At 66.4% G+C, this 54,917-nt stretch carries 56 protein-coding genes and 1 tRNA gene (2 of these 57 only partly in view); 35 read left to right on the forward strand and 22 right to left on the reverse strand.

The features are described from left to right. Positions 1-142, reverse strand: the 5' portion of a protein-coding gene (locus AC6I6S_RS11040) for a phosphoglucose isomerase-related protein (protein ID WP_497950121.1). The gene continues 1,157 nt to the left of window position 1, outside the view; the window shows 142 of its 1,299 coding nt (coding positions 1-142); the start codon lies at positions 140-142; its stop codon lies beyond the left edge, outside the window. Between the two features lie 129 nt (positions 143-271). Between AC6I6S_RS11040 and AC6I6S_RS11045 the strand changes: the two genes are divergently transcribed. Then, the gene (locus tag AC6I6S_RS11045) at positions 272-793 is read left to right on the forward strand and encodes a DUF8056 family protein (protein ID WP_497950122.1); all 522 of its coding nucleotides are present in this window, start codon (positions 272-274) and stop codon (positions 791-793) included. 67 nt (positions 794-860) lie between these two features. Then, a complete protein-coding gene (locus tag AC6I6S_RS11050; protein WP_497950124.1) occupies positions 861-1,331 on the forward strand; it encodes a DUF5812 family protein in 471 nt (156 codons plus the stop codon). A 24-nt stretch (positions 1,332-1,355) separates the two neighbouring features. Here AC6I6S_RS11050 and AC6I6S_RS11055 read toward each other — a convergent pair whose 3' ends face one another. Further along, the gene (locus AC6I6S_RS11055) at positions 1,356-1,907 is read right to left on the reverse strand and encodes a metal-dependent hydrolase (protein ID WP_497950125.1); all 552 of its coding nucleotides are present in this window, start codon (positions 1,905-1,907) and stop codon (positions 1,356-1,358) included. A gap of 210 nt (positions 1,908-2,117) precedes the next feature. Then, the gene (locus AC6I6S_RS11060; protein WP_497950126.1) at positions 2,118-2,456 is read right to left on the reverse strand and encodes a DUF7968 family protein; all 339 of its coding nucleotides are present in this window, start codon (positions 2,454-2,456) and stop codon (positions 2,118-2,120) included. Positions 2,457-2,700: 244 nt separating this feature from the next. Here AC6I6S_RS11060 and secF point away from each other — a divergent pair, with 244 nt between their 5' ends. Both secF and AC6I6S_RS11070 read left to right on the forward strand, forming a co-directional pair. Further along, positions 2,701-3,582 (forward strand): protein translocase subunit SecF, encoded by an 882-nt coding sequence (gene secF, locus AC6I6S_RS11065; RefSeq protein ID WP_497950128.1) that lies wholly within the window; start codon positions 2,701-2,703, stop codon positions 3,580-3,582. Continuing rightward, entirely contained in the window at positions 3,579-5,171 is a 1,593-nt protein-coding gene (locus tag AC6I6S_RS11070; RefSeq protein ID WP_497950129.1) for a preprotein translocase subunit SecD, read from the forward strand. The genes secF and AC6I6S_RS11070 overlap by 4 nt, the downstream gene beginning before the upstream one ends. A gap of 9 nt (positions 5,172-5,180) precedes the next feature. On the opposite strand, the gene AC6I6S_RS11075 is transcribed toward AC6I6S_RS11070, so the two are convergent. Genes AC6I6S_RS11075 through rnhB form a run of 3 tightly spaced genes read right to left on the reverse strand, consistent with a single transcriptional unit; the run spans position 5,181 to position 7,189 of the window. Further along, complete coding sequence (locus AC6I6S_RS11075; RefSeq protein WP_497950130.1) at positions 5,181-5,405, reverse strand: hypothetical protein; 225 nt, start codon at positions 5,403-5,405, stop codon at positions 5,181-5,183. Between the two features lie 59 nt (positions 5,406-5,464). Then, positions 5,465-6,481, reverse strand: a complete 1,017-nt coding sequence (locus AC6I6S_RS11080) for a sodium:calcium antiporter (RefSeq protein ID WP_497950131.1) — start codon at positions 6,479-6,481, stop codon at positions 5,465-5,467. Between the two features lie 51 nt (positions 6,482-6,532). Continuing rightward, a complete protein-coding gene (gene rnhB / locus AC6I6S_RS11085) occupies positions 6,533-7,189 on the reverse strand; it encodes a ribonuclease HII (protein WP_497950132.1) in 657 nt (218 codons plus the stop codon). Between the two features lie 119 nt (positions 7,190-7,308). Here rnhB and AC6I6S_RS11090 point away from each other — a divergent pair, with 119 nt between their 5' ends. Further along, positions 7,309-7,746: an ester cyclase gene (locus AC6I6S_RS11090; protein ID WP_497950134.1), complete on the forward strand. Its 438-nt coding sequence runs from the start codon at positions 7,309-7,311 to the stop codon at positions 7,744-7,746. Positions 7,747-7,780: 34 nt separating this feature from the next. Here the strand turns inward: AC6I6S_RS11090 and AC6I6S_RS11095 are convergent, their stop codons facing one another. Further along, the gene (locus AC6I6S_RS11095) at positions 7,781-9,112 is read right to left on the reverse strand and encodes a tRNA pseudouridine(54/55) synthase Pus10 (RefSeq protein ID WP_497950135.1); all 1,332 of its coding nucleotides are present in this window, start codon (positions 9,110-9,112) and stop codon (positions 7,781-7,783) included. 385 nt (positions 9,113-9,497) lie between these two features. On the opposite strand from AC6I6S_RS11095, the gene AC6I6S_RS11100 reads away from it, so the two are divergent. Beyond that, complete coding sequence (locus AC6I6S_RS11100) at positions 9,498-9,695, forward strand: DUF7511 domain-containing protein (RefSeq protein ID WP_497950136.1); 198 nt, start codon at positions 9,498-9,500, stop codon at positions 9,693-9,695. Positions 9,696-9,699: 4 nt separating this feature from the next. Continuing rightward, positions 9,700-9,888, forward strand: coding sequence for a DUF8028 family protein (locus AC6I6S_RS11105; RefSeq protein WP_497950137.1), 189 nt, complete (start codon positions 9,700-9,702; stop codon positions 9,886-9,888). Between the two features lie 51 nt (positions 9,889-9,939). On the opposite strand, the gene AC6I6S_RS11110 is transcribed toward AC6I6S_RS11105, so the two are convergent. Further along, positions 9,940-10,098: an HVO_A0556 family zinc finger protein gene (locus tag AC6I6S_RS11110; RefSeq protein ID WP_497950139.1), complete on the reverse strand. Its 159-nt coding sequence runs from the start codon at positions 10,096-10,098 to the stop codon at positions 9,940-9,942. A gap of 161 nt (positions 10,099-10,259) precedes the next feature. On the opposite strand from AC6I6S_RS11110, the gene AC6I6S_RS11115 reads away from it, so the two are divergent. The 8 genes from AC6I6S_RS11115 (at position 10,260) to AC6I6S_RS11150 (ending at position 19,021) form a co-directional block, all read left to right on the forward strand. Then, the gene (locus AC6I6S_RS11115) at positions 10,260-10,826 is read left to right on the forward strand and encodes a metal-dependent hydrolase (protein WP_497950140.1); all 567 of its coding nucleotides are present in this window, start codon (positions 10,260-10,262) and stop codon (positions 10,824-10,826) included. A gap of 503 nt (positions 10,827-11,329) precedes the next feature. Continuing rightward, positions 11,330-11,932 (forward strand): tRNA (pseudouridine(54)-N(1))-methyltransferase TrmY, encoded by a 603-nt coding sequence (gene trmY, locus AC6I6S_RS11120; RefSeq protein ID WP_497950141.1) that lies wholly within the window; start codon positions 11,330-11,332, stop codon positions 11,930-11,932. 93 nt (positions 11,933-12,025) lie between these two features. Beyond that, positions 12,026-12,574, forward strand: coding sequence for a P-loop nucleotide/nucleoside kinase family protein (locus AC6I6S_RS11125; protein ID WP_497950142.1), 549 nt, complete (start codon positions 12,026-12,028; stop codon positions 12,572-12,574). 27 nt (positions 12,575-12,601) lie between these two features. After that, positions 12,602-12,674 (forward strand) — tRNA-Pro (locus tag AC6I6S_RS11130). Positions 12,675-13,474: 800 nt separating this feature from the next. Continuing rightward, positions 13,475-15,745, forward strand: a complete 2,271-nt coding sequence (locus AC6I6S_RS11135) for a BGTF surface domain-containing protein (protein WP_497950143.1) — start codon at positions 13,475-13,477, stop codon at positions 15,743-15,745. A gap of 239 nt (positions 15,746-15,984) precedes the next feature. Continuing rightward, entirely contained in the window at positions 15,985-16,923 is a 939-nt protein-coding gene (locus AC6I6S_RS11140; protein WP_497950145.1) for a peptidoglycan DD-metalloendopeptidase family protein, read from the forward strand. Between the two features lie 112 nt (positions 16,924-17,035). After that, the gene (locus tag AC6I6S_RS11145) at positions 17,036-17,758 is read left to right on the forward strand and encodes a profilin-fold protein (protein WP_497950146.1); all 723 of its coding nucleotides are present in this window, start codon (positions 17,036-17,038) and stop codon (positions 17,756-17,758) included. Positions 17,759-17,917: 159 nt separating this feature from the next. Continuing rightward, positions 17,918-19,021 carry a DUF4397 domain-containing protein gene (locus AC6I6S_RS11150; RefSeq protein ID WP_497950147.1) on the forward strand — a complete coding sequence of 368 codons (1,104 nt, stop codon included), beginning with the start codon at positions 17,918-17,920 and terminating at the stop codon, positions 19,019-19,021. Between the two features lie 468 nt (positions 19,022-19,489). Here AC6I6S_RS11150 and AC6I6S_RS11155 read toward each other — a convergent pair whose 3' ends face one another. Beyond that, a complete protein-coding gene (locus AC6I6S_RS11155; RefSeq protein ID WP_497950148.1) occupies positions 19,490-19,765 on the reverse strand; it encodes a PadR family transcriptional regulator in 276 nt (91 codons plus the stop codon). Positions 19,766-19,946: 181 nt separating this feature from the next. Here AC6I6S_RS11155 and AC6I6S_RS11160 point away from each other — a divergent pair, with 181 nt between their 5' ends. Continuing rightward, positions 19,947-20,501: an NUDIX hydrolase gene (locus tag AC6I6S_RS11160; protein WP_497950149.1), complete on the forward strand. Its 555-nt coding sequence runs from the start codon at positions 19,947-19,949 to the stop codon at positions 20,499-20,501. A 38-nt stretch (positions 20,502-20,539) separates the two neighbouring features. Here AC6I6S_RS11160 and AC6I6S_RS11165 read toward each other — a convergent pair whose 3' ends face one another. Then, entirely contained in the window at positions 20,540-21,898 is a 1,359-nt protein-coding gene (locus AC6I6S_RS11165) for a midas domain-containing protein (RefSeq protein WP_497950151.1), read from the reverse strand. A gap of 244 nt (positions 21,899-22,142) precedes the next feature. Between AC6I6S_RS11165 and tgtA the strand changes: the two genes are divergently transcribed. Then, positions 22,143-23,624, forward strand: coding sequence for a tRNA guanosine(15) transglycosylase TgtA (gene tgtA, locus AC6I6S_RS11170; RefSeq protein ID WP_497950152.1), 1,482 nt, complete (start codon positions 22,143-22,145; stop codon positions 23,622-23,624). A gap of 91 nt (positions 23,625-23,715) precedes the next feature. Continuing rightward, positions 23,716-24,084, forward strand: coding sequence for a TRAM domain-containing protein (locus AC6I6S_RS11175; protein ID WP_497950153.1), 369 nt, complete (start codon positions 23,716-23,718; stop codon positions 24,082-24,084). Between the two features lie 12 nt (positions 24,085-24,096). On the opposite strand, the gene AC6I6S_RS11180 is transcribed toward AC6I6S_RS11175, so the two are convergent. After that, positions 24,097-25,428 (reverse strand): cytochrome P450, encoded by a 1,332-nt coding sequence (locus tag AC6I6S_RS11180; RefSeq protein WP_497950154.1) that lies wholly within the window; start codon positions 25,426-25,428, stop codon positions 24,097-24,099. A gap of 82 nt (positions 25,429-25,510) precedes the next feature. On the opposite strand from AC6I6S_RS11180, the gene AC6I6S_RS11185 reads away from it, so the two are divergent. The 13 genes from AC6I6S_RS11185 to AC6I6S_RS11245 all read left to right on the forward strand — a co-directional run bounded on the left by AC6I6S_RS11185 (position 25,511) and on the right by AC6I6S_RS11245 (position 36,030). Then, on the forward strand, positions 25,511-26,164 hold the full coding sequence (locus AC6I6S_RS11185) for a helix-turn-helix domain-containing protein (RefSeq protein ID WP_497950156.1): 654 nt from the start codon (positions 25,511-25,513) through the stop codon (positions 26,162-26,164). A gap of 110 nt (positions 26,165-26,274) precedes the next feature. After that, the gene (gene arcS / locus AC6I6S_RS11190) at positions 26,275-28,032 is read left to right on the forward strand and encodes an archaeosine synthase subunit alpha (protein ID WP_497950157.1); all 1,758 of its coding nucleotides are present in this window, start codon (positions 26,275-26,277) and stop codon (positions 28,030-28,032) included. Positions 28,033-28,157: 125 nt separating this feature from the next. Further along, positions 28,158-28,757 carry an HdeD family acid-resistance protein gene (locus AC6I6S_RS11195; RefSeq protein ID WP_497950158.1) on the forward strand — a complete coding sequence of 200 codons (600 nt, stop codon included), beginning with the start codon at positions 28,158-28,160 and terminating at the stop codon, positions 28,755-28,757. Between the two features lie 79 nt (positions 28,758-28,836). Continuing rightward, complete coding sequence (locus AC6I6S_RS11200) at positions 28,837-29,556, forward strand: sugar phosphate isomerase/epimerase family protein (RefSeq protein ID WP_497950159.1); 720 nt, start codon at positions 28,837-28,839, stop codon at positions 29,554-29,556. An 845-nt stretch (positions 29,557-30,401) separates the two neighbouring features. Further along, on the forward strand, positions 30,402-31,247 hold the full coding sequence (locus AC6I6S_RS11205; RefSeq protein WP_497950161.1) for a GNAT family N-acetyltransferase: 846 nt from the start codon (positions 30,402-30,404) through the stop codon (positions 31,245-31,247). Between the two features lie 31 nt (positions 31,248-31,278). Beyond that, positions 31,279-31,665, forward strand: a complete 387-nt coding sequence (locus AC6I6S_RS11210) for a DUF7971 family protein (protein ID WP_497950162.1) — start codon at positions 31,279-31,281, stop codon at positions 31,663-31,665. An 80-nt stretch (positions 31,666-31,745) separates the two neighbouring features. Further along, on the forward strand, positions 31,746-32,225 hold the full coding sequence (locus AC6I6S_RS11215) for a hypothetical protein (protein ID WP_497950163.1): 480 nt from the start codon (positions 31,746-31,748) through the stop codon (positions 32,223-32,225). A gap of 62 nt (positions 32,226-32,287) precedes the next feature. Continuing rightward, positions 32,288-33,331, forward strand: coding sequence for a lysylphosphatidylglycerol synthase transmembrane domain-containing protein (locus AC6I6S_RS11220; RefSeq protein WP_497950164.1), 1,044 nt, complete (start codon positions 32,288-32,290; stop codon positions 33,329-33,331). A 44-nt stretch (positions 33,332-33,375) separates the two neighbouring features. Next, on the forward strand, positions 33,376-34,491 hold the full coding sequence (locus AC6I6S_RS11225) for a glycosyltransferase (RefSeq protein WP_497950166.1): 1,116 nt from the start codon (positions 33,376-33,378) through the stop codon (positions 34,489-34,491). 44 nt (positions 34,492-34,535) lie between these two features. Next, entirely contained in the window at positions 34,536-34,880 is a 345-nt protein-coding gene (locus AC6I6S_RS11230; RefSeq protein ID WP_497950167.1) for a hypothetical protein, read from the forward strand. Between the two features lie 122 nt (positions 34,881-35,002). Continuing rightward, positions 35,003-35,290 carry a ubiquitin-like small modifier protein 1 gene (locus AC6I6S_RS11235; protein WP_497950168.1) on the forward strand — a complete coding sequence of 96 codons (288 nt, stop codon included), beginning with the start codon at positions 35,003-35,005 and terminating at the stop codon, positions 35,288-35,290. Positions 35,291-35,370: 80 nt separating this feature from the next. Then, positions 35,371-35,631, forward strand: coding sequence for a MoaD-like domain-containing protein (locus tag AC6I6S_RS11240; protein WP_497950170.1), 261 nt, complete (start codon positions 35,371-35,373; stop codon positions 35,629-35,631). A 30-nt stretch (positions 35,632-35,661) separates the two neighbouring features. Continuing rightward, positions 35,662-36,030 carry a DUF8048 family protein gene (locus tag AC6I6S_RS11245; protein ID WP_497950171.1) on the forward strand — a complete coding sequence of 123 codons (369 nt, stop codon included), beginning with the start codon at positions 35,662-35,664 and terminating at the stop codon, positions 36,028-36,030. A gap of 3 nt (positions 36,031-36,033) precedes the next feature. Here the strand turns inward: AC6I6S_RS11245 and AC6I6S_RS11250 are convergent, their stop codons facing one another. The 4 genes from AC6I6S_RS11250 to AC6I6S_RS11265 form a co-directional block, all read right to left on the reverse strand. Further along, positions 36,034-36,366, reverse strand: coding sequence for a hypothetical protein (locus AC6I6S_RS11250; protein WP_497950172.1), 333 nt, complete (start codon positions 36,364-36,366; stop codon positions 36,034-36,036). Between the two features lie 240 nt (positions 36,367-36,606). After that, positions 36,607-37,785, reverse strand: coding sequence for a CAP domain-containing protein (locus tag AC6I6S_RS11255; protein WP_497950173.1), 1,179 nt, complete (start codon positions 37,783-37,785; stop codon positions 36,607-36,609). A gap of 91 nt (positions 37,786-37,876) precedes the next feature. Continuing rightward, positions 37,877-38,818: an alpha/beta fold hydrolase gene (locus tag AC6I6S_RS11260; RefSeq protein ID WP_497950175.1), complete on the reverse strand. Its 942-nt coding sequence runs from the start codon at positions 38,816-38,818 to the stop codon at positions 37,877-37,879. After that, the gene (locus AC6I6S_RS11265) at positions 38,815-39,507 is read right to left on the reverse strand and encodes a metal-dependent hydrolase (protein WP_497950177.1); all 693 of its coding nucleotides are present in this window, start codon (positions 39,505-39,507) and stop codon (positions 38,815-38,817) included. Before AC6I6S_RS11265 ends, AC6I6S_RS11260 begins: the two co-directional genes overlap by 4 nt. 58 nt (positions 39,508-39,565) lie before the next feature. Here AC6I6S_RS11265 and AC6I6S_RS11270 point away from each other — a divergent pair, with 58 nt between their 5' ends. Next, positions 39,566-40,915, forward strand: a complete 1,350-nt coding sequence (locus tag AC6I6S_RS11270) for a DUF2238 domain-containing protein (protein WP_497950178.1) — start codon at positions 39,566-39,568, stop codon at positions 40,913-40,915. A gap of 27 nt (positions 40,916-40,942) precedes the next feature. Here the strand turns inward: AC6I6S_RS11270 and AC6I6S_RS11275 are convergent, their stop codons facing one another. Beyond that, entirely contained in the window at positions 40,943-41,941 is a 999-nt protein-coding gene (locus AC6I6S_RS11275; RefSeq protein ID WP_497950180.1) for a M48 family metalloprotease, read from the reverse strand. Positions 41,942-42,208: 267 nt separating this feature from the next. On the opposite strand from AC6I6S_RS11275, the gene AC6I6S_RS11280 reads away from it, so the two are divergent. After that, complete coding sequence (locus tag AC6I6S_RS11280; RefSeq protein ID WP_497950181.1) at positions 42,209-43,291, forward strand: phosphotransferase family protein; 1,083 nt, start codon at positions 42,209-42,211, stop codon at positions 43,289-43,291. Positions 43,292-43,351: 60 nt separating this feature from the next. On the opposite strand, the gene AC6I6S_RS11285 is transcribed toward AC6I6S_RS11280, so the two are convergent. The 4 genes from AC6I6S_RS11285 to AC6I6S_RS11300 all read right to left on the reverse strand — a co-directional run bounded on the left by AC6I6S_RS11285 (position 43,352) and on the right by AC6I6S_RS11300 (position 48,681). Then, the gene (locus AC6I6S_RS11285) at positions 43,352-45,280 is read right to left on the reverse strand and encodes an aldehyde ferredoxin oxidoreductase family protein (protein WP_497950183.1); all 1,929 of its coding nucleotides are present in this window, start codon (positions 45,278-45,280) and stop codon (positions 43,352-43,354) included. 161 nt (positions 45,281-45,441) lie between these two features. After that, positions 45,442-45,630, reverse strand: coding sequence for a DUF1328 family protein (locus tag AC6I6S_RS11290; protein ID WP_497950184.1), 189 nt, complete (start codon positions 45,628-45,630; stop codon positions 45,442-45,444). Positions 45,631-45,856: 226 nt separating this feature from the next. Beyond that, positions 45,857-46,762: a DUF4397 domain-containing protein gene (locus AC6I6S_RS11295; RefSeq protein WP_497950185.1), complete on the reverse strand. Its 906-nt coding sequence runs from the start codon at positions 46,760-46,762 to the stop codon at positions 45,857-45,859. 65 nt (positions 46,763-46,827) lie between these two features. Next, positions 46,828-48,681, reverse strand: a complete 1,854-nt coding sequence (locus AC6I6S_RS11300) for a bacterio-opsin activator domain-containing protein (RefSeq protein WP_497950187.1) — start codon at positions 48,679-48,681, stop codon at positions 46,828-46,830. A 107-nt stretch (positions 48,682-48,788) separates the two neighbouring features. Here AC6I6S_RS11300 and AC6I6S_RS11305 point away from each other — a divergent pair, with 107 nt between their 5' ends. Further along, positions 48,789-48,983 carry an HVO_0649 family zinc finger protein gene (locus tag AC6I6S_RS11305; RefSeq protein WP_497950189.1) on the forward strand — a complete coding sequence of 65 codons (195 nt, stop codon included), beginning with the start codon at positions 48,789-48,791 and terminating at the stop codon, positions 48,981-48,983. 39 nt (positions 48,984-49,022) lie between these two features. On the opposite strand, the gene AC6I6S_RS11310 is transcribed toward AC6I6S_RS11305, so the two are convergent. Beyond that, positions 49,023-50,654: a rhomboid family intramembrane serine protease gene (locus AC6I6S_RS11310; RefSeq protein WP_497950190.1), complete on the reverse strand. Its 1,632-nt coding sequence runs from the start codon at positions 50,652-50,654 to the stop codon at positions 49,023-49,025. Positions 50,655-50,839: 185 nt separating this feature from the next. On the opposite strand from AC6I6S_RS11310, the gene AC6I6S_RS11315 reads away from it, so the two are divergent. Beyond that, entirely contained in the window at positions 50,840-51,934 is a 1,095-nt protein-coding gene (locus AC6I6S_RS11315; protein WP_497950192.1) for an archaeosine biosynthesis radical SAM protein RaSEA, read from the forward strand. Between the two features lie 92 nt (positions 51,935-52,026). Here the strand turns inward: AC6I6S_RS11315 and AC6I6S_RS11320 are convergent, their stop codons facing one another. After that, on the reverse strand, positions 52,027-54,917 hold the 3' portion of the coding sequence (locus tag AC6I6S_RS11320; RefSeq protein WP_497950193.1) for a PAS domain S-box protein. It continues 178 nt past the right edge of the window; 2,891 of the gene's 3,069 nt are visible here — the last part of the coding sequence; the start codon falls outside the window, past its right edge; it ends in the stop codon at positions 52,027-52,029.

Genomic DNA, 54,917 nt, shown 5'->3' on the forward strand with positions numbered 1-54,917 from the left:
CGTAGCCGTGTTCGTCGTCCGCGCGCCCCGCTTCGATCCGCTCGTGGGCGGTCGCGACACGCTCGTCCAGGCGCTCGAGGGCGTCCCTCGAGACGCCCGGCGAGGCGACCGACGCGAGCGCGTTGCCGATGTCGACGTCCATGCGCGAGAGGGCGGTGGCCTGGCGTAAAGGCGTTCCGTCACGCGATCGGTCGCCGACTCGAGTACCGTCGGGACGGGCGCAGGCGCGCTATCGCATCGCTTATTCGCCCCGGGGGCCAACCCGTAGCCGATGACCGAGCGGTCGACCGCCGACGGCTACAGGGGACTTCCGGGCGCGTTTCCGTTCGCGTTCCGGCGGAGTAACTCGCTGCTGTTCAAGTCCTACGTCGTCCTCGGCGGGTTCGTCGCGCTGCTCGTTGCGGTGTTCTTTACGCTCGCGTTCGTTCGCATCATCGGCGTGACCGCGGAATCGTCAGCGACGCTGTCGCTCTCGCGCAGTTTCGTCGCGCTGCTGGGCGTGCTCGTGATCCTGCCGGTGCTCGCCCCGATTCTGTTCGTCGCCAGGCGCCACCGTCGGGGGATCGGCGACGACACCCGATACGACCGCCGGCTCGCGGGCGCGGGGTTTCTGTTCATCCTCGCGCTGTACGTTGGCTTCATCACCACGGTCCCGCCCGAGTTCCAGAGCGACGTCGACGGCGCGGCGGCCCCGCTCGTCGAACTCCTCTACGGGCTGCCGTGGTTCGCCGGCGTCGGGATCATGATCGCCGCGGCGCTCCTGATCTACCAGGTTCACCGGCTCTCGCGGTGAGTCGGGCGCGCGGGCCGCGGGTCCGCGAGTCGAAACGCCGAAAGCCGCGCCCGCCCTTCGAGGGGGTATGAGCGAGAAGACGAGCACGTTCGTCGTCACCCACGCCGAGGCCGACTCCGCGATCGTCCGCGACGTCGACACCGCGCAGGTCCACACCCTCTCTTCGAACCCCGGTCTCGAGGTTCACGACGTTCTCGAGGCGACTATCGCCCCAGATCCGCCGCTGGAGGTCGCCTGGCAGGTCGTCGAGGTCGACTCCCGCCGAACGATCGAACTGGTCGACAGCGACCTCGAGCCGACGACGCACTCGAAGGAGGTCGCAGCCGAGAGCGCGGTCGGCGAGCTCACCCGCAGCGAACGCGCCGGTACCGGCGAGATTCACGTCCTCCGGGTGCCCGAAGAGGAGGTCGAGGACGCAGCACAGGACGTCCTCGAGGACGCCGAAACGATCGCGCGGGCGGCGCGTCTCGAGGCGGTTCGGGTCGAGGTCCGGCGGTCGCCCGAGGGCGTGTTGAGCGTGCGATATCTGCCGGACTGAGTCGGTTGCCGGCTCGAGCGGTCGCTACAGCCGCGAGCGGACGTACTCGAGGCCGGGGCAGCCGTCGACGTACCAGAGGAGGAGGCCGACGACGAACATCGAGGCGTCGACCCAGAAGAAGACGAACGGATCGGTAAACGGCGTCACCACCAGTTCGACGACCGCGGGCGGTTCGAACACCCGCTCGTGGAAGTAAAACGTCGGATAGGAGACGAACGGCCAGAGCAGGAACTCCGTGCCGTGGGGGTAGCCGAGGAACGCCCGCGGCGGCACGTCCGCCAGGAGGTGCGCCAGATGGGCGATGACGAACGCGGTGGCGATTTCGACCCGATCGAGAACCACCGCCGCGGCGTAGACGACGGCGATCAGCAGCGCCGTGAACGCCAGCGAATGGACGAGAAATCGCCCGTGGGGAAAGACGCCGACCCAGGCGAGCGGCTTATCGATCAGGTCGGCGAACTGCGAGCCGACCATCGCCGCCAGCGCCGGCTCCGGTCGCGGCGGGCGTCGGAACCGCGCGCGGGAGTACAGCGAGTAGGCGACGTACGAGACGCCGACGTGTCCCCATGGCCACATCGGTCGAAACGGATCGCCTCGAGGGTGTAGTTATGGTGCCTATAACCGGGCCACGCCCGTCACCGGGTGACGCGGTATCAAATCAGGCGGTCGTCTCGCTGTGCGGACTCGAGACCGCCCCGTCGGTTTCATACGGTGTGCTGTAAGTCAGTACCGGCGCAACCGCGATCCGTCTGCAGTTGCACCGGTAACTAGTTACAGCAGTCCGTATCAGCCGTGGCTCGGCCCGCCCTTGCTCTGGACGCGCCAGCTCCCCTGGACGCCACACGCCTCGCGGACCTCGTAGGCGATTTCGGTGTTCTCGTCGATTCGGTTCCCGCCCTCGACGGCTTCGACCCTGAGCGGGACGTCTAAGGTGTTGCCACAGCAGCCGACGCCGACGAACTCCTCCCACTCGTCGCCCTCGCGAACGACGTCTCGAGTCTTGCGCAGAAACGCCCGGAACGAGGGTTTCTCGACCTGGAACCGTCCCCAGTCCGAGAGGTCTTCGGGGTAGGAGACGACGACCCGCGTCGCGACGGCCGCCCGGTGGTCGGATTCGAGTGCCATGGTGGAGAGAGGCCCTCGAGTCCTATAGGCCTGACGCGGCCACCGGCGGATGACGATTGCAGCGCCCGATCCGAATCACCGGCAACTCGATTGTGTATATTATCATACTGTTTATGTGGCCTCTCGAGCGGCGGTCCGGGAACGACAATCGGGCGACTCGAGCGGGTTCGTTCGTTTTTCTCGATCCGTCGCGCGTTTCAGGAATTGAGAAGGCTTACTTTGCCTGCATACGACGGTCCGGCATATGGGGTATTTCGACGTACCGGAGATCGATTACACCCGGTACAGCAACCGCCAGCTCGCGGCGGTTCCGCTCGCGGTTCTCGCAGTCGCACTTCTCGTCCTCGGTGGCTGGTTCGTGGCGTTCGGTACGCCGGTCGGCCTGGGGATCGACTTCGCCGGCGGGACGGAACTGACCGTCGAGACGGCCACGGACAGACAGGACATTCCGGCGGCGTTCGAGGAGGAGCCGGAGTCCGTCCAGTCGGTCCAGGCAGAGGATAACCAGTACATCGTTCAGTTCACGTCGACCGAACAGGAAGCATTGAGCGACCAGGCCGAGTCGAACTTGGAGCCGGTCGACGGCAACGACGGGATCATCCAGTCGGTGACGTCGACATCGGCCAGCTTCGGTGCACAGGCCCAGCAGACCGCACTGCTCGGGATCGCGGTTGCGTTCGTCGGCATGAGCGCGCTGGCGTTTCTACTGTTCCGGACGTTCGTCCCGTCGATCGCGATCGTCGTCTCGGCGTTTTCGGACATCATGATCCCCCTCGCCTTCATGAATCTCGCGGGGATTCCGCTCTCGCTCGGGACCGTCGCCGCGCTGTTGATGTTGATCGGGTACTCCGTCGACTCCGACATCCTGTTGAACAACCACATACTGAGGCGCGGTGGCGGGTTCTACGAGAGTACTCACCGCGCCATGCAGACCGGCGTGACGATGACGGTGACGTCGATGACGGCGATGCTCGTGATGGCGATCTCGGCGTGGCTCTTCGGCATCGATCTGCTCGCTTCGATCGGTCTCATCCTCTTCGTCGGCCTCGCTGCGGACCTGATGAACACCTACATGTTGAACCTGAGCCTGCTTCGCTGGTACAAGTTCGAGGGGGTCAACCGATGAGCGCGAAGGCGTTCCTCTCGTCGTACTGGCGGGTCATCCTTCTCGTCGTCTTCGTAGTCGCCGCGCTGTTCGCGCTGTTCGTCCCCGGCGGGATCATCGCCGACGACAGCCTCGCGGGCCAGCCCGACGACGCCGCGGAGAACGAAACCGTCGAGCAATCGCTCACGAACCTCCAGTACGGCCTCGGTCTCGATGGCGGGACCCGCATCAGCGCCCCCGTGGTCGGGACGACCGCGGAGAACCTCCAGATCGACCCGCAGGACGAAACCGCGGTTGAAGAGACGCTGTACGAGGAACTCGAGCTCGACACCGGCGACGCCATCGTCCGTTTCGACCGGGACACCGGCCAGGCCACCGCCGAGGTGTTCGACGACAACGTCACCGACGAGGAGTTCGAGGCGGCGCTGCAGGAAGCCGGCGTGGACACCGATCAGGTGACCATCCGCAGCGGCGTCACCCAGGACACCCGCGACGAGATCATCCGGACCATCGAGATGAAGATCAACGAGGCCGGCCTCTCCGGGGGCAGCGTCACGCAGTCCTCGACGGTCGGCGGCGAGTACTTCATCGTCGTGGAAGTGCCCGATCGGACGCCCGCGGAACTCCGGAGTCTGCTCTCCGAACGCGGGATCGTCGAGGTCGTCGCCCACTACCCCGACGGCGAGGGCGGCCAGGCCAACGAGACGGTGCTCGAGGAGGAGGACTTCGACACGATCGACGCGGCGACGTACAACGAGCGAAACGGCCACCACGTTCCGGTGTCGATCGACTCGAACTCCGCGCCCGAGTTCCAGCAGCAGATGAACGATCTCGGGTTCGTCCAGAACCCCGGCCAGTGTGACTACGAGGAGCCGGAGATGGAGGGGCGGAACTACTGTCTGCTCACCGTCGTCGACGGCGAGGTCGTCGACGCACACTCGATGGGTACCGACCTCGCAGGGACGATGGGCAGCGGTCAGTGGGCGGACGATCCCACGTTCATCATGGCCGCGCCGTCCCAGCAGGAGGCCCAGGCGCTGTCGATCAACCTCCAGGCGGGGAGCCTGCGCGCGCCGCTCGACTTCGACCGCGACCAGACGTTCTCGCTCCAGCCGGCGCTCGCCGACCAGTTCAAGACCTACTCGCTGTTCATCGGCGTGCTCTCGGTGCTCACCGTCAGCGGGATGGTCTACCTGCGCTACACCGACGTCCGCGTCGCCGCGCCGATGGTCGTCACGGCGCTCGCGGAGGTGGTGATCCTGCTCGGCTTCGCGGCGCTGATACGCATGCCGCTCGACCTCTCTCACGTCGCCGGGTTCATCGCCGTCGTCGGAACGGGGGTGGACGACCTCATCATCATCGCCGACGAGGTGATGTCGGAAGGCGACGTCAACTCCCAGCGGGTGTTCGAGTCCCGCTTCCGGAAGGCGTTCTGGGTCATCGGCGCCGCGGCGGCGACGACCATCCTCGCGATGTCGCCGCTCGCGGTGTTGAGCCTCGGCGACCTCCGCGGGTTCGCCATCATCACCATCCTCGGGGTGCTCGTGGGTGTCCTCATCACCCGGCCCGCCTACGGCGACATCCTGCGATACCTGATGACCGACAAGTAACCACGGCGCTCAGCCGTCCGCCGCACCGTCTCGTTTCGTTCTCACGACCGCACCTCTGACGACCAGAAACGACACACAGAGCAGCACGACGCTCGCAACCGCGAACACGCCCAGCAGGCTGCCGCGGTCGGGGACGAACCCCATCGCGAGCGCGAGGACGGCGAGGGTCAGCGAACCGATCGCGTACTGGATTCCGCGCAGCCGGGCCAGCCGACGCGATTCCGTACCGGACATTTCACACTCGAGTTCAGAGACCGCTGTCAGTAGCGTTTCGAAGTCCGCCGCTCGAGTCGCTACGTCGGAATCACGTTCACCGCGCCGACGCTCTCTGCGATCAGCCAGGCGACGAACAGTCCGTACATCGCGAGCAGTAGCCAGGCCTCCCGTTCGGTGAGCTCCATCCCGGTCCGCGAGATGGCGAAGAAGACGACCGTCGCGAGGATCAGAAACGCCATCATCGGCACGACGTTCGCGAAGGAGACCGTCAGCGCGCCCGCGACGAGCACGCCGGCGGGAATCGCCACCAGGAGGTCGAAGACGTTGCTTCCGAGGACGTTCGCCAGGCTCACCGTCGGGCGACCCGACCGGGCCGCCGCGACGCTGACGAACGCGTCGGGGACGCTCGAGCCGGCCGCCACCACGATCATCCCCCAGAGGAACGCAGGAGTGCCGAAGGCGTCGCCCAGGCCGATCGCCGACCGTACCAGCGCCTCGACGCCGACGATGATGAGGACGAGGCCGGCGCCGAACCACGCCCACGCGCGGAGGGTGTTCACCTCGACCTCGGGGGCCTCGTGCTCGCTCGTCTCGAGGTACTGCGTGAAGACGTAGAGGCCGTACAGCGCGAGCGGGAACAGCGCGAGCCAGCGCGTGACGGTGCCCTCGAACCCCCCGTTTCCGGCGGGGTAGTAGATCACCGCCAGCGAGAAGGTCAGCAGGAGGGCGGCGACCGCGAGCATGTAGAACAGCGCCTCCTTGTACACCAGGTCGCGGGTCGTCGGCGCACCCTCCCCGGCGTCGCCGCTGGCGAGCACCGCGACGCCCGGGATCACGAGCAGGTTGAACACCGCCGAGCCGACGATCGCGCCGATCCCGAGTTCGAACTCGCCGTGGAGCAGCGTCGCGAGCAACACGCTCACCAGTTCGGGCATGCTCGAGCCCACGGCGGCGATCACGGCGCCCTGGACGACCGCGGGCACGCCGTAGCCGACCGCGATTCGGTTCGCGGCGGTCTCGAGCCAGCCGCTGCCCTTCCAGACGACGGCCGTGCCGGCGATAGCGAGCGCGAGAAGGGAGAGGATCTCGAGCACGGTAGTTGATCGTCACCGCGGACGACCGTTAACCTGGCTGTCCTCTCGTGGTCAGAACCCCTCGAGGCTGGTCTGTTCGGCCGCCGCCAGGACGTCGGCGCAGGTCGACCACGACCGCCGGGCGAACGGGGGTAACTCGCCGCGTTCCGTGACGTAGGTCTCGAGGAACTCCCGCGTCGTCGGATCGCTCGGATAGCCGCTGCCGATCTCGCCGTACTCGGCGGCGAGGGCGGCGACGTGGGCGTCGCGCTCGACCTTCGCGACGATGCTCGCCGCACCGACGAGCGGGGAGTCGTCGTCGGCGCCGTGTTCCGCCTCGATCGTCGCCTCGAGTTCGCAGGCGTCGGCGACCCGGCGGGCGAAGCGCTCGGCGTCGGTGTCACAGGCGTCACAGAGCCCCTCGAGTGCGTCAGCCTCGAGATCGGCCGCCGCCGCGTCGATGGCGCTCGCGTGGGCGGCGACCGCCAGTCCGTTCATGTTCGTTTCCGGGTCGTCGATCCGCGCGGGTGGGATCTCCGCGACGCCGATCCGGATCCGGTCGTCCCCTCGGAGCGTCGTCGCGAGTTCCTCGCGGCGCGCCGGCGTGAGTCGCTTCGAGTCGGCGATACCCGCGGGCAGCATATCCGGCTCGTCGACGCAGACCGCGGCGGCGAACATCGAGCCGAAGACGGGCCCCTTCCCCGCCTCGTCGACGCCGACTACTGGCATGCGACGGACTGGTTTCGCGAGGGTCATAGCTGTTGTCTTGCCGCTCGAGGCGGTCGACCTGACCGTCAGCCGATCCGACCGCGCAGGATATCGCCGCGCGTGACCTATAGTACCGTGCTATGGCACAGCTCGCAGTGAACAACAAGGAAGTAGTACGGCGGCTCATCGACGAACTCGTCACCGACGAACGGTACGAGATCGCTTCGGAGATCATCGCCGAGGACTACGTCCGCCACGAGATCGGCCCGATGGCGATGCCCGACGGTCCCGCGGCGTTCGTCGAGGGCGTCGAGGCGTTCCGGGCGGCGTTCCCGGACTTCGAGATGACCATCGACGGTCTCGTCGCCGAGAACGATCTCGTCTCGTTTTACGCCACGGAGCGGGGCACCCACGAGGGCGAGTTCATGGGCGTCGCGCCGACGGGCGCGGAGATCGAGATCGCCGGCAACGTAACTCATCGGCTCGAGGACGGGAAGATCGTGGAGACGTGGGCGACGTTCGACTACCTCTCGCTGCTCCAGCAGCTCGGGGCGGTTCCGGAGCGGTTCGACGGGTAGCGCGGCAGAACGCGGTCGGGGCGTGACGCGGGGCTTACGCCCGGAAGAACTCCTCGAGTTCGAACGGTTCGTCCTCACCCGCAACGCCGGTGACGTCCAGCGCGGTCACCTCGGCGCCGGTGCCGAGCAGGCCCGCGAGGCTCGGCTCGGTGCGGCCGTCGTCCCCGCTGATCAGCTCCTTGACGTACAGCCCCCCTTCGCCGTGGAGGCGAACCTCCGCGCGGGCGGGCTCGAGTAGCTCTCCCTCGATCTCGTAGACGGTTCGCGTGCGCGTGAGATTGGCCCGGCGGTGGTCGACCCGCTGTGGGGTGTACTGCTCGAGGGTCGCGCCGTCGAGTTCGGCGATGGCTGCCTCGAACGCCGACTCCTCGACCGGCTCCTCGAACTCCACGTCCGCGCGGTAGCGCTTGCTCGCGTCGTGTTCCTTGACGCGCTCGACCATCTCGTAGGTCGCCAGCCGGAGCCCTTCGACCTCGACGGCCCCGCCGGCCGCGTCGTTGATCTCGGCCTCGAGCGCCTCGACGTCCGGCGTTCGGTTCCGGGGTCGTTTCACCTCGAGGACGAACGGCCGCCCCGCCTCGAGCATCAACGCGTCGACGTCCTCGCGGCCGGCGCCGTGGAACGTCCCCTCGTCGCCGTCCATCGCCTCGACGACGTGCGGGCGGACGACCTGCTCGACGCTCGTGTCGTACATGTAGCCCGAGCCGCCGCAGTAGTCGCAGGGCTCTTCCCCCTCGTCGCCGAGCTGGACGCCGCTGCCGCCACACTCCCGGCAGGGCCACTCCGTCTGGGGGATGTCCCGCTCGAGCTTGCGGTAGCGCCCGTAGACGAACGCGGGATTGATCTGGACGTCGACGGCGTGACCCGTCACGTCGCCGTCGATCTCGAGGGGGTCGAACGCCTCGAGGTCGATCACCGCGAGGACGTCGGGCCTGTCGAAAGAGACCTCCGCCCCGGTTCGGGCGCCGACGCGGCGCCCGACCTCCCGATTGATCTCTCGTTTGAACGGCTCGCCGGCATCGGGCTCGAGATCGGCGTCCTCCCGGAACAGCCGGTCGTTCTCCTCGACGAGCGGGGGGACGCGGGTGCCGACCTGATAGGTCGAAAAGTCGATCCCCTCGAGTTCGTCGACGATCGTCGTCGCGAGGGCGTCGACGCTCCCGGCGTAGCCGTCACAGACCCAGCAGTCGGCCGGTTCGTCGGGCTCGTAGGGGTCGTCGTCTTCGAGGGCGATCGTCGTCCGCAGCGCCCGCCCCCGTTCGGCGTTCGTGAGCCCGAAGCTCCGCTCGGCGAACGGGCGGCCGAGACAGGAATCACAGACGGGCCCCGTCGCCAGTAGCGCCCGGGCGTCTTCCGTGATAGTCATGGCCGTCTCTCGGTGTGCCGTCGGTAACACGTTTTCCCTTCGGCGGCTGTGGCCGCGCGGTCGTCCCCGGAGAACCCGTCGGCGTGCGTATACAACCGCTCTCCGAGCTCTTCTCGTCGCGTCTGTAACCGTTTCGCTCCTCGTTCTGAATCGACCCCGGTTTGATCCTCGTTTCCGCCCGGTAAGCAGTGATTTCTCGGGAGTCTGCTCGGTGAGAACCCCATAGCTTGAGCCTACAGGTTCGGCTCTGTTGCGTTCTTTTTCGCGTGTATAAACGGTCTGAATACGTCCGGGAGCGAACCCTGTCGCTCCGTTGTCCGAAATTAGTCTGCCGATAACAATAGTCTGGTATCCTGTACAAACGATCGGAGACACCCCGGCCACCATGAGCTACAACGTCGACACCACGACCCGTGGCACGCACGAGGAGCCGTCGTTCGAACTCGATCACATCACCGTCGAGAACGAGGACGAACTCGACGAGTGTGCGATCTTCCCGCGCGAGGCGACCGAAGACGAACTGACGACCAACTGGATCACCGCCCACGAGGGGTCGTTCGTCGACCTCGAATCGATGCGCTAAGCCGATGAGTCTCGGAAGCACCGTTACCGCGATCGGATTCTGGCTCGGCGCACTCCTCCCGTTCGTCTACCTGCCGGTGTTCGTTACCGGCGTCGACACGATGACTCGACTGTCGCTGTTCCTCGCGTTGCTCGCGGTCAACGTCATCGCGCTCATCGTCGGCCACGACTATCCGGAAACCCGCTCATACTGATTCCGGCCGACAGGTGGCCGTCTCGCCCTCACTTCGTCCACGAAGTCCGGATTACCAGAGCTGTGCACGCGGCGTTCCACACTGATTGCAGACGACCGCTTCGTTGTCCTTGTACCGGCTTCGTTCGAGTGTTCCCTCGTCACAGAAGTCACACGGGCGGCCCTCGAGGAGCGCCAGCATCCGCTGACCCGACGATCGAGATTTCGCCATGCCTACCCCTCTCGAGGGAGGTGAGTGAAACGATTGGCCCTGCCTATGCCACCCGCCTTTTCTCTGAGACTCTCGCTCGCTGACTCCTTGCACCCGCCGGGGCTGTGCGCCACCGGAACGAGTCGAAGCGGCTATCCGACTGCCCGCCCAATCCCCGGAAGATGTGGCCCTGGGGACACCTCGCCGTTGCATACCTCCTCTATACGATCTACACACACCGCCGATTCGACCGACCGCCGCGTGCGCTCCCCGCGCTTGCGCTGGCGGTCGGTTCGCAGTTTCCCGACCTGGTCGACAAACCGCTCGCCTGGTCGGTCGGCGTGCTCCCCGGCGGGCGCACGCTGGGCCACTCGTTGTTTTTCGCGACACTCCTGATCCCCGTCGCGTACGCACTCGCCCTCCGATTCGACCGGCGTGACCTCGCGACTGCGTTCGTCATCGGCCACCTCTCACACCTCCTGGCGGACGTCCCGCCATCGGCGCTTCGTGGCGATTTCTCCGGAACCGGCTTCCTCCTCTGGCCGCTCTACGGCCAGCCGACGGCGGAGCCGACCGGCGGCATCATCGAGGTGATCCTCACCACCTACTCGATGGGGGGCTACGAGTGGGTCCAGCTCGCGCTGTTCGCCCTCGCAGCGATCGTCTGGTACCGTGACGGTGCACCCGGCCTCGCGGTGATTCTGACCGCCCCACGGCGGACTGCAACGGCGATCGGCCGCGATTGGTAGCGGGCGTGTGGCCGGTGTCGCGGCCCGTTCACCACCGACTGAAGCGTCATTGCGCGACGTTCAATACCGCCTACTGCCCGCTATTCCCCGGTGAATGGCGGTTATCCCTTTCCTAACGCCGCCTCGAGGCATCTGCGCTCGCACAACAGTTCCGAAGTGGCCGTGACAGTGTGCAACAGTCCGAGTACGAGGTTGATAGTAATGGTGGCGTCGACCATAGCGATAGATGCGCATCCGTTGCCCCACGGGTGTGCGTTGCCTGTCCCAAATACGTGACTCCCCACCCGTCTTCCGTTCGTCTGTCACGGCGGTCGCCACGCTGGGGGAGATCGATGGGGGGTCCCCACCCCGACCATCGTACCCCTGCTCGCCCCCGACCTGGCGACCGTGTCTTTCCACTCGTACCCCGCTGAGACGGATCGCTGTGGCGTTTTACAGCAGACCGTACGAGCCACGCGAGGCGAAACCGTGGTTCCTATCACGACGCCCCGTTACGATCACGTATGCGCCAGTTCGTTCTTCTCGCTCACGACGTTCCCGTAGACGCCGACTTCTCGCTCGACGACCTCGCCGGCGGTGCCGGTCGGCTCGACGCGCTCTGTCGCTCGATCACCGCCGCGTTCGTCCGCTCGCACGGCATCCGCGAGGACGTTCTGGTCCACCTCGTCGTCGGTGACGAACTCACGATCCGCTTCGACGGGAGCGAGCTTCGGCGGCTGAACCCCGACGAGCGTTCGACGGCCGCACTGGTCAGAAACGCCCTCGAGGCCCGCGAGGAAGCAATCGGTGCGATGCCCGCCGAGCCCAGCCCCGGCATCGAGGTGTACCGCCGGGGGTTCGAAACGACTCTCGAGGAACTCGCCGCCGAGGGCACCGTGATCCAGCTTCACGAGGACGGCGAGCCGATCGTCGACGCCGACCTCGAGTCGGTCTCGAACCCGGTGTTCGTCCTCTCGGACCACCACGACTTTGCGAGCGAGGAGGCGGCGCTGCTCGAGGCCACCGCCGAACTGCGGGTGCGACTCGGTCCGGCTCCGATCCACGCCGACCACGCGGTGACGATCACCCACCACTACCTCGATACCGACGGCTACGAGCGGTTCTGACCGGCTACTCGAGCGGGTTTTGGCGGTGCCGGCACCTCACCGGCGAAGCGCAACGAACTAAACCCTCCTCTCCGTTCATCCGGTGAACCCGACATGTCCGAACGGAACCGGCTCGTCGTCGTCTGTGGATTACCCGGCACGGGGAAAACGACAGTCGCCGCGGAGCTCACGGAGCGTCTCCACGGGGAACTGGTTCGTACCGACATCGTGCGCAAGGAGCTCTTTGCCGCCCCCGAGTACACCACCGCGGAGACGCGGGCGACGTACGACGAGTCGCTCACGCGTGCGCGGACGATACTCGAAGATGGGGGGACGACCGTCCTCGACGGAACGTTCCGCCGGCCCGAACTCCGCGAGCGCACGCGGGCGCTCGCCGACGACACCGACGCCCGGTACGACCTCGTCTGGGTGACCTGCCGCGAGGCGGTCGTCCGGGAGCGGATCGCCGCGCGCGACGACGACGCCAGCGATGCGGACTTCGAGGTGTACAAACTCCTCCAGTCCGAGTTCGAGCGGCCCGCGGAGTCCCACCACCGGATCGACAACTCGGGCACGCTGGCCGAGACGCGCCGCCAGGTGGGGGCGCTGCTCGAGACGCCGACCGTCTCGCGGGAGGTTCACGAGGGCATTCGCAACGGTTAAACGATCAGCGACCTTCGATTCGGGTGCGGGCCGGTGGGGTAGCTTGGTATCCTTCGGCCTTCGGGTGGCCGTAACCGCAGTTCGAATCTGCGCCGGCCCACTTTTCCCGCATCGCAAAACCGTGAGCGACAGCGAACGGTCCGCGATGCGGGGAAATGGACCCAAGCAGATTCGAATCAGGGAGGAGCTTCGCTCCGACCGTGGTTCGAATCTGCGCCGGCCAACTCCTCGATCGAACACCCCGAACGGAGAGAGCGCCTGTCACCTCGAGCGCACCGAAGATTGTCGTCCGTCCGGCGAGTCGCTTTTCCGCCGAATCGGGCACCCACCAGCCGGGTTCACTCGAGTCCGGTACACCTGTGACCGGTGTACGGGCGCTCGAGCGACGCCACGGACCGGGAGCGGCGGGTCGCGCCGGGGGATCGCGGGGTGCGTTGCGCTGCCGGCACTGACGTGACCGTCGAACCTGCGCGCGAGAAATAGACCGGTAAATCGGGCCGAATTCCGGGTGTGCACAATGGTAACACGATATGATGTATCACTCAGCGGACACAGGAGTCTAGGGGTGGTCACTCACCGTCGCTGAGAGGTTAGCGCGATTGTGGGCCGATCCGAGATCAGTGTCGACGGGGGCTGTATTACTCGGATTTGGTAGAATGTATGATTTCGATGAGACACCGGGAGTGTGGTAGGAGTCGCGCGCGCATCGAGTGACACCGCTCACGGGTACGGATCTCGGTTCACATAGACACCTATTATAACAGAGGTATAAGACAGAAAGCTTATTACAGATATGACGTAAGGCAGGAACACCCCTACCCGACCAGGAAATCAGATTCGGCAATACCCGGATGTGGATATGCGCCGAAGCGGTTTCCAAAAGACAGACACAACATAACAATGACAGGCAACAAATCTCGCGCAGTCCTGATGGCTGCGCTGATGGTCTTCTCGGTCTTTGCGATGGCTGTCGCCCCTGGCGCAGTCGTTGCGGACGGCCACGAAGACACTGACAAAGAAGGTCTGAACAGCGACCTCTACTTCGCTGGTCAGGAAGTCGTTGTCAGTGGTTTCAACGCTGATGAACAGGTACAGCTCCGCTCCGGAGACACGGACAGCAGCTCCTTCCAGGAGAACCTCCGTGCAGATGACGACGGCTACGTCACCGTCGACACTGAGGATCTCGACGGGAATTACATCCTCCGCGGTAGTGCGGACCGCACCGACAACGACTTCGGTCCGTTCGAAGTGACCGAACAGAACGTTGAGTTCAACTTCGCGTCTGATTCCGTTGTCACCGGCGACGAGACTGACCTCGTCTTCGCGGACGACAACCGCGGCGCTGACGTCAACCTCGAGATTTCCTCCGAGGACCTCAGCACTGAGGACCTCGAGAGCATCTTCGGCGTCCAGGCCGACGGCGATGACGACTACGTTGTCGTCGAAGACGCCGCCGAAGGTGACGAGATCGACGCTAACTTCGCAGGCGTTGCCGCAGGCAACTACTCCTTCACCGTGAGTGTCGCAGACACGACGGCTCAGGACGACGCCTCGATCATCGTGCAGGACGATGTCGACACTGACGTCCAGTTCGTCGAGCACGCTGTCGCAACCCAGGGCGATGAGGGCGAGATCCACATCTCCATGGAAGGCGAGGACAGTGCTCACCTCCAGATCGGTGGCGAGGATGACGGATGGACCCTCGAAGGTGTCGTCGAGCAGAACGAGGATTCCGATCACGTTGTCGTCACGATCAACACGCACCTGATCGGCGATGACGATAACTCGGGTATCCTCGAGGCCAACGACTCCAACACGGTGGTCGATGTCACGGAAACCACGAACGTGGACCGTGCGATCGACACCGGTAACTACGACATGACGCTCTCCTCGGCTGACCAGAGCGAGCGCTACGACCGTAGCGCCTTCGTCCTCGAGGAGCGTTCGACCGGCGGCGCAAGTGTGTGGACCGCTCCTGCGGACTCTACCTACGACGACGCTGACGACGTCTTCAGTGCTGTTACTGAGGACTCGACCATCGCTGAGGACGACCACGCGGTTGTTCTCTTCGACATCTCCGGTATCTTCGGCGACTGGGACAACCTGGACGACCAGGGCGTCTCCGTTGACGCAGAAGAGCTGAACCCGGACCGCAACACGCCAGCACACACGCTCGACACTGAAGACTTCGAGCTCCACGCTGACGCTGAGAACGAGCGATTCCTCGCCGTGGTCGACACGGCCCAGGATGGCGACATTAACGCTGGAGACGAGTTCGAGGTTACCCTGACGGTCGACGGTGACGACAACAAGTACGTCGCCGCGGGCGACACGGAAACTTCGAGCGTCACCTTCACCGTTGAAGAGCGCACCCTCGACTTCGACGAAGAGGAGTTCGAGGTCACTGCTGACGCAGACCAGAACATCACTGGTACCTCCAGCGCGGCAGACGGCTCCGAGGTCAACGTTGACGCAGAGGCCGGCGGTGCAGACGGCTTCTTCATGACGACGACCGCTGTCGTCGAGGATGGCAACTGGACTGCCACGTTCGACTTCTCCGATGCTGCGGAGAACTCCTCGATCGACCAGCTGACCGCCACGGACGCCTACGACAATGACGTCACCGCTGAGGCAACCGGCCACATCAGCGCGTCGCAGGACGACGGCGACGAGGATGGGCAGGACCTCGAGCTCGACGCCAGCGCACCCGGTAGCGTTGACGTTGACGAGGACGCAGCTCTCGACGTGACCGTCACGAACAACGGTGAGGAGAACGCAACGTTCGACTTCACCGTCACGATCGACGGCGAGACCGTCGAGGAAGAGCAGAAGGAACTCGACGCTGGTGAATCGTGGGACGGCTCCTACGACATCGACACCAGCGAAGAGGGTGACGTCGAATGGGAAGTCACCGCAGGTGACGCCTCTGACTCCGGCACCGTGACCGTCGAAGGCGACGGCAACGGCGAGAACGGAGAGAACGGCGAGAACGGCGAGAACGGCGAGAACGGCGAGAACGGCGAGAACGGCGAGAACGGCGCTGACGACGACGGAATCGAAGACGACTCCGGCGACGACAGCTCCGACGACGGCCAGCCTGGCTTCGGCATCGCTGTCGCAATCGTCGCACTCCTCGGCGCTGCAATGCTGGCACTCCGCCGCCAGAACTAAGCAGCTGAACTAACCGGATCACTCCGGTCCCTTGCAGTGCGGTTTTTTATGGACGCTACACCCGACAGCGACAGCGCCCGGCGCGGGCGATTTTTCACGACCCTCGAGGCACCCACGACCCGCCTATATCCCGGCGACTCTTCGAGACGACGCGCTCGAGACTGACGAGGACTCTTAAGTTACCATGGACAATAACCGTTGGAATTTATTAATCACCCCTCTCTATAGGTGTTCGAACCATGTCCCATGACGACACCGGTCATAGCTGCACGACACCCGAACACACCGGCCGCTGTAGCCAGCCCGACGATATGGCACAGGTGCAGCGCCGAATCGACCGCCGAAAGCTCGACCTGACCGCCGAAGAGTTCGCGGAGAAGGCTCGAGAGAACCGTCGAAGCGATGACGACGGCGGGGTGAGCCGCCGGTCGGTACTCGGCGGCGCGGCAGGACTCGCCGGCGCGGCGGTCGCCGCACCGGTCGCCTTCTCGGAGACCGCCGACGCCCACGGCGCCGACGAGCCGATTTACACGACCAGCAACCTCAACATTCGCAGTCAGCCGACGACCAGCGCGGGTGTCGTCAAGACCGCCCAGGAGGGGACGGGGATGATCATCCAGAGCGGCCCGTACAACAACGACGGCTACACCTGGTGGGAGGTCCGGGTCAACGGCTGTGGAAACGACACGAGCCGGGTCGAGGGCTACGTCGCCGGCGACTGGACCGCCCACCCCAACTTCTCCTACGGGACCTGGGGCTACGTCTCCTCGATCTGGGGCGACGACCGCTCCCACGGCTACCACCAGGGGATCGACATCGCCAACGACCGCGGCACGCCAATCTTCGCCGCCCGCCAGGGCACCGTCACCTACGCCGGCTGGGCGAGTGGCTACGGCAACGTCGTCTACATCGACCACGGCAACGGCTACGAGAGCCGCTACGCTCACCTCTCGAACTTCCGGACCTCCCAGGGGGCGTGGGTCAGCGCCGGCGAACGGATCGGCGACATGGGCTGTACCGGCACCTGCACCGGCGACCACCTCCACTTCGAGATCCGGCGCTACGATGACGACCTGAACTGGCCCCAGGTTCGTTACGCGGACAAGTGGCTGAACACGGCGATTCCGCGCAACTTCCCCGGAATCAGCGGCGCCGTCTACCCCGGCTACCCCTACTAGACCCGGGAACCCCGACCTTTTTCCAGCGACTAATGCCGGATTCCAACGCGGCGGATCCGCCGTCTGCGCTCGAGCACAACCGTTACCCTCGCTCGGTTCCTCCCACACGAGGATGACCGAGAGACTCGAGGCGGCGATCGACGGGACGGGAGACGCCGCCGCACGCCGGGACGACGTCGTCGCGCGCGTTCGCGAGCACGCGGGCGAGATCGCGCGCGAACTGGCGCTCCTCCAGGGTGGGGATTACGGCCAGGAAACGTTCGACACCGACGGCGGCTCCTGGACGCTCAAGTACGAAGCGGGGGCGATCCAGTACCTCCGATTCCAACCCAACTCCGGCAGCGAGACGTACGTCATCTCGACGAAACAACCCCCCGAACCCGAGGCGCTCGCGACGGCGATGGCCGACTACGACGCGTTCGTCGCCGCCTACAACGAGTACGTCGCCTCCTTCGAGGGCGTCCTCGACGACGTGGAAGCGGAGTTCACGCCGGTCGCCTCGAGCGAGGAACTCGTCGCCGAGCGCGACCGGATCTGCGGGCGGATCCGCGACGTCGCCGACGCGATGGCGGTCGAGTGCTACCGCTTCGAGGGCGAGTACGGCACGTACGCGACGACCGTCTCGGGGACGCGCTGGGAGCTGAAGTGGGACGGCGAGGTCGCCTCCTACCTGCGCGTCGGCGGCGAGGGCGGCGTCTACCTGGTTTCGCAGTACGAGCCGCCGTCCGCGCCGGACCTCCGGCGGTACGTCGGTGAGGTCAACGGGTTCGTTCGCGCGTTCAACGAGTACGTCGACGAACTCGAGGCGGATCTCTCACACGTCTCCTTCGAGTAACGAGTCCCCGGCTTTCGCGGGCGGAACGGTCACGTGTAGACGTAAATTACTGTTCCGTACACCGTCCCTACCCGCGACGCCGTCCGTGGAAACGGGGAACTCTCAGCGCTACTGACTGTGTCTTTTTAGCCGGTCTACGCCCCCCACTGTAGCTGTATCATGACGGTAACACGGCGGACGACGTTACAGGCGTTGGGAGCGATCGGGGCGGGAACGGCGCTGACCGGGACGGTGTTTGCGGCGGGCGAGCACGCGGACGACGAACGCGAGACGCCGGAACGGGACCCGCCAGTGGACGAGGAGCCGGCTGGGGGCGCAGCGGTCCGGATCGCGCACTTCTCACCGGATGCGCCGAACGTCGACGTCTACGTCGACGGCGCACAGGTGCTCTCGGATCTCGCGTACGACGAGGTGTCGCCGTATCTCGAGATCGCACCGGGAACGTACGCCGTGCAGGTGACGGCCGCGGGCGACCCCGAGACGGTCGCCTTCGAGGGCGACGTCTCGTTCGGACGGGCGTTCTACACGGTCGCGGCGATCGGCGAACTCGAGGCCGGAACGTTCCGCCCGCTGGTGCTCGTCGACGCGGGAGCGTCGCTCCTGCGCGTGGTTCACGGCTCGCCGGACGCGCCGGCGGTCGACATCTACGCCGCAGGCGGTGAGGCACCGCTGGTCGGCAATCTCGCGTTCGGCGAGGAGACCAACTACCTCCCGCTGCCGGCCGGATCGTACTCGCTCGAGGTTCGGCCCGCCGGTGAGGAGCCGGCTGCCGGGGACGACAGTAAGGCCGACGACGAGAACGAGGCCGAGGACGACTACGCCGACGAGGAGACGGACGATGAGGCGACAGCCGCCGAGGAAGAAGAGCCCGTCGACGAGGACGAACCCGAGGAAGCGACCGACGCCGTCGCGACCCTCGAGGCCGACCTCGAGGCGGGCACGGCCTACTCGGCGTACGCGATCGGCTACCTCGAGCCGGCTGACCGCGAGGACCGCGCGTTCACGGTGACCGTGACGACTGACGGCCCGACGGCCGCGGCGGAGCCGACGGATGAAGCGCCCACCGAAGACGAGCCGGTCGAGGAGGAATCCGCTGAAGAAGAGCCGGTCGAGGAGGAGGAGCCCACCGAGGAAAAGGAACCCGCCGACGAGGAAGCGCCCGCCGAGAACGAACCCACCGAAGAGGAAGCGCCTGCCGAAGACGAGCCGACGGAAGAAGCGTCCGAGGGCGAGCCGGTCGACGACGGCGAAACAGACTGCTGATCCGCGGAGTAGTCCGTTTTTCGTGGGTCGTTCCCCCGGTGAACAGATCACCGTCGACCTACTGCCGGGAGGTCATCCGGGGCCGTTCTTCGAGAGCAAATCGGCCCCGATGGATGCCACCGATGGGCCGGTGGGTGTCGGCCGTGCGTAGCCACGAGTTTTCACGACACCCCGTCTGTTCCGGGCAGCATCCCGCATACCGATGGCCGTCGAACGCCAGCCTCGAGCCAGTCTCTCGGGCCGAAGCCGTGCCGCCCGCTACGTCACCCTGATCGGTGGGTTCGAGGCGATTTTCGGCCGTCAGAACCCGGCGGCTCGCTGCGCTCGTGCGTCGCGATCCGAAGAGAAGCAGTCCGACTGCCGATCGTCACGCGTGCGTCGATTTCGACGGCGCACCCGTGGCATCTCGAGTCGGTACTGGTGTGTCCCCGACCCGGAACGGCGCTCGAGCGCGGCTGCTCGCGGCAGTCAGACGTCGACGTAGCGGTCGACCCACTCCTGGCGCTGCTCGAGGACGCGTTGGCCCTTCGGCGTAAGCGCGTAGTAGTTCGTTCGCCTATCGAGTTCTCCCTTCTCGACGAGCTCTTGTTCGACGAGCGTATCGAGGTTCGGGTACAGTCGACCGTGTGTTACGGGCTGGTCGATGTAGCGGTTGATGTCGTCGAGAATTTCCTGGCCTGACGGCCGATCCATTCCCGCGATGACGTACAGCAGGTCGCGTTGGAAACCGGTTAGTTGATCCATAGATCACCCTCTGAGTTGCGACCTTCACCGATCTGTGGCTTTGTTATAGAGCGAGTACACGCTGCGGCCCTGGAGAACGCTCGACGTATGGTTCGGTAAGGCCGTCCCGTTCGGCCGGTCCCCCTCCGCCCCCGAAGTGGATGGCGGGACGCTTTTGCCAATCTCCGCTGTATCGGCTCGTATGCCCGCAGATCCACTCGCCTGGGAGACACTCGACAGCCAGGTAGCGTACTCCTGTCCGGGATTCGACGTGGTTAACGAATCCGTTCAACTGCCCGATGGAACGCGGACGGAGTTCGATTACCTGCACGAGCCGGCGAGCGTCGCCGTCCTCCCGTTTACCCCCGACGGGGACGTCGTCTGTATCGAGGAGTGGCGCCAGGCAGTCGGCCGCATCAACCGCGGACTCCCCGTCGGGACGACCGAACCCGACGACGCGGACCTCGAGGCGGCCGCCCGACGGGAACTCGCGGAAGAAACGGGCCACGAGGCCGAGGCGCTCGAGTCGCTGGTTACGGTCGAACCGGCGAACGGACTCGCGGACTCGGTTATGCACTTCTTCGTCGCTCACGGCTGTCGGCCGACAGCGGAGCAGACGCTCGACCGCGACGAGAGCATCCGCGTGGCGACCACCCCGTTCGAGGAGTTGCTCGAGGCGGTGGCTGCCGGCGACGTTCGTGACGGACGAACGGTACTGGGTGTCTCGTACTACCGGCTGCTCGAGGGTGCCGAATAAAAAACAGAGCGCAGGATCGCTCCCGCTGTTGGGCGTGGTCAGCCCAGGACACTCAGCAGTGCCGTGTCTTCGCCGTTGTCGTTGGTTTCATTGTCCGTCTCGGTCTCGTTGTCCTCGGTTTCGTTGTCGGCGGTCTCGTTGTCCTCGGTTTCGTTGTCGGCAGTCTCGTTGTCCTCCATTTCAGTGTCGTCCTCGACCGCGTCAGCCAGGCCGGTCTGTTCGCCGATCGTCATCGTCCCCGCGTTCACGTTCTCGATCGTGGCCTGTCCCGCGGAGGCGAGCTCGAGTGTCGCCGTGGTTGCGGTCTCGGTTTCGTTGTCGTCGGTAGCCTCGTCCTCAGTGGCGTTTTCCTCGTCTGCGGTTTCGTTATCGTCGGTTTCGTTGTCGGTTTCGTTCTCTTCGTCCATCGCTTCGTCGTCGGTTTCGTTGTCAGTGGCGTTCTCCTCGTCAGCGGCACCGTTCTCCTCGGCCTCCTGTTGCTCGAGCGAGTCGACGGTCATCGACTGGATGGTGAGATCCGTGATCTCGAACTGCTGGATCGTGAGTTCGTCGAACTCCTGCGTCGTCGTCTCCTCGTCAGCACCGTTTTCGGCTGTCTCGTTCTCTTCGTCAGTCTCGTTCTCCTCGTCAGCGCCGTTTTCAGTGGTTTGGTTATCGTCAGTTTCGTTCTCCTCGTCAGCACCGTTTTCGGCTGTCTCGTTCTCCTCGTCGTCACCGCCCAGAAGTCCCTCGAAGAAGTCGCTGATCCCGCCGAGAATGCCGTCGTCTTCTTCGACGGTCAGTTCCTCGATCGTCATCGACTCGACGGTCATCGACTCGATCGTGAGATCCTGAACCGTGATCTCGTCAGCGTTCTCGTCGATCAACTCCTGGTCGTCCGTCTGGTTGTCGTCGGTCTCGTTGTCTTCGGTCTCGTTGTCGGCGGTTTCGTTATCGCCGGTCTCGCCCTCTTCGAGTTCGAGGTCGTCCATCGAGACGCCCTCGAGCTCGAGTGATTCGATCTGAATGTCCGAAATCGTCACCTGCTGAGTCTCATTGTCGCCGTTATCCTGCTCAGCGGTTTCGTTGTCGGCGGTCTCGTTGTCGGCGGTTTCGTTATCGTCGGTCTCGTTGTCGGCAGTTTCGTTATCGTCGGTCTCGTTGTCCTCTTCCTCGATATCCTCTAGTTCCTCGCCGTTCTGGATCTCGAGTTGGTCGACGGTCAGCTCGTTGATCGTCGCGTTTTCAACCGTTACGTTGTCGAGATCGAGTGTTTCGACCTGGACGTTCTCGAACGTTACGCTCATGTCTCCGGCGTCGTCTGCGGTACCCGCCGCACCGGCAAGTGCGGGGCCGCCCGAAAGGGCGACCAGCAGGGCAACGAATACGACACCGAGTTTCTGTGGTCGTGAAACCATGCCCCCGGGGATACGTCGATGCCCGGGCTAAAACGGGGAGACTGTTCCACCAGTATCTCGACGGATTACAACGCGTGCAACGATCGCTAATCGCCGGTTCAGCTGTCAGAACGGACGATTGTCGTCTGTTGTTGAACACCCGGTCGAGGAACGGAGGGATGCTCTGTCACCTGCATAGTCAGGGGAGTCATTACCCCGGGACAGGAACGGAACGTTTACCGGCGTCCTCGGCAAGAGTCGGTCGATGCGCGAGTGCTTCGAAGTCCGGGCGACGGACGCCGCCGGCCGCCTCGGTGAACTGTCGGTGCCGCGGGCCGGAGTCACCGTCGAAACCCCGGCGCTGTTGCCGGTGATCAACCCCAACCTGGATACGATTGCCCCCCGACGGCTCGCCGAGGAGTTCGGCGCCGAGATTCTCATCACGAACTCCTACATCATCCACAACACCGAACGCGTCCGCGAGCAGGCGCTCGAGGACGGACTTCACGAGGTGCTCGACTTTCCCGGCGCGATCATGACCGACTCCGGTTCGTTTCAGCTCTCCGAATATGGCGAGATCTCCGTGACCAACGAGGAGATTCTCCGATTCCAGCACGAGATCGGTTCGGACATCGGCACGCCCGTCGACATCCCCACCCCGCCGGACGTCTCCCGCGACCGTGCGGAAACCGAACTCGAAACGACCCAGGCGCGTCTCGAGGCCGCTCAGGACGTCGACGTCGGCGACATGCTCGTCAACGCGCCCGTCCAGGGCTCGACGTACCCCGACCTGCGCGAGGCGGCCGGCGCCCACGCCGCGAGCACCGACCTCGACGTCTTCCCGGTGGGTGCGGTCGTCCCGCTGATGAACGAGTACCGCTACGACGACATGGTCGACGTCGTCGCCGCCGCAAAGCGCGGCCTCTCCGCGGACGCGCCGGTTCACCTCTTCGGCGCGGGCCACCCGATGATGTTCGCCCTCGCCGTCGCCGCCGGCTGCGACCTGTTCGACTCGGCCGCCTACGCGCTGTACGCCCGCGACGACCGCTACCTCACCGTCCGCGGCACCCGCCACCTCGAGGATCTCGACTACCTCCCCTGTCCGTGTCCAGTCTGTACCGAGAACTCCCCCGACGACCTCCGGGCGCTCGGCGACCGCGACCGGGAGGAGGCGCTCGCCGCTCACAACCTCCACGTCACCTTCGCGGAGATCCGCCGGATCAAGCAGGCCATTCGATCAGGAACCCTCCTCGAACTCGTCGAGCAGCGCGCCCGCGCCCACCCGACGATGCTCGACGGCTACCGCGCCCTCCTCGAGCATCCCGATCTCCTCGAGCGCTCGGACCCCGTCTCGAAGGGCGCCTTCTTCTACGGTTCCCACGAGAGCGCCCGCCGTCCCGAGGTCGTCCGCCACCACCGCCGTCTCGAGCGCCTTTCGGTGCCTGACTCGGTGTTTCTCACCGAGGGCGATTCTTCGAACGCCGACGCCTACGACGCGTCGTGGCGCATCGTTCCGCCGTTCGGCCCGTTCCCGCGGGCGCTCTCGAGGACCTACCCGCTCACGGCTGAAGTGCCGAACCGAACCGACCGGGCGGCGCTCCGTGCCGCCGCCGCGGGCGTCGCGCGACTGGTCGAGCTGAACCCCGACACCGCGTTCACGGTGGGACACCGGGGGTGGCCCGACTCGGTGCTCGAAGGCCTCCCCGACGAGGTCGAGCTGGTGGATCTGACGACCGACCGGAGCTGACCGCTGTGCGTTTCCCCGCTGGTCGCCCGTTTTCCGACCTCGAGCGGTCGAATCGGAACAGCAAAGAGCGCCCGCAGGGCTCGGTAGGACTATGATCGGGACGGGCTCGCTCGCGATCGGTTTCGCCATGGTCGTCGTCTTCGGCTGGTGGCTGGTCGGGCGGCTTCGCGGCGGCGACGGCGGTCGAACGGCGGACCAGCGCGAATCCTGGGAGCGCCACCAGGCGGCGCGCGAACGCAAACCGCCGGTCGACGTCGGCGACGTCGTGACCCTCGGCGTCCAGGAGTTCTCGAGCCACCACTCCGGCGAGGTCCACGCCGTCGGCAAGGTCGAGGGGTTCGTGATCTTCGTCGAGGGCCTCCCCGAGGACCTCGCGGTCGGCGACGTCATCCGCGCGAAGGTACTCTCGTTCAACCGCGGCCACACCTCGGCGTCGGCGACCTACCTCGAGCGCGAGTGAGCCGACCGCGTCTCAGGCAGAGCGCTCCCGAACGACGAGTTCGATCGGCTCCGAGGTCGTGAGCGTCGTCGACAGTCCCAGATCGGGGTCCGGCGACTGGCCGGGCGCCAGTTCGAACCGGTAGCGGCGGGCGATCGTTGCCACCGCCAGGCGGAGCTGGAGCGTCGCCAGTCGGCGGCCGATGCAGGTTCGCGGCCCGGCGCCGAACGGGATGTACGCGCACTCGCGCGCCGGGACGTCCCCCCCGTTCCAGCGCTCGGGGCGGAAGGTCTCGGGGTCGTCCCACCATCGTTCGTCGCGGTGGATCGTGTACGTCGGGAGCATGAGTTCCGTCCCGGCTGGCACCTCGTAGCCCCGCAGCGTCACATCCTCCGTCGGCTCTCGCCAGAGCTCGAACACCGGCGGGTAGAGCCGCAGCGTCTCGTCGACGACCGACGCGACGTAGGAGTCGGGTTCCGGCGCGCCGAGCGACGGCTCGCCCTCGAGTCCGTCAACCTCGTCGGCCAGTTTCTCGGCCGCCGCGGGCGTCGTCGCCAGCGAGAACCACGCGAACTCGAGGCCGGTCGCTGTCGGCCCGTGGCCGGCGAAGAGGAGCGTGAACAGCTGGTCTTTCACCTCCCGATCCGAGAGCCGTCCCTCGTCGGCCGCATCGACGAGGATCTCGAGAACGTCGAGCCCGTCGCCGTCGGACTCTCCCGCTCCCGCCCGCTGGTCGGCCATCGCGCGTTCGACCGCCCGCTCGAACCGGTCGGCGGCCGCGTCGAACCGCCGGTTCGTCCGCGTCGGCACCCAGTCGGGGACGAACAGCGCGGGCATCTCGAACCGGTCGGCCATCGCGTCGACCAGCTCGTCGGTCGCCGCCGCCAGCGCGTCGTACCCGTTTTCGAAGAAGGCAGCCCCGAGCAGGGAGCCGGTGAGCGCCCGCATCTCCCTCCCGACGTCGATCCGCTGGCCGTCCTCCCAGCCGTCGACGTGGCGATCGGTCTCCGCGACGATCCCGTCGGCGAGGTTCGAGACGGCTCGAGCGTCGAACGCCGGCTCGAGAACCGACCGGATGCGACGCCACTCCTCGCCCTCGGCGGCGATCACCGCCGTCTCCGCGATCCCGGAGAGACTCTCGCTCAGGACGTCGGCCTTTCGGAACCGCTCGCTGTCGGTCAAGAGAATCTGCCGGACTGCGTCCGGATGCGTCACGAGGTACGGCTCTCGCCGGAGCATCCGCATCCGGACGACGTCGCCCTGTCGGGCGGCGCGTTCGGTGAACCCCCACGGATCGCGGACCATGCCGACCGCGTTGCCGACGACTGGTAACCCGTCGACAGCCGGAACGTCAGATCTGCTCATACTACCGTTCGATCACGTTCACCGAAGCCGATTGTCGCGAACAGGCTAGGATGTTTATAAGTAGAGGGCGTACGACGAGCCGATGAAGTCCGTTCGACTCGTCGTCGAGTACGACGCGGAAACGCTCCATCCAACCCACGAACTCGTCTGTGAGTCGCCGCGGATCGAGCGGGAGTACCTGCTCGAGGGCCGGGCCGACGACGCTATCGAGACGATTCTGAGCTACGTCGAGGGCGAGGTCGAGCCCTACGAGCGGGTTCTCGAGTCGATGCGCGGGCTCCTCGAGTACGACCTCCGGGCGACCGGCGACGGCTTCTTCGTCTACGCGCGGTCGGAACTCGACGAGCATGGGCGCTCGCTCGCGAACGCGTTCGACCGGGAGACGCTGGTCGTGGTGCCGCCGATCGAGTTCCGACCCGACCGAACGATGGCGGTGACGCTGATCGGCCACCCGGCGGACCTGCAGGCGACCGTCGACGGCGTTCCGGAGGGACTCGAGGCGACCGTGAAGTGGATCGGCGATCACGCCCAGGCCGTCGGGGGGCGGCTGACCGACCGCCAGCGGGAGGCGCTCTCCGTTGCTCGGCAACTCGGCTACTACGACGTGCCGCGAACGACCGGTCTCGAGACGGTCGCCAAGGAACTCGGCTGTGCGAAGGCGACGGCCTCCGCACTGCTCCGGCGCGGCGAGGCCAGGCTGGTCGCCGACGCGGTCGGCGAGGGTGGCTGGGGCTGATCGCGCTCGCGTCGGTGGCCGCCCGCGACCGATGTCCGTCACTCGCGCCGCCGACGAGGTCGCCGCCGACGTTTCGACACCCTCTTTCGCCCGCCGTCCCCAGACCGAGTATGACCGACTACTTTGAAGTCCACGCGCGCGACGGGGCCGCGCGGCTGGGCGAACTCCGCCTCGAGTCGCCGATCACGACCCCGGCGCTCGTCGACGACGTCCTCGAGGACGCCGGTTCGCTCTGGGCGGCCGACCGCGAGGTTCCGGAGGGCGACGACTCCCGCCTGACGGTGCTCCCCCACCGGGGATTCCCGGGCGGCACCGCCGAAGAGGTTCAGGACTCCTTCGCCGTATCCTACCCCGACGTCGACTACCCGAGCACCGCCGTCGTCTCGAGCGAAACCGCAGAATCCCACGGGACGGACGCCTACGCGCTCTCGGACGTCCAGTCGGTGACGGGCCACGGCGCCGCGCTGGTCGAGGCGGTCGTCTCGGTGCGCGAGGCGATTCCCGCGGACACCGCCCTCTTTTTCTCCGGCGTCGCAACCCCCAGAAACGTCGCCCTGCTCGCCTACGCGGGGGTCGACGTCTTCGACGAGGCCCGCGCCGTGGTCAAGGGTACCCAGGGGAAGTACCTCACGAGCGAGGGCGAGCACTTCCTTGAGGACCTCGAGGAACTCCCCTGTGCCTGTCCGGCCTGTCAGGTTCCCCGCGAGCAGTTCACCCGCGAGAACTGCGCGGAGCACAACGTGAACGCCCTGCGGGCGGAACTCGGGATCGTTCGCCAGCGCATCCGCGACGGTCGCCTGCGGGACTACCTCGAGGGGCAGGCCCGCCAGGAACAGTGGCTCACCGCCGCGCTTCGGGAGTTCGATAGCCAGTGGGGCTACCTCGAGGAGCGAACCCCGATCCTCCGGGATTCGGCGCTCGACGCGGCCACCGAGGACACGCTTCGCCGGGTCGAGATCCAGCGCTTCGCCGATCGGGTGACCAGCCGCTACCGGAATCGCTTCACAAACCCGCTCGTGCTAGTGCCCTGCTCCGCGAAGAAACCCTACAGCGAGTCCCAGAGCCACGGTCAGTTCCACGACGCGATCCACTGGCGCGGCCACCTCGTCTCGATGACCTCGCCGATCGGCGTCGTCCCCCAGGAGCTCGAGACGACCTACCCCGCCCAGCACTACGACACCGTCGTCACCGGCCGCTGGTCCGAAGACGAGAAGGGGTTCGTCACCCGCGTCTTGGAGCGCTACCTCGAGCGCAACGAGTACCCGAAAATCGTCGCCCACGTCCCCGACGAGGGCTACCGCGATATCGTCTCCCGCGTCGAGGAGGCGCTGGATCTCGACGTGACCTACACCGTCCCCGAGGGGGGCCACCCGACCGACGACGAGAGCCTCGAGAACCTCTCGGAGGCACTGTCGGGCGAACTGAAGTACTCCAAGCGAGAGCGCGAGCACAACACCGTTCGAGCGATCGCGGACTACCTGCTCGGCGACGGCGCGGGAGACGACCTCTTCGAGGAGATCAAAACGACCAGTCGCTACCCGAAGATCCAGGTTCGTGACCGCGAGGAGACCCAGCTCGCGACGATGGTTCCCCAGTACGGTACGCTCTCGTTCACCCTCGAGGGCGCGAAACGCTGGGTCGAGAGCGCCGCGCCCACCAAACGCGTCGAGATCGACGGCTTCGTTCCCCACGGCAGCGTCCTCGCACCGGGCGTCGTCGACGCCGACGAGGAGATCCGCGTCGGCGACGAGGTCGTCGTCGAGGGACCGAAAGCGTTCGGCGTGGGCCGCGCGGAGATGTTCGGCCGGGAGATGACAGAGAGCACCCGCGGAATCGCCTGCGAGATCCGTCACGTCGAGGAGCGCTGAGCGCACCGCGACTGCTGGCTCGAGCCGACCGTTTCAGGTTCGGACCGGTCGATTCCATTGAATTACAGGCGGACTGTGTGTGTATTTTATATTCCACAGAATCGTACTATTGTGTGGGGATAACCATGAATTCAGTTACAACCACACCCGAAACGCCGGAAGAATACTCCCTCGAGAAGGGATGGCGATCGCTCGCGCTCGCGGGCGGTATCGTCGGTCTCGTTGGTATCATCGCGATGGTGTTCCCGTTCGCCACGGGACTCTCGATTAGCGTCCTCCTCGGTGCGCTGCTGATCGTCAGCGGAATCGTCCACGGGGTCCACGCGTTCAGCGCCGGTAGCTGGCGCGGCTCCATCTGGCAGGTCGCGCTCGGCGTCGTCGGTGTGATCGCCGGCCTCGCCCTCCTCGTGAACCCGGTCGTCGGGCTGATGGCGCTGACGCTGTTGCTCATTGCCTACCTGCTCGTCGACGGCGTCGCCGAACTCTGGATGAGCGTTCGGATGGCGGGCCAGAAGGGACGCGGCTGGATCGCCGCCAGCGGTGCGATCTCACTGATCCTGGCCGGTATGCTCTGGGCCGGCTTCCCGGCCGATGCGGCCTGGGCGCTCGGCCTCCTGATCGGCATCAGCCTCTTCGTGACCGGGCTCTCGATGGTGCTCGTCGCCTTCGCGGGCCGCAGCGCCGAGGACGTCTCGGCGGCCGCGACCGAACCCCGCGGCGCCTGAACGACTTTTTTGGCTCTCTCCTCTGTGAGCGCACCGCTTGCCTGAATGGTTCTATAGGCGACCGCCGCGAGTGTCGACTATGAACGGCGCCGTCCAGTTGTACTCGCTTCGCTCGCTCGACCGACCGCTCCCCGACGTCCTCGAGGCCGTCGCGGAGACGCCCCTCGACGGCGTCGAGTTCGCGGGGCTCGGCGGACGTTCACCGGCTGACGTCACCGTAGTCCTCGAGCGAACCGGTCTCGAGCCGGTCGCCGCACACGTCCCGATCGACGATCTCGAGACCGACCTCGAGTCGGTGACGGACACATACCGCGACCTGGGCTGTGAGACCCTGGTCGTCCCGTGGCTCGATTCCGGGGCGTTCGCGACCGGGGCGGCGGTCGATCACACCGCCGCCCGGCTCTCTGCCGTCGCCGACGACCTCGGCGACCTCGAACTGGCCTACCACAACCACGACCAGGAGTTCGTTTCCCTCTCAGACGAGGACGCCTACGACCGGCTCGCGGCCGCGCTCGAGGGCGTCTCGCTCGAACTCGACGTCGGCTGGGTGACGGCTGCCGGCCGCGACCCCGTCGCCGTACTCGAGCGCTACGGCAATCTGATCGACCTCGTACACCTGAAAGACGTCGACGGCAACAACCCGTGTGGACTCGGCGACGGCGACGTCCCGCTCGAGGCGTGCGTTGAGGCCGCCCGCGACGCCGGCGTCGAGTGGCTGATCTACGAACACGACGACCCGACCGATCCGCTCGCGGCGCTCGAGCGAGACGCCGCGGTCCTCGCTTCGCTTCTCGAGTAACTTCCTCGCACGGGCTCGATCGCCTCGCTCTCTGGCACGCGAACGGGAGTTCCGCGCTCGCCGGAATTTCATATCCCGAAATGCGGTTTATCAGATCGTTCTGGACCGAGTCGTAATTCGACTGTGCGGGTTCGAGCCGTCGTTTCGGCGATCGGCCCGACGATCCGAGCGACAACGAACTGGAGCGCCATCCGACGAGGATCCACGCTATCCGGTCGCTGGTTCGAACGCGCGTCGCCGACTCTTCGTGTGACCGCCGGCTCACGGTTCACGCATCATCACCCACGAAGTTCGTGGGCGGTCTGAGATCACAACCAGGACCGGTTCGCTACCGGTTCTCTTTTCACTGTTACACACGCGCGGGCTCGAACAGCGGACTCGGCCCGGCGGCGCGACGATCCACTGTGCCACCATGGCAGTCGAGGCCCACCACCGCTGGTCCGCTGGATCTGCCTTCCGACGTGACTGCGCGAGTCGGCCGGGACGTCTCCGGTCACCGCGATCCGATTGCGGCGTCTCGAGCGCGGGTTCACCCCCCGTTCGTCTCCTTCGATCCGGTTCGCTCGTGTCAGGACTCGCAGTACTGCGCTTCGGAGTCACCCCGAAGCACCCGTGTATAAACCACATCTCGTAATACGGAATTACCCCGCGCTGGCCGGGAGAACGCTGTTCGCTGTCGGACACTCGCCCGGCGATTTCGGGAAGCTGGCGGCGCAGCGACCGTCGGCCAGCCGCTGTGATACTGCGGTCGTGTGTCGAACGCGCGACGCCGTTGACCGTTCTCGAGAGACTCACTCGGCGTTACGAATAGCATAATAATACTGGTTCTCGTGGTCGGTATCCGCATGAGCGTTCACCCCACGTTTTCGTTCGAGGACGACACCCAGCGAACGGTGTACGAGTACGTCGAGCGCCACGGCGCCGTCTCGACGGATGAACTCTCGCGGGCGATCCGGGTCGATTCTGGACCGGCCCAGTCCAAGCCCGCCCGTTCGAGAACCTACACCGAGCAGGTTCCGCTCTCCTCGGAGGAACTCCACCGGTCCGTGTCGGGACTGAAGGAAGCGGGCTATCTCGACGAGGTGGACGGCAAGCTCCGGGTTGCCCTCGCGGCAACACCGACGGAATTCGAGACCGACGCCGGCACCGTGACGCTCCGGCCGGCGAGGGAGGAAGATCGCGAGGGGCTGATCGAAACCATGCGGACCGTCGCGAGCGAGGGGACCTACATCGTCGCCGAGAACGTCGTCGAGGGACTCGAGCGCGACCCCGCGATCGTCCGGCTCAACGAGGAGCGTTCGCGGGTGTTCTTCGTGGCGGTCCTCGAGCCGGAACTCGAGAAGGAGGCGGACGCCGACACCCGGGGGGACGAGGAAGTCGTCGGCTGGCTCCACGTCGACGCGCCCGAACTCCCGTCGCTGTGCCACGCCGCCGAACTCACCGTGGGCGTCCACCCGGAGCACCGTCGCGAGAGTATCGGATCGAGTCTCCTCGAGTACGGCCTCGAGTGGGCCGCCGACGCGGAGTACCGCAAGATCTACCAGAACGTCCCCGGGACGAACGAGCGAGCGATCGAGTTCCTCGAGGCCAACGGCTGGCGACGGGAGGGTGTTCACGAAGGACAGTACCTCATCGACGGCGAGTACGTCGACGAGGTGATGCTGGCGACGTGGCTCGAGTCGGAAACGTAGTTTCTTGGGCCAGGCGGCCCTACCCGCTGGCATGGACGAGGTTTCACTCGGTGTTCCGAAGCAGGTACTCGAGCGACTGCCCGAAGACGGGGGCGAGGCGGCGACGGACATGCAACAGGCCGTCGCCGGCTGGGAGCAGCGACTCAACCGCGCGATCGACGGTGCTGAGGACGACCGCGAGGCGGCGGGCTACGCGCTCGACGCGCTCGACCGGTTCGAGGACCGGCTCGAAACCTATGACGAACTCGTTCCCGAGCTGCGAGCCTGGGGGCAGTCGCCGATCTTCGCCATCGCCTGGCGGACGCTGTACGCCGACGTGATCGCCCAGCTCTACGAACACGAGGATCTCGCCGCACACCTCGACCGGGAACGGAACGCCCGCCTGGTCGAGGACGGTATTCGGCTCCGAGATCTGTAGCCGAACGGCCGATTCCGACGTCACTGTCGACCGTTCTGAAACCCACAAGGATTTTGCTCTCGGGGCCGCTAGAGGAAGTCGTGCCGCCGAACGACGACGACCTCGACGCTTCCCGCGGCGTCGACTGGGTAACGAAAGCACGACGACGCGTCCTCCCGACCGTTCACCGGATCAAAGCGCCGCTGGGCGGATTCGCCCAGTGTACGATGCACCCCTCCGAGTACGTCGGAACCGTCCAGCGAGAGCTGACCGAATTTCGACCAGATCTCGAGGCGATGGCGTTTGCACCCGAGCCCATCGCCTCGCTCAAGGTCCACAGCGACGGCCGTGCCTCGGCAGGAAGCTGGGTCCGCCGGAAGTCCCCGCTCGCCGACTGGCAGCTCCACGTGACGCTGTTTCAGGACGGCCGGGACGCCATCGAGGTGTTCGCCCACCGCGAGTACTCCTGGCTCCGCCACCCGTACAAACACTACACCGCAGAAGGGTGGGACACGACCGGTGGCGTCGAGCGGATGCGATCGCTGCTCACCGACCACGACGTCTCGTTTTACGTCGACTGAACTCCGGCGGCGGGTACGATCAGGGGGAGACGTTTTCCGGCCGTTCGTCGTAGAGTGACGGCATGCAACCCGCCGACGTTCGGCTCCGACTGGCGACGGCCGTCGTCGGCTTTCTCGTCGCGATCGGGCTGCTGGTTCTCGTGCTCTCGGTCGTCGGTCTCCGGGAGACACTGGCGGCGATTTCGGCGGCCGACGACCGGGTGCTCCTGGCGGTGTTCGTCGCCGTCGCCTGCTGGATCGCCGCCTGGACGTACACGCTGTCGATCGTCCTGTCGACGCTCGAGGTCGAACACGGGCCGGTCGAGGCGCTCGTCCTGTTCGGCCACCTCGTCTTCGCCAACAGCGTCGCGCCGTCGACGTACCTCGGCGGCGAGCCGCTGGCGGCGCTGCTCATCGCGCGGCGGACGGGTCGCGATTACGAGACCGGGTTCGCGGCGGTGACCAGCACCGACCTGCTCAACTACGCGCCGATGGTGCCGCTGGCGGGGGTCGGGCTGCTCTACTTCGCGACGACCGCCGTCGTCGGCCAGCGGACGGAGCTGACGTTGCTGGCGGTGTTCACCGCCCTGCTGGCGCTGATCGGGGGGCTCGGGGTCGGCTGGTACCGCCGGCAGCGGGCCGTCGTCCGCATCGCCGCGTTCGTCGGCGCGGTCTCGAGTCGGACGAGTCCGTTCGTCCCCGGCGCACATCCGATTCAGCCGGAGCGGCTCGAGAGCCGCCTCCGGCTGTTCGTCGCTCACGTCGAGTCCGTGGCCAACAATCGGGCGACCGTAAAACTCGCGCTGACGTACTCGACGGCCGGCTGGCTGTTGCTCTCGACAACGCTCTGGCTGACGCTGTACGCCGTCGGCCACACCGTCTCCCCGTCGGTCGTCCTCTTCGCCGTGCCCCTCGGCGCGGTCTCGAACGTACTCCCGCTTCCCGGCGGGCTCGGCACGGTCGAGTCCATCTTGGTCGTCCTGCTCGTCGCCGCAGGCGGCGTCCCCGCGGCGGTGGCGGCGGCGGCGACGCTGCTCTACCGCGCCACGACCTACTGGCTCCCGCTGCTGTTCGGCACCGGCACCGTTCTTGCGGCCCGCGCCTGGCGCCGCCCGCATCCGGCGTGAGACGAAGCGAACGGCTTACCATCCCGTTCGTCGAACGGGCTGACATGCCGCGGACCGAGACTGTCACGGCGTTCACCGATCTCTACCTCCCGACGGTCAACGGCGTCACCTACACCGTCACGCTCTGGCGCGACCGCTGGCGCAGACGGCGCACGTCGATGCCGGTCGTCTATCCGCGGATGGACGGCTACGAACCGGCCGACGACGAGTACCCCGTGCGCAGCGTCCGCGCGCCGATGTACTCTCAGTACCGGCTCGGGCTGCCGACGATTCCGAGCGGCCTCGAGACGCCGGATCTCGTCCACGTCCACACGCCGTTTACCCTCGGCTACGCCGGCATCCGGTTCGCCCGCGACCGGGACGTTCCCGTGGTCGCCTCCTACCACACGCTGCTGGGCGAGCGAGCCACTCAGCTCGCGCCACCGGGGATCGCAGCGGGGCTCAAGCGGACCTGCCGGAGCTACGAGCGCGGCTTCTTCGAGCGCGTGGATCACGTCGTCGCCCCGACCGCGTTCGCCCGCAGCCACCTGCTCGAGCACGTCGACGCCGAGGTCGAGGCGACGGTCGTTTCGAACGGCATCGACACGGACTTCTTCCAACCCGTCGATCCGACGACGTTCCGCCGGCTCCACGACCTCCCGACCGACCGTCCCGTCGTCGGCTACACGGGTCGTCACGGTCACGAGAAGAACCTGACGGAGGCGATCGACGGCGTCGCCGGCACCCAGGTCACCCTGGTGCTCGGCGGGGACGGCCCCGCCCGCGAGGATCTCGAGGCCTACGCCGCCGAGAAGAGCGCCGACGTCCGCTTCCTCGGCTTTCTCGAGCGCGAGGACCTCCCCGCCTTCTACTCCGCGCTCGACGCCTTCGTCTTCCCGAGCCCCGTCGAAACCCAGGGGCTGGTCGCCCTCGAGGCGACCGCCTGTGGCACCCCCGTCGTCGCCGTCGACGAGGGCGCGCTCACCGACTCCGTCATCGAGGGCGAAACCGGCTACCGCTACAGGCGCGGCAGCATCGGCGACTTCCAGTGGGCGCTCGCGCGCACGCTCGAGGAGAACGATCGGCTCTCGGATCTCTGTCGCCGCCGCCGGGCGATGCTGTCGGTCGACCACTCGCTCGAGCAGTTGGCGGAGATCTACGACGGCCTTCGCCGCGGGTGATCGCGGACGGGAGGATTCAACTGGTCGCCGTTCGATGGTCGGCTATGGAGTACACCGTTTCCCGCGACGCGGCGGCGCTCGTCACGGTCCACGAGGGAACCGATACGACCGCCCGGACGGCCGCGACCGACGAGGCCGCCGACTCGCTCGAGGCGCTCACCCAGGGCGCCCTCGAGAGCTGGGAGATCACGGATGCCGCCGTCTACGAACAGCCGGCGGGACCCTTCGAACCCTACACGGTCCGGGTGTCGTTCACCGCCGCCGTCGGCGTCGAGGCGGCGGACGAAACGGCGGCCGAACGGGCCGGAGCGGCCGCGCTCGAAACGGGGCTGGCCGAGGCCAGGTTCGACGGCCTCGAGTACGCCGACGCTACTGTCTCGTCGCCATAGTACATCGTCACGTCACCGTCTCGCCGCCATCGCGGCGATTTCGCGGCTGTCGGCTCGCCGTCTGGGAACGACCACCGACCGAACCGCCCGGACTTATATCGTCTCACGCCGACGGTTCGGGCATGGAACTGGATCTGCGGTTTTTCGCGAACTTTCGAGAGGTCGTCGGCCAGAAGGAACTCAGCCGGGAGTTCGACGACGGCGTCACCGTCGGCGAGGTACTCGAGTCCCTCGAGGCCGAGTACGATGGGCTCGAGGGCCAGCTACTCGAGGACGGCGCGATCCGACCTCAACTGAGCGTGCTGAAGAACGGCCGGGACGTCGTCCACATGGCGGGCGTGGAGACAGGGCTCGATGCGGGCGACCGCCTCTCGGTGTTTCCGCCGGTCGCCGGCGGCTCCTCGCCGTAGCCGATGGAGACCCTGCGCCAGTCCGACGTCGGATCGCCGCCGAACGCGATTTTATGCGCCTCTGGCTCGAAGACGGGGGTATGGATACGCGCGTCGAGCGCTCGTTTCGCGGCATCTCCGAGCGGCTTGCAGTCCACTATCTGACGAATCTCGGCGGCGAGCGGGTCGCCGAGGACCGCGTGGAGGGCGACGACTGGGCGGCCACCCTCTCCTCGGAAACCGTGAGCGTCGGGCCGTCGCTGACGCTCACCGAGGTGACGGTCGCGTTCGAGGGCGACGAGGCGACGCTCGAGGCGCTCGTCGAGGACTTCGCCCAGAAGGCGATGCGCGCGGGTGGCTGAGATGGTCGGTGAGCCCCGCGGGTGGACGAGATGACCGATCCGATCGACGGCCAGGTGCTCTTGCTCACCGCCGCGAAGGCGAGCGTCGGCCCCTCGCGGCTGCCGGCGCTCGTCGACCGGGTGCAGGAGCTGCTCGCGCCCGAACTCGAGGCCTATCGCCGGGAGTATGAGTGCGTCTACGAGGGCGACGGTCGGGCGGTCTTTCTCGTCGACTGGGATCACTGGGACGCCCTCGGAGAGCGCCTCGGCTTCGACTCCAGGGAGCAGTCGGCCGCCCGACGGGCTCACGAGGAACAGCTGTTGCGACTCGGTCGCCGCGAGGACCGCGAGGCGGAGTTCGAGACGGCGCTCGAGATCCGCGACCCGCTGGTGATCGCCACGGACGAGTCGATCGACTGAACCTCAGGGATTCTCGTCGATCACTTCGACGACCCGTGTGCGCTCGAGCGTCTCGGTACCGCCACCGCGGCGAAGTTGGAGGTCCTCGCCCGGCAGATCGTCCGCGGTGTCCTCGAGGTCCTGCTGGGGCACCGAGATGGCGGCGACCTCGTCGTAGCTCACCGCTCGCCGCAGGACTGTCTGGCCGTCGTGGGTAATCCGCTCCCACCCCTCGTCGGCCGCGAGGTCGTCGGCGTCGAAGTACTCCTCGGTGTCGTGTTCAGGGTCGACGTCGCCCTCCGACCGGACGGTTTCCTTCGCGTCGTCGTGTCGGTACTGGTGCAGGTGGACGAGCATGCGCCGTCGTACCACGACACGTGTGTTAACAGTTTGCACGTCTCTTGCCGGGACGTCGTTTCCGAGAGAAATCCCCATTCCCGCGAACGACGGTCCAGACCGCCCGCCCGTCGCCAGCTCGAGTTCGTCCGAAATACCTCCGACAAAGTCTATTTTGCTATACAAAACTCGTCGGTACTCCGTGGTCGTCCCAGTAATCGTTCGATCCCCTCGAGCGGAAAAAAGCGCCCAGAGTGTCGACTAGTCGCTGCAGTTCGTGCCGAACTTCTGGGTCGCGTACAGCTCGCTGCCGTCGACCGCGACACCGATCCCCTGACTGTCCCACTGCTCGCTAAGAATGTTCGCCCGGTGGCCGTCGCTGTCCATCCACTGCTGGACGCTCCGCTCGGCGATCACCTGCGGCGACTCCTCGCCGTGGTAGTTGTACAGGATGTTCTCACCCCAGGCCTGACAGGAGATTCCGGCGTTGGCGTACCGGTCGCCCACCGTCTCACCCTCGGGCGTCGTGTGCGAGAAATAGTCGCGCTCGAGCATGTCTTCGCTGTGCTCGCCAGCGATGCCGGCGAGGTTGTCGTCGAACGCGAGCGCCTCGAGGCCGTGTTCCGCTCGCACCTGGTTGATCTCGTCGTGGATCGCGTTCTCGACCCGGTCTTCGTGGCTCACCTGGTCGTCTGCAGCGTCGTCATCCGCATCGTCGATGCCATCGCCGTCACCGTCGTCGGCGTCAGTCCGGTCTTCTGACTCGTCGTCGGTATCGTCATCGGCAGCATCGTCAGTGTCGTCGGCTGCATCGTCGATGTCGTCATCAGCAGCACCGCCGTCCGTCTCGTCGGCGTCGTCTGCGGTTTCGTCGTCCGACTCGCTTCCGTCTTCGTCGTCGGCGTCGTCGCCAGTGCCGTCATCAGCAGCACCGTCGTCCGTCTCGTCGGCGTCGTCTGCGGTTTCGTCGTCCGACTCGCTTCCGTCTTCGTCGTCAGCGTGGTCGTCCGACGCGTCGTCATCGGCGCCATCGTCCGGCCCGATCGCGTCGTCTGCGTCGTCATCCGCGTCATCAACGTGATCACCCGATTCGTCGTCCGTCTCTTCGCTCTCCTCCGGCAGGTCGGCCGGTCTGTCATCGTCGTCGGGCTCCGATAGCTCTACCAGATCGGCGAACACGACCTCGAGCCAGGAGGCCACTACGGACGGGAGTTCGAACGAAATCGAGACGGAGCGATCGTCGACCCACGACGAGAGGTCGATAACGACCTCCGTCGTCTCGTGGTCGGTTTCGTCGCTCGTATTCGTCGCCTGTGTTACGTCCGCGGATCCCGCGCCAGCCGCGACCGGAACGAGAAGCCCCGCCGCCAGCACTCCGAGACAGAGTAAGATGAGTCCGTTCAGTGCTCGTTGCCTGCACATACCGTATTCGCGTGCCATGCAGATTATCCGTTATTTCATCACACTATGAATGTTTCTGGCGATAGAACAAATAAAATATCACGATTCTCAGCGAATCATTCATGACTGCTCAGTGACGTCCCGAATCGGTCGAGAGGAACGCCAGCATCGCGTCGGTCACTGCGACCGGCCGATCCGCGTGGATCCAGTGGCTCGCCTCGGGATACCGCTGGACCCGGACGTCGCTCGCGTACCGCTCGAGTCCCTCGGTCTGTTCAATCGCCAGCGCGGGGTCCCGTTCGCCCCAGAGCGCCAGCGTCGGCGCGTCGATCCGGTCGACGGGATCGACGAACCGGTGGCCGACCAGCGGAATCGCGCCGGGGGCGTTCTCGCGGACGGTGGTCCGTGCGAACGCCCGGTAGTAGTTGAGCGCCGACGTGAGCGCGCCCTCGCGGGCCATCGCGGCGACGAAGCGGTCGATATCCTCGTCGGTGAACGCGTCGGGCCGAGTCGGTCCCTCGCGAAAGACGTCCTCGAGCGCCCGGAAGTTGCCCGCACGCAGGAGCGCCTCCGGAACCCACGGGAGCTGAAAGAGGAGGCCGTACCACGAGCGAGCGGCCTGCTCGACGGAGAGTTCGCGGGCGTACTTGATCGGATGTGGCGCGTTCAGCACGACGAGGCGGTCGACGACGTCAGGACGCATCATCGCCGTCGCCCACGCGACGACGCCGCCCCAGTCGTGACCGACGACGTGGGCGCGTGCGGTCGCACCGTCCGCCTCGAGCGTTCCGATCAGAGCGGCCACGTCGTCGACCGGATGCTCGAGGCGGTAGGCCTCGATGCCGTGGGGCTTCTCCGAGCGGTTGTAGCCGCGCAGGTCGGGTGCGACGACTCGATAGCCAGCCTCGGCGAGTTCGGGAATCTGGCGGCGCCAGGTGTACCAGTGCTCCGGAAAGCCGTGGAGCAGAACGACCAGCGGGCCGTCGACCGGCCCAGCCTCGACGTAGTGGAGACGAACCCCGTTCGCGAGTGCCTCGCGGTGGCGAACCCGGGCGTCGATCGGCTGGCTCATCCGGCGGGTTCACCCGTCGCGGTATCGGCTCCGGTCGTTTCGGGGCGGAATCGCCCGGGAAGGTGTCGGCGAAGCGAGGCGGGAAGACGAGCGACCAGCCACTCGGTGAGCTGTACGAGCGGTTTCCTGATCGTCGCGTATCCCACCGAGACGATTAGAATCGCTATCAGGAGGGACTGCACCGTGCCGTCGAAGACGAGCAGACCGGGAACGGCGAGGACGGACGCGAGCGCCACGTCTTCCGGTGCGCCGTCGTACCGAACCCAGCGGCGGGGTGCGAGCCAGCGCCCGTGGAAGTGGCTGTAGACGGCGCGGTCGGAGGTCCGCTCCCAGGGCTTTAGCTCGAGGCCGCCGCCGAAGACGTCCATGACGGCGTGGAGGGCAGCGCTGAGCAAAAATACGGTGACAGCGACGGTTTCGACGGTCGGCCGAACCAGCGCGACCGCCCCCGCGAGAAGGCCGAGCAGCGAGTAGTAGACGGGGTAGTGAAGCGTCTTCCGGTGGCCTGTGTAGAGGTCCAGGTCCGGGAAGAATCCGCCGATCAGGGCCGCGACGGCGACGACGAGGGCGAACTCGGGAGCGACGGTCGCCACGGCGGCCGCGAGCGCGAGCCCGCCGATGGCGTGGGTTGTGGCCATCACTGGAACGACGAGTACGTCGCGGTCGGTACATATGGGCGTCGTGTGCATGCGCAGGTTCAACGTCTTCCAGGAACGAACCTTCGTGCAAGCTGTACGCTTTATTTGGATGCCGTCGTACCGAGAGCGTACTCGAGAGCGCCAGTACATCGGCCGCTCGCTCACCAAGACGATGGCCCGGACACCTACCAGGCGGTTACACGGCGAACGATCGAACGCGTACCTCTCCTGGACGGCCGTCGCCGTCGCGTTACTCGTCGGATTGGGGGCGATCCTCACCGGCACACTGCACGAGGCGATCTTCGCGGCGAGCGTCGCAACCGTCACACTGCTCCCCGCAATCGCTCTCGACTCCCGGCGGGCCGCCCTCCCCTGGGAGATCCCGGTACTCGCGGTCGTCCCGCTCGTCGCCGCCGTCCTCGTTCCCGACTCGTTCACCCGCCAGTTGATCCTCTACGCGGGTGCGGCCCCGCTCGCGCTCGCGCTGACCCTCGAGGCCAACGCCCTCACCGAGATCAGACTCGAGCGGTGGCTCGCCGCCGGCTTCGTCACCATGCTGTCGGCGTCGATCGCGGCGACGTGGGCGGTGGTCACCTGGCTGTTCGATCTCGTCGCGGGGACGTCCATCGTTCCGAGCAACGACTGGGTGATGTGGCTGTTCATTGCCGCGGCGGGTACGGGGCTACTCGCCGGCCTCGTGTTTGATCGCTACTATCGGGGGTTCCCCGGCGAGGAACTCGTCTCTGCCCCCGTCGACGGCGTCGACCAGGAGCGCTTCGCCGAGAAAACGGACGCCGACGACCACCCGACGGCGGAGGAACGCCTTCCACTTCCGGCCAGCGTCCAGCGCGGGCTGGTGTGGGCGATGCGCCTCGGACTCGCCGGAATGCTCGCCTACGGCGTCCTCGCCCCGCAGACGGAGTTGATCACCAACGCGGGGCTGATGCTCGCGATCACGTTCGTCCCCACGTTGCTCCGGTCCCGGTACGCGATCCCGTTCGACGCGGGTCTCGTCCTCTGGGTGACGACGGTCGTCTTCCTGCACGCGGTCGGGTCGGCGTACTTCTACGAGCGCACCTTCTGGTGGCACAACCTGACTCACCCGCTGTCGGCGACGCTGGTCGGCGCGATCGGCTACGCGTTCATCCGCACGCTCGACGAACACCGCGACGACGTCCACCTCCCGCCGGGGCTGGTTCCGCTGTTCGTCGTCCTCTTCGTGCTCGCCTTCGGCGTCGTCTGGGAGATCGGCGAGTTCGGCTTCGACGCGCTCGCGGCCGCCTTCGACCTGACGATGCCGCTCACCCAGCACGGCCTCCATGACACGATGAGCGACGTGGTCTTCAACACCATCGGCGCGGCCATCGTAGCCGCGTGGGGCCTGCCCTATCTCGATCCGGTCACCGACGCGATCACGGACCGCCTCGAGGGGAAGCCGATCGTCGACTACGACGAGTGAGGGGCGGATCGCCTCGGACCGACTGTGTCACTCTCGCTCCCGACGGCGTTCGAGCGCCGCCAGTCGCTCGAGGCGATCGTCAGTCGGCGGATGCGTTCTGAGAACGCGGTTGGTCAGGCGCTTCAGCGGGGCGCGAACCGACCAGAGGAACGGCTCGACGTCGCCCTCGGGGCCAAGCATCACCTTCTCGACTTCGTTCACCTCGAGGGGAAGAATCGACAGCGAGGAGACCCCCTCGACCTCCCGCAAGTCCTGCGAGGGCGTCTCGCGAAGACGCTCGTCGAGGGTTCCCAGCGCGCTCGCAAGTGCGGCGGGCGACCCTGTCGCCTCGATGGCAGCGCGGTCGGCCGTCAGTTCGCGGTACCGCGAGAGGACGGCGACGATGACGCGGCAGATCGCCCAGACCACGCTGGCGATCACGAATAGTGGAAACACGACGACCGCGATAACCGGATGCGCTCTCGCGGAACCGAACAGGTTGTTCATCCGCCCGCGGAGCCCGTCGGCGATGATCGCGGGCACCGACACCGCCGTCATCACCATCGCGTCGCGGTTCTGGAGGTGCGCCAGTTCGTGGGCGATCACCGCCTCGAGTTCCTCGTCGGAAAGCGCCTCGAGCGTGCCCCGCGAGAGGATGAGCCGCGCGCTCTCGGCTCGAAAGCCGACGGCCATCGCCTGCGGGGCGTCGGTGTCCGCGACCGCCAGCGTCGGCGTCGGGAGGTCGAAGACGGCAGCGAGGCGGGTCACCCGCGCGTGGAGGTCGGGGTGGTCGTCGGCGTCGACCTCGGTCGCGTTCGCCGCCCCCTCGATGGTCCGGATCTGCCGGCGCTCGAGGGCGGCGATCGCGAGCAGGACGGCCGCGGCGACGACGCCGCTGGTGTACGGCGCGTACGGGTCGCCGACGAGCGCTAACAGCCCGTAGAACAGCAGCCAGACGCTCGCGACGAACGCGGCGGTGACGAGAGCCAGCAGTCCCACGGCCGCGAGCATTCGGGCGTAGAGCGCCCGATCGGCGTTCGCTCCCATACTCGCCGGAACGTGAACCGGTTACAAACCGGTTGTGATCCCGACAGGTGGGCGCGACACCGGGTTCGGAAGTTTAGCCGTCCTCGAACGGACGGGCGCGAGTCGTCTCCGCGACTATCTTCTCCTCGTAGGTCGGCACACACGCCAGTACCGAGTCCAGTTGCGTGACACGCTCCAGCGAGGTAACAGGGCCAGAGAGACTCGATCCCATAGCCCGGCCGGGGCGTAAGCGGTGCGTTTATTCGAGAACGGCGGGCTATCTCGGATATGACCGACATCGATATGGCTGCCCTCGAGTCGTCTCTCTCGAGAGGACTCGACGTTCGCGTCACCGACCTCGAGGTGCTCCACGACGGCCTCAACCTGTCGGTCGCGGTTTCGACCGCCGACTCCGAGCGGGCGTTCGTGGTACGTCGACCGAACAAGTTCCGCGGGCACGAGTCGTTCAACAGCGTCGAACAGGAGTATCGCGTGCTCGCCGCGCTCCGCGATACCGACGTTCCCGCGCCCGTCCCCGTCTCCTGTCACGCCGAGGACTCGCCGCTCGGCGAACCGTTTCTGGTGACGACGTATCTCGAGGGTGAGTCGATTCCACTGGGGTCAGACCTGCCCGCGCGGTTTCAGGACCCGGCGGCCCGCAGGGCGTTCGGTTTCGAGGTGATCGAGACGATGGCTACCCTCCACACGCTGGATACCGAACCGTTTGCGGACGTCTGTGATCGTCGCCCCCTCCGCGAGCAGGTCGCCGGCATCGTCTCGCAGTTCGAGGCCGCCACGAGCGCGACCGGCCGCGAGAACGCCCCGCTCCGGCGAGTCGCCGACTGGCTCGAGGAAAACGCGCCTGCCGACTCCGGGACTGCGCTCGTCCACGGCGATTACAGGCCCGGAAACGCCCTCTTCGTCGGCGAGAACAGACCGGAGATCGCCGGCGTCCTCGACTGGGAGACGGCGTTTCTCGGTGATCCGCTCACCGAACTCGGCTACCTGTTATGCCGGTGGCGCGACGACGGCGACCCGGCGCCGTCGCTCGAGGAACTGGATACGCAGAACGCGACCGAAGAGACGCTCGAGGAGCTACGGAAGATCAACGATCGGGGTCTCGCGCCGTACTCGAGCGCACCGGGGAGCCCGAGCCGGCGGGAACTCGTCGCCCGGTACGAGGCCGAAACCGGGTTCGCGTTCGAGAACGAGCGCTTTTACCGGGCGTTCGGTGCGTTCATTCTCGCGACGGTCTGGGAGGACCTCCATCGATATCGACTCGAGGCCGGCGGGGCGTCGAATCGGGAGCCGTACATCGAGTACCTGTCGCGAACCGCAGCGCGTATCGTCGACGGCGAGTTCCGCCTGTAGGCGGCCGTTCGGGCGGCGTCGCATCCGTCTCCCGCGTCTAAAGAGGTCTTCGTGCGGCGATCAGTCGTCTGCGGGGGCCGCCGAATCGCCCGCGGAGACGCCCGTTCCCGGTCCGAGGTCGATCTCGAGTTCCTCGAGTTTCTCGTCCGGCACCACGCCGTCGACCCAGCCGCGGTGGTCGTAGTACTCTTCTTTCATCTCCTCGAGTTCGCAGTACTCGCCCTCGCTCGCACCCTGGCCGCGGATGCCGTCCTCGAGGAAGCGGGCGGGCAGCGAGTCGTCGCTGCCGTCGAAGCCGGTGAGGTTGTTGTAGTAGCGCTCGAGGTTGTAGACGCGCTCGCCGGCCGCCATGAGTTCGTCCTCGGTGACGTCGAGGCCGGTCATCCCGTTGTACTGGGTGACGTATTCCTCGATGCCCTCCGCGAAGGCATTGAACTTGCAGATGTCGAAGCTGTCGGAGATGGCGTGCAGATCCTGGAAGGCGGCGGTGAGTTCGCCCTTGCCCTCGTACTCGTAGGGGTCGACCTTCTCGGGAATGCCCAGGATCTCCGCTGCGGGCGTGTACGCTCGCAGGTGGCAGGCGCCCCGGTTCGAGGTGGCGTAGGCGATCCCCATCCCCTTCATACAGCGGGGGTCGTAGGCCGGAATCGTCTGGCCCTTCACCGCCAGCGAGTTCTCTTCGGCGTCGCGAGTGTCAGCGACGCGGTCCGCTCCCTCCGCCAGGAGGTCCGCGAGGTCGCCTTCCCGGCGGGCGATCTCCTCGATCATGTCGATCATGGTCTCGCTGTCGCCCCACTCGAGGTCGCCGACACCCTCGAGATTGCCGTCCTCGGTCATCTCCATCGCCATCGCCATCATGTTCCCCGTCTCGATGGTGTCGACGCCCATGTCGTTACAGCGGTCGATCATGAGCGCGACGTCGTCTCGCTGGGTGTGCCCGGAGTTCGGACCGAGGGCGAAGGCGGACTCGTACTCGTAGGACTCCATCCGGACGTTCATCTCCTCACCCTTGTGCATCGCCTGGACCTCGACTTCCTTCTTGCAGGCGACCGGACAGGAGTGACAGGTGGGTTCGTCGACGAGGATGTTCTCGCGGACGTTTTCGCCCGACACCTGTTCGGCGTCGAAGGCGTCGTCGGCCCAGCCGTCGTCACGAGCGTCGCCCGTCGAGGTGTACTTGGCGTTTCGTGTCGGGAGCCCGGACATCTCCTCGGTGATGTTCATCAGGACGTTCGTGCCGTACAGCGAGAGGCCGCCCTCGTTGGGTGCGGTGACGTCGGACTCCTGGATGGCTTGCATCGCCTGCTGGTGGCCCTCCTTGAACGTCTCGGGGTCGGCGGGCTGGGGCATCTTCGTCGTCGATTTCACGACGATCGCTTTGAGGCCCTTGTTGCCCATCACGCAGCCGGTACCGCCGCGACCCGACGCGCGGTCGTCCTCGTTGACGATGCAGGCGTACCGGACCTCGTTCTCGCCGCCCGGTCCGATCGCCATCATCGAGAGGTTCTTGCCGTAGGAGCCGTCGACTTCCTCCTCGAGCGTGTCTCGCGTCTCGTGGACGCCCTTCCCCCAGAGGTGGGAGGCGTCACGAAGTTCGAGTTCGCCGTCCTCGACGACGGCGTAGACGGGGTCGTCGGCCTGCCCTTCGAACAGCAGACCGTCGAAGCCGGCCCACTTGAGCCGGGCGCCCGACCAGCCACCGTGGTGGCTGTCGGTGACGGTGCCGGTCAGCGGCGATTTGGTGCAGACGGCGATCCGCCCGGACATCGTCACCTGGGTGCCCGACAGCGGCCCGTTCATAAACGCGAGCAGGTTGTCCGGCCCGAGCGGGTCGACGTCCGGTCCCTGCTCGAAGACGTACTTTACGCCGAGGCCGCGCGCGCCGATGTACTTCTCGGCGTCTTCGTCGTCGATCGACTCGTAGTCGACCGACCCCGAGGAGAGATCGACGCGAGCGACGTTGTCCTGGAATCCGCCCAGTTCTGTCATGGTAAATGTTCACTATTGCATTCGGCCCGGAGCCTGTTAGTCGTTCCCGATGGCCCGTAACCAGATCCGGTTACGTTCGTTGGGGCGCGAGTGGTAGCGCCGTTCGAAGCGCCTCCGCTGACCGGATCGAACGCGGCTACTGGAAAAGGGTCGACGGGTGGCTACAGCAACAGTGCAACGATCGCCAGCACGATGAAGATCAGCACGAAGATCCGTGCGATCTCCATCGTGATTCCGGCGACGCCGCGTGCGCCGACGGCCGCGGCGATGATCGCGAGGACGAAGAAGATGATCGCCCAGTACAGGAAGCCGCCGCCGCCGAGCTGGAGTGGGGTTGTGAGTTCGAACATACGCGGCTCTACACTAACTGGTAGCATAAACAAGGGCGACGCTCCCGGACCGTTCAGTCGTCTAAGAGGTGACTACGGTCGCGGTAAGGGAGGACTTAAACCGGCCGCGGCAGTGGCGGACAGAACGGTCGCCCGTGGCCTCGAGTATCGGTCTCGCGGCGTTTCAGGCTCCTTCCTCGAAGCGATAGCCGCGGGTGGACTCGTCTCGAGGCGCGAAGTCGGCTACTCAGTCGTCATCGTCGTACTCGTCGTCCTCTTCATCGTACACATCGTCATCGTACTCGTCGCCGTCTGTATCGCCGTGGTCGTCACCATCTCCCGCGTCGTCGTGGCTGTCCTCCGGCGCCCGGTCGGTCGCCACGACGAACTCGAGCGGTCGGTCGGCGGCGGCCGCTTCGGGCATGAGGTAGCCGGCCGCGAACACGGTGTAGACGCCGCCGGCTTCGACCGTGACCGTGATGCAGGCGACCGGTTCGGCGCAGTCGTCGCCGGCGGGTCGGACGTCGAGGGTGTGTTCACCCGGCGGCAGCTCGGCGTACTCGCTCGCCTCGCCGAAGGTAACGCCATCGAACGGCGTCAGATCGGTGCCGCGAACGTCGACCGCCACAGCGGGGGCGTCCGGCGAGGTGTGAACCAGGCGCACTTTCGCGGCGTCCGTCGCCGGTTCGCGGTCGTCGGCCAGAATGAGCGGCTCGAACGTCTCCTGGGTGAGTTCGCCGATCGCCGCAACAGTGTAGTCGGCGGCCTCGACTGTGACGTCGCCCTCGAAGGCGACGGTACCGGGATCGCCCGCGGCGGTGATCGCCACCTCGTAGCTGCCGGCGGGAAGTTCGAGGTAGTCGCTGACCGCGGTGAACGGCACGCCCTCGAGCACCGGGTTACCGTCGACGAGGACGTCGACATCCGGTGCGTCCGGAGAGAGGTGAGCGACGCGCACGCCGGCGGTGGCGATCTCCTCGGTGTCGGCTTCCGTTTCGTTGTGCGTCTCGTCCTCGTCGTAGTCGCTCTCGGTGTCGTCCTCGCCGTCGTTGCTGTGATCGTCCGCGAGCGCCGGAATAGCCGCGCCGCCGGTTGCGATGAGTGCACCTGCCGCGCCGGCGAGTTTGAGCGTTTGTCGTCGGGTCTGTGTCATGGTTTCTGTGCCCGATATACGACAGGCTCGCAACCAGATTGATGGTCTGCCCTACTAGTGTAGGGTCAGCCGTCGCCGAAAAATGCCGCACAGAGTTTCAATTCTGCCGCCCGCAGGTGCTCGTGGAACGTCGGGCGGGAGACGCCCATCGACTGAGCGAGTTCCTCCCCGGTCGCCGGGCGCGGCCACTCGAAGTAGCCGCCGAGATACGCCAGCTGAAGGGCGGTAAACTGCCGGTCCGTGAGCTCCTCCTCGAGGCGGGCGGCGATCTCCTCACGGGTTTCACCGTCGTCGCGTTCGCGCTGGCGGAACGAAAGCACGTCGGTGCCTGCGTACCGGTCCTCGAGGGCCTCGACAACCGCGCGAACGCTCGAGGATCGCGGAACGTCGAGACTGACGCGAGCGCGACCGTTTTCGGCCTCGATCGACCGCGTTCGCACCCCGCGCTCGGATAGCCACGCGATGAGATCGTCGTCGCTCGCCAGTTCGATCAGACACTCCTCGCTCTCCTCTCGCTCGACGAGCACCGCCAGATCGACCCCGAGGGCGTCGGCGGTCGACGCGAGGTCCGCACCGGTCGCCCCGGCGGCGGTGAACAGCGAGGCGGTCTCGTCGCCGGTTCGATGCACCGATCGCCGGTACTCGAGTCGACACCCCGTCTCTGCAGTGAGCGCGACCGGGGCGACCGACCGATCCGTGAGTTCGACGTCGACGGCGACGACGGCGTCGGTGACCAGCATCCGACTCGTCTCGCGGGCGTTGATCCCGCTGGCGACGGCGCGAGCCAGCGCCGAGAGGATCACCGACTCGCGGGCGTTTATCGTCCGATCGTCGGCCAGACAGACGGTGAGCGCACCGTACTGGATGCCGCTGTACGACAGCGGGAACGCGGCGTGGGTCGTTCCCTCGACCGTCCCGCTCGCCGAGTCGCCGGTCGCGAGCGCCTCGTTCGCCGGGTGGTCCGACTCGAGTGCCACCTGCTGGGGCGAGACGCCGGCGCTCGTCCGGACGTCGATCGCGTCGGTGACGGGGTTGCGCTCCCCGATCCAGACAGCGTCGTAGGCGGCTTCCTCGGCGATCCGCTCGCAGACGGTCGCCTCGAGGCTCGAACGGGAGGTCGAGCCCGCGATCGCACCCGTCACGTCCTGTAACACGCCCTCGACGCGGTCGAGGATGTACTCGAGCTCTTCGGTGCGCCGCTCGGCCTCGAGTTCGGCCGCCTTGCGGGCGCTGATGTCGTTCTGGAAGCCGACGTAGTGGGTGAGCTGGCCCGCGGTGTTTCGGACGGGGGCGATCGTGACCTCGTTCCAGAACTCGCTGCCGTCCTTGCGGTAGTTCTTGAGTTCGACGGTGACGGGTCGCTTCTCCTCGATCGCCTCGCGCATTGCCGCAACGGCTTCGGGATCGGAGTCCGGGCCCTGGAGGAACCGACAGTTGCGGCCGACGGCTTCCTCGGCGTTGTAGCCGGTCGTCTCGCGGTAGGCGCGGTTGATGTAGACGAGCGGATTGTCCTCCCGAGAGGGATCCGAAATCGTCACGCCGACGGGCGCCTCGTCGACCGCACGAGCTTTCACCGCGCGGTCGCTCGTCGAAACGTCCGCCTCGAGCGGGAGAAACGTGATCGTCGCCCCGTCGGCGGCCCGGTGGATGCGCGCGTCGAACCGGTCGTCCGGCAGCCCGACGCGCCTGGCCGTTCCGACCGATGTTTCGGCGACCTCCCCCTCTAGTCGCCCCCAGAGCGACCCGAACGCCTCCGCAGGCCCGGCCTCCTCCGGATCGGCTGGCAGCCCGAACGCGTCTCGGGCGGCGGCGTTCGCGTACGTGATCTCCCCCTCGCTAACGGCGACAACCGGGTCGACGACCGACTCGAGGGCGGCTGCCGCTCGAGAGTGGCTCGTGCTCGTCTCGGCGTGGTCCATATACCTACGTAAGCAGGGTCTGCATATAAACACGTTCGATAAATGGCATAGTGGTCGGTTCAGTGACACACAGAGGAATTATACCGCTGTGTGTTGTATGCTAACTCATGTCGGTACGGAGGGGACGATCACCGTTCGAGCGGCTCCGCCAGAAGTTCGACGAGAGCGACCAGCAGTGTCGAGAGTGTGGCTACGTCGACGGCGACGGCGGCTGGCGGGTCACCGCGGCCGGCAGCAACGTCCGCTACCAGTGGCTGTGTCCGACCTGCAAGGCCGTTCAGACCAGAGAGCTGCGGCTGTAGATCGGTCCGTCGAGTCGACGGATCGACGACCGTGAGCGGTCAGCGCGTCTCCGGTGGATACTCCTCTCGCTCGGCAACTTCGATCCTGACCGAGGAGTCGTCTCCCTCGAGAACGACCCGCTCGGTCCCCTCCTCGAGAACCGTCGATACCGTCATCTCTCCGACGGTCGCCGTCTCGTCGACCGCTGGGATCGGTGCCTCGTCGACCGCCGTTCCGTCCGCCGAAAGACGAATCAGGAACTCGTCGTCGGTCGGAACGACCGCGACCGTGTAGCCCTCGAGTTGAGCGTGTGCGCGGACCGGGTCGGAGGCGAACGAACGGGAGGTCTCCCCGTCGACCTCGAGGTCGACGGCGTAGGCGGTGTCGTTGCCGAGCACCGTCCAGCCGGTGCGCTCGACGTCGATGGCGGTCCGCCAGCCGACGCCGCCGACCACGACGGTGTCGTTGCCCTCGTGTGCGAGGGCGTAGTCGCGGACGCCGACGGTCGCGAAGTCGCGCTCTGGGCTTACGACGAGCACGCCGCTCTGGGTCGACTCGCCGACGCTCCAGTTGCCGACCGCACTGTCGATCGTCGCGTTCTGTTCGTAACCGACGGTGTAATCGCCGACATCGACGCCGGAGACGGCGGTGTCGGCGTCACTGGTGACCCCGTAGAACCCGAACGGAACGCCGACCAGCGCGACGAACAGCAGCAAACAGACGAGACAGGCCACGGCCGTCTGGCGGTACGTGATCGGCGTGACGATCGTCCGACCGCTCCCGGCGACGGCGGCCGCGACCAGCACTGCCAGGCCGATGACGAGCACGACGCCCACACCCTGGTAGAGGACGTAGGCCTCGCTCCCGTCGGGCCAGACGAGCAGCCAGAGCGCCTGGACCATCCCGAACAGCAGCGTCGCGGCGAACACTCGTTCGAGCGCCGGCTGTCGCCCGCGCCGGCGCAACAGCAGGATGCCGAGGACGACCCCCAGCAGGAAGCCGAGCAGGTGCGCCTGGAACCCGATACTCGCCCAGCCCGGCGGACCGGGTGCACCGGGATCGATCGTTTCGCGGAGGGTCGGCTGGCTCAGCGCGCCGATCACCGTTCCGAGACCGCTGCTTACGACCACCGCGACGATCGTCGAAAGCGGGTAGTTCACGAGCGCGAAGCCAGCGATCGCGAACACGGCACCGGAAAACCCGAGCCCCGGACCGAGCGAGAACAGCCCGGTCACGAACGCGGCGGTGAGTAACGCTGCCGGAAAGATCACGACCGCTCGAACCCAGGGACGGGCCAGCAGACCGGTGGTATCGTGGTCTCGACGCCCGGGCGGGTAGTGGCTCCAGACGTACTCGGCGATGGGCGCGAACGCGAGCGTGCCGGTCATGTTCGACAGCAGGTGGGCCGAGGAGCCGTGGGCGACGCCCGCCGTGAGGATACCGGTCGGGTAGAAGTACGACCACGTGACGAACGGATACGTGAGCGGCTCGTTCCAGTTGCGGGCGCCCCCTTGGACCACGAGATAGAAGCTCACGACGAGGGCGACGGTGACGAGCGTCCCCCACGGGACGCCGTAGAGGAACCGATGTTCGAGCCTCGAACGCCACGCGTACGCGCCGTTGCGCCAGAGATAGACGAGCGCGACCGCTCCCGCCACGGCGAGTGCGATCTGGGTCGGCGTTACTGGCATTCGCGTCGATTCCCTCTCTCGGCTCTCGATTGTCGGCAGCGATACAATACTATTGCCATTGTTCTCCTGACTGGCGACTCGAGGCGTCACCGGCGCCGAACGCACCGTGGGGCCGCCCCAGACGAACCACCGTGGGGCCGCCCCAGACGAAGGCGCTTTAGGCACCGGGGCGCTTTGCTCGCACAATGAGTAAACCCACGCCCGAGGTCTACGAGCAGGGCAAGGGCATGGATGCCCACAACCAGGTAATGCGGGAGATCCGCTCGCGCAAGGAGGCGAGCTACGACCCCCACGAGCCGACCCGCGTCTGGCTCGACGAGGACAACACGCCGAACGGCGTCAAGCGGAGCCTGACGATCATTCTGAACACCGGCGGCTGCCGGTGGGCTCGCGCCGGCGGCTGTACGATGTGTGGCTACGTCGCAGAGAGCGTCGACGGCGGCAGCGTGAGCCACGAGGCGCTGATGGATCAGATCGACGTCTGTCTCGCACACGAGGACGAAAATGCGGAGGAACTAGCCGAACTGATCAAGATCTACACCTCCGGCTCGTTTCTCGACGAGCGCGAGGTCGGTGCGGAGACGCGGAAAGCGATCGCCGAGACGTTCGCCGACCGCGAGCGGATCGTCCTCGAGTCCCTGCCCGACTTCGTTTCCCGCGAGAAAATCGCCGACTTCACGAGCCAGGGGATCGCGACCGACATCGCGGTCGGCCTCGAGACGGCGACCGACCGGGTCCGCCACGACTGCGTGAACAAGTACTTCGACTTCGCGGACTTCGAGGCGGCGTGTGCCGAGGCGGCCGACGCCGACGCCGAGAGCGACGCGGACGCCGGGATCAAGGCGTATCTCCTGATGAAGCCGCCGTTCCTCACCGAGCCGGAAGCGATCGAGGACATGATCTCCTCGATCGAGCGCTGCGCCGACGTCGAGGGCTGTCACACCGTCTCGATGAACCCCTGTAACGTCCAGCGCTACACGATGGTCGACGAACTCTTCTTCCGGGACGGCTACCGGCCGCCGTGGCTCTGGTCGGTCGCTCGCGTCCTCGAGACGACTGCCGACGTCGACGCCATCGTCGTCTCCGATCCGGTCGGTCACGGCTCCGAACGGGGGCCGCACAACTGCGGGGAGTGCGACGATCTGGTACAGAAGGCGATCAAGGACTTCGATCTCCGGCAGGATCCCACCGTCTTCGAGCAGGTCTCCTGTGAGTGCGAGGCAACGTGGACCGCCGTCCGCGAGCACGAACGCGGGTTCAACCAGCCGCTGACCCGGTAACGGGGCCTCGACCCGGTAGTCGGCCTCGACCCGGTAGTCGGCCTCGACCCGGTAGTCGGCCTCGACCCGGTAGTCGGCCTCGAGAGGTGCCCTCAGGCGGGCGGGTCGGCGGCGGGTACCAGCAACCGAACGACGGTTCCGCGCGGCTCGTTCTCGGTGAAATGGAGCCGACCGCCGGACTGCGTGAGCGCCCAGTTGACCATCCATAGCCCCAGCCCGCTTGCATGCCGCAACTGCGTGATCTCCTCGTTCCCTTCGACCAGCGCCCGCTCGTCCTCGGGGATCGTCGGCCCGTCGTCCGCGACCCGTATCACGACCGTGTCGTTCTCGAGCCGGAGCGTGACGTCGACGCGTGGCACCGGCGTGTCGTTGTGTTCGACCGCGTTCTCGACCACCTGAAAGATCGCCGTCCGCAGGAGCGGCCCCGACCGTGCGAACGCGCGGTCGGGAAGCGTTCGGCGGACGTCCGCCTCGGGATAGCTCTCCTCGATCCGGCCGATCGCGGACTCGACGGCGTCGACGACCTCGATCGGGCCGCCGCCCGGTCGGTCGAGCGCCCGCTCGACGGCACGGGTCGTCTCGGCGAGGCCGATCAGTTCCTCGGCGCGCTCCTGGACCGGCAACACGTAGCGAGAGGCGAGATCGTCGTCGACGGCCTCCTCGAGCGTCTCGGCGTAGCCGCTGATGATGTTCATTCCGTTTCGCAGGTCGTGGCGAAGGACGCGGTTCAGCACCTCGACGCGCTTCTGGCGCTGTTTGCGTTCGGTGATATCGGTGTAGAGGCCGAACGTTCGGTCGGTATCCCCCTCCGTGTCCATCGGTACGAGACGCAGCATGAACTCGCGCAGTCCGTCGGCGGTTCGGCGGGTGACCTCCGTTTCGACGACTTCACCCCGGCTGATCCGCCGATTGATCCGCTCGGCCTCGGCTCGTTGATCTGCGGGTACGACGAACGGATCGAGGAGCTCACCGCCGAGGTCGGCCTCGTCGTAGCCGAACACGTCCTCGAACCCGGGATTGAGCCGTTCGACGACGGGCTTACCGTCGACCTGTCGCGCGCTGAGGACCGCGTCCGGAACGTTCTCGAATAGCGCGAAAAACCGATCGCGCTCCGCTCTGAGTCGGCTTTCGAACGCCATTCGGTCGAGCGCGTCGACGGCGTGTGAGAGCAACAGCTCCGCTAGCTCCTCGTCGTCGGCGTCGAACGCGCCGACCTCGTTCGACACCGCCTGAAAGACCCCGTAGTCGGCGATCGGGACTGTCAACGCGGACCGGTAGTCGTCCCGTTCGGGTGCCGCGTCGTCGTTCGTCGTCAGATCGTCGACCCGATTGGTTTCTCCCGTCCGGTAGGCCAGCCCGGCGAGGCCGTCGTCGATCGAGGTCCGATTCGTGTAGCCGGCCTCGTGAATCTTCGAGGAGACCGCTACCGTCGCGAGTTCGTCGTCGGTCGCCCGATCGACGACACAGACGTCGAAGTTCAACACCTCCTCTGCGGCTTCGACCGTTAGCTCGAAGACATCCTGGCGGGTCCGACAGGTTTCGAGGCTCGAGGCAACCTCGTGTAGCTTTTCGGTCTTCCGTCTGCGGTCGTCGAGTTCCCGCGCCATTCGTTTCCGCTCGCTTACGTCACGGATGACGCCGACGGTGCCGTCGAACTCACCGTCCGATCGTAGCAACGAAGTCGTCACCTCACACGGAATCGTGGTCCCCGAGCGCCCGCGGAGCTCCACCTCGTAGGTCACGACGTTCTCGTCGTCGGTCATATACAGGGACCGAACCTCGTATCGTCCCCGCTCGACGCTCTCCGGCGTCAGCACCATCGAAGCCGGCTCCCCGACGAGTTCCTCGCGATCGTAGCCGGTAATGGCCGTCAGCGTGTCGTTTACCGTCACGAACCGACCGTCTTCGTCGAGTGCGTACACGCTGTCGCCGACGGCCTCGATGACGGTCTTGGCCCGCTCGAGTTCGCGCTCGCGTTCGGTCCGGTCGAGGGCCGCTTCCGCCGTCGTCGCGAGGACGGTCAGGAGATGAGTGTCGTTGACGTCCAGGGGCTGCCCCTCGAGCGATGCGACCGTGAGCAGCCCGTGGGTTCCGAGCGGATGGACGACCGCGTTTCCGATCTCCGCATCCAGTTCGTACGGTACCTGATCGGCCGTGAATTTCTCGACGAACGCCGACTCCTGGCGGTCGTAGACGTCCCAGAGCAGTCCATCACCCGGTTCGATCGCGGGTAGCTCCCCGTACGACTCGACGAGTTCGTCGCTCAATACCGCCGGCGGCAATCGCCCCTCTTCCGTGGCGAATCGAACCGATACGCGCGGCTGTTCGATCACGTCGGCGGTCGCCTCGATCACGAGCTCCGCGACGTCGTTACGCGTGTTCGCACGCATGAGCCGCCGGCTGGTCTCCTGCAGCGCCTCGAGTGCGGTCGCCCGCTTTCGATCGCCCGTCACGTCCCGGGCGGTCGAGAGCACGCTGATGACCTCCCCGTCGTCGACCACCGGCGTACTGGTCCACTCGCAGGTTATCTCTCGCCCGTCCTTCCGTCGGTTTCGAGCGATCGTCCGATCGCTCTCGCCGCGGTCGAGTATCGCCTCCCAGCTATCGCGGACCGGCGCTCGATCCCCCCCGGGAACGAGCAGTTCGATGGCGTCTTCGCCCGCAGCTTCGGCTGCGGTGTAGCCGAACAGGTCGGCCGCCGCCTGGTTCCAGGAAATCGCCTCCGACTCGAGGTTCCACTCGATGACCGCGAACGGGACCTGCTCGATGAACAGTTCGAACCGCTTCAGTGGGTTTTCCGGCGAGTGTTCATCCGTGTTGGTGAGAATGTCGTCGAGGCGCGTCGCTAGGGTCTCGACACCCTGTGACTGTGGGACGTAGCCGGCCGCTCCGGCTGCCATCGCCTCGCCAGCGAGTTGCTCGCTCCCGTCGTCGGGAAACAACACGACCGGAACGTCAGGCCGTCGCGAGCGAATTCGCGAAC

The organism is Natrononativus sp. DTA114 (assembly GCF_059736515.1).

Coding starts and splice junctions, on each gene's coding strand:
- AC6I6S_RS11045 (WP_497950122.1), top strand. CDS start 272: ATGACCGAGCGGTCGACCGCCGACGGCTACAGGGGACTTCCGGGCGCG.
- AC6I6S_RS11050 (WP_497950124.1), top strand. CDS start 861: ATGAGCGAGAAGACGAGCACGTTCGTCGTCACCCACGCCGAGGCCGAC.
- AC6I6S_RS11055 (WP_497950125.1), bottom strand. CDS start 1,907: ATGTGGCCATGGGGACACGTCGGCGTCTCGTACGTCGCCTACTCGCTG.
- AC6I6S_RS11060 (WP_497950126.1), bottom strand. CDS start 2,456: ATGGCACTCGAATCCGACCACCGGGCGGCCGTCGCGACGCGGGTCGTC.
- secF (WP_497950128.1), top strand. CDS start 2,701: ATGGGGTATTTCGACGTACCGGAGATCGATTACACCCGGTACAGCAAC.
- AC6I6S_RS11070 (WP_497950129.1), top strand. CDS start 3,579: ATGAGCGCGAAGGCGTTCCTCTCGTCGTACTGGCGGGTCATCCTTCTC.
- AC6I6S_RS11075 (WP_497950130.1), bottom strand. CDS start 5,405: ATGTCCGGTACGGAATCGCGTCGGCTGGCCCGGCTGCGCGGAATCCAG.
- rnhB (WP_497950132.1), bottom strand. CDS start 7,189: ATGCCAGTAGTCGGCGTCGACGAGGCGGGGAAGGGGCCCGTCTTCGGC.
- AC6I6S_RS11090 (WP_497950134.1), top strand. CDS start 7,309: ATGGCACAGCTCGCAGTGAACAACAAGGAAGTAGTACGGCGGCTCATC.
- AC6I6S_RS11095 (WP_497950135.1), bottom strand. CDS start 9,112: ATGACTATCACGGAAGACGCCCGGGCGCTACTGGCGACGGGGCCCGTC.
- AC6I6S_RS11100 (WP_497950136.1), top strand. CDS start 9,498: ATGAGCTACAACGTCGACACCACGACCCGTGGCACGCACGAGGAGCCG.
- AC6I6S_RS11105 (WP_497950137.1), top strand. CDS start 9,700: ATGAGTCTCGGAAGCACCGTTACCGCGATCGGATTCTGGCTCGGCGCA.
- AC6I6S_RS11110 (WP_497950139.1), bottom strand. CDS start 10,098: ATGGCGAAATCTCGATCGTCGGGTCAGCGGATGCTGGCGCTCCTCGAG.
- AC6I6S_RS11115 (WP_497950140.1), top strand. CDS start 10,260: ATGTGGCCCTGGGGACACCTCGCCGTTGCATACCTCCTCTATACGATC.
- trmY (WP_497950141.1), top strand. CDS start 11,330: ATGCGCCAGTTCGTTCTTCTCGCTCACGACGTTCCCGTAGACGCCGAC.
- AC6I6S_RS11125 (WP_497950142.1), top strand. CDS start 12,026: ATGTCCGAACGGAACCGGCTCGTCGTCGTCTGTGGATTACCCGGCACG.
- AC6I6S_RS11135 (WP_497950143.1), top strand. CDS start 13,475: ATGACAGGCAACAAATCTCGCGCAGTCCTGATGGCTGCGCTGATGGTC.
- AC6I6S_RS11140 (WP_497950145.1), top strand. CDS start 15,985: ATGTCCCATGACGACACCGGTCATAGCTGCACGACACCCGAACACACC.
- AC6I6S_RS11145 (WP_497950146.1), top strand. CDS start 17,036: ATGACCGAGAGACTCGAGGCGGCGATCGACGGGACGGGAGACGCCGCC.
- AC6I6S_RS11150 (WP_497950147.1), top strand. CDS start 17,918: ATGACGGTAACACGGCGGACGACGTTACAGGCGTTGGGAGCGATCGGG.
- AC6I6S_RS11155 (WP_497950148.1), bottom strand. CDS start 19,765: ATGGATCAACTAACCGGTTTCCAACGCGACCTGCTGTACGTCATCGCG.
- AC6I6S_RS11160 (WP_497950149.1), top strand. CDS start 19,947: ATGCCCGCAGATCCACTCGCCTGGGAGACACTCGACAGCCAGGTAGCG.
- AC6I6S_RS11165 (WP_497950151.1), bottom strand. CDS start 21,898: ATGGTTTCACGACCACAGAAACTCGGTGTCGTATTCGTTGCCCTGCTG.
- tgtA (WP_497950152.1), top strand. CDS start 22,143: ATGCGCGAGTGCTTCGAAGTCCGGGCGACGGACGCCGCCGGCCGCCTC.
- AC6I6S_RS11175 (WP_497950153.1), top strand. CDS start 23,716: ATGATCGGGACGGGCTCGCTCGCGATCGGTTTCGCCATGGTCGTCGTC.
- AC6I6S_RS11180 (WP_497950154.1), bottom strand. CDS start 25,428: ATGAGCAGATCTGACGTTCCGGCTGTCGACGGGTTACCAGTCGTCGGC.
- AC6I6S_RS11185 (WP_497950156.1), top strand. CDS start 25,511: ATGAAGTCCGTTCGACTCGTCGTCGAGTACGACGCGGAAACGCTCCAT.
- arcS (WP_497950157.1), top strand. CDS start 26,275: ATGACCGACTACTTTGAAGTCCACGCGCGCGACGGGGCCGCGCGGCTG.
- AC6I6S_RS11195 (WP_497950158.1), top strand. CDS start 28,158: ATGAATTCAGTTACAACCACACCCGAAACGCCGGAAGAATACTCCCTC.
- AC6I6S_RS11200 (WP_497950159.1), top strand. CDS start 28,837: ATGAACGGCGCCGTCCAGTTGTACTCGCTTCGCTCGCTCGACCGACCG.
- AC6I6S_RS11205 (WP_497950161.1), top strand. CDS start 30,402: ATGAGCGTTCACCCCACGTTTTCGTTCGAGGACGACACCCAGCGAACG.
- AC6I6S_RS11210 (WP_497950162.1), top strand. CDS start 31,279: ATGGACGAGGTTTCACTCGGTGTTCCGAAGCAGGTACTCGAGCGACTG.
- AC6I6S_RS11220 (WP_497950164.1), top strand. CDS start 32,288: ATGCAACCCGCCGACGTTCGGCTCCGACTGGCGACGGCCGTCGTCGGC.
- AC6I6S_RS11225 (WP_497950166.1), top strand. CDS start 33,376: ATGCCGCGGACCGAGACTGTCACGGCGTTCACCGATCTCTACCTCCCG.
- AC6I6S_RS11230 (WP_497950167.1), top strand. CDS start 34,536: ATGGAGTACACCGTTTCCCGCGACGCGGCGGCGCTCGTCACGGTCCAC.
- AC6I6S_RS11235 (WP_497950168.1), top strand. CDS start 35,003: ATGGAACTGGATCTGCGGTTTTTCGCGAACTTTCGAGAGGTCGTCGGC.
- AC6I6S_RS11240 (WP_497950170.1), top strand. CDS start 35,371: ATGGATACGCGCGTCGAGCGCTCGTTTCGCGGCATCTCCGAGCGGCTT.
- AC6I6S_RS11245 (WP_497950171.1), top strand. CDS start 35,662: ATGACCGATCCGATCGACGGCCAGGTGCTCTTGCTCACCGCCGCGAAG.
- AC6I6S_RS11250 (WP_497950172.1), bottom strand. CDS start 36,366: ATGCTCGTCCACCTGCACCAGTACCGACACGACGACGCGAAGGAAACC.
- AC6I6S_RS11255 (WP_497950173.1), bottom strand. CDS start 37,785: ATGGCACGCGAATACGGTATGTGCAGGCAACGAGCACTGAACGGACTC.
- AC6I6S_RS11260 (WP_497950175.1), bottom strand. CDS start 38,818: ATGAGCCAGCCGATCGACGCCCGGGTTCGCCACCGCGAGGCACTCGCG.
- AC6I6S_RS11265 (WP_497950177.1), bottom strand. CDS start 39,507: ATGCACACGACGCCCATATGTACCGACCGCGACGTACTCGTCGTTCCA.
- AC6I6S_RS11270 (WP_497950178.1), top strand. CDS start 39,566: ATGCCGTCGTACCGAGAGCGTACTCGAGAGCGCCAGTACATCGGCCGC.
- AC6I6S_RS11275 (WP_497950180.1), bottom strand. CDS start 41,941: ATGGGAGCGAACGCCGATCGGGCGCTCTACGCCCGAATGCTCGCGGCC.
- AC6I6S_RS11280 (WP_497950181.1), top strand. CDS start 42,209: ATGACCGACATCGATATGGCTGCCCTCGAGTCGTCTCTCTCGAGAGGA.
- AC6I6S_RS11285 (WP_497950183.1), bottom strand. CDS start 45,280: ATGACAGAACTGGGCGGATTCCAGGACAACGTCGCTCGCGTCGATCTC.
- AC6I6S_RS11290 (WP_497950184.1), bottom strand. CDS start 45,630: ATGTTCGAACTCACAACCCCACTCCAGCTCGGCGGCGGCGGCTTCCTG.
- AC6I6S_RS11295 (WP_497950185.1), bottom strand. CDS start 46,762: ATGACACAGACCCGACGACAAACGCTCAAACTCGCCGGCGCGGCAGGT.
- AC6I6S_RS11300 (WP_497950187.1), bottom strand. CDS start 48,681: ATGGACCACGCCGAGACGAGCACGAGCCACTCTCGAGCGGCAGCCGCC.
- AC6I6S_RS11305 (WP_497950189.1), top strand. CDS start 48,789: ATGTCGGTACGGAGGGGACGATCACCGTTCGAGCGGCTCCGCCAGAAG.
- AC6I6S_RS11310 (WP_497950190.1), bottom strand. CDS start 50,654: ATGCCAGTAACGCCGACCCAGATCGCACTCGCCGTGGCGGGAGCGGTC.
- AC6I6S_RS11315 (WP_497950192.1), top strand. CDS start 50,840: ATGAGTAAACCCACGCCCGAGGTCTACGAGCAGGGCAAGGGCATGGAT.